Genomic DNA, 57,671 nt, shown 5'->3' on the forward strand with positions numbered 1-57,671 from the left:
TTTTTGAGCAAAATCCGGAATCTGGCAAAAAAATGTGGATAACTTGGCCAGAAGTATAGGACGCATTCAAAGCCGTTTTGTGACGAAAAAAATCAAAAAAAATCCCGCCGGACGGTTTGGTCCGGCGGGTTTCTTGCAAATCGGCATGATTTCAAGGGGGAGCACGCGTGCGGATCAGGGAACCAGTTTATAACCACCCGGTTCGGTCACCAGAATCGTCGCGTTTGATGGATCCTTTTCAATTTTCTGGCGCAGGCGATAGACGTGGGTTTCCAGCGTGTGGGTCGTCACCCCTGCGTTATAGCCCCAAACCTCATCAAGCAGGGTTTCGCGTGTGACCGGCTTGTCGCCAGCCCGGAACAAGAATTTCAGGATCGAGGTTTCCTTTTCCGTCAGGCGAACTTTTTTCTCGGTCGCTGTTTCGATCAGAAGTTTGGCGCTGGGCTGAAAGCTGTAGGGGCCGATAACGAAAACAGCGTCTTCGCTTTGTTCGTGCTGGCGGATATGGGCACGAATGCGCGCCAGCAGCACGTTCAGGCGGAACGGTTTGGTAACATAGTCGTTGGCACCCGATTCAAGGCCCAGGATCGTGTCGGAATCGCTATCGGCACCGGTCAGCATGATGATCGGGGATTTGACCCCGGCGCGCCGCATCAGTTTGCAGACATCGCGGCCATCCATATCGGGCAGACCGACATCAAGAAGGATAATGTCGTAGTAATTTTCTTTGGCGACTTCGAGGGCGTTTTGGCCGCTATTGGCAACGACACATTCGAATTCCTCATGAAGCCGGAGTTGTTCGGTGAGAGACTGGCTCAGTGCCGCGTCATCTTCAACCACCAGAACCTGTTTACCTGTCGACATTCGCCATCCCTTGCTGCTTGCTAAATCCCGCCTATATTCTGAGCCTGCCGACGGTTCTTTTTGTGGCATTGTTCTCGTAGGCCCGCCATATACTTAGGATTAGAGTCTCATACTGCGTTTTCAAGAACAAACTGTTTTCGCTTTAGCCCATTGACGTGCATCTTATCCAGCCCCATACCGACCGGATCGCGATGTTGTGATCATCCGTGACAGACCCTGAAGAAACAAAGACTGCAATGACCCAATCTGCTGCCGTGCCATCGAAAGCCAATGTTTCCGCGACCGATCTGGTGACCGTATCGCGTGCTGTTGCCGATTTGCGGCGCGGTGAAATCGTTCTGGTTCAGGGACAGGCAAACGGCATTGCCCATTGTGTTGCAGTTATTGCCGCCGAACCGCTTTCGGATCAAGGGCTTGCAAGGCTTCATGACATTGCCGGTAAAAGCGGAAATACCGCGATTGTTTTGCCGCGCGTGCGGGCCAAGTCACTGGGACAGGCCTGCAAGAACGATCATTTCATTGCTTTTGTAAGTGCAAAAAAGTCCGGCGTTGATGCACAGACCCTGGCCGAGATCGCCAATCCGTTGCTGGACCTTGAAAGCATGCCTGCTGGTGCATGGCGCCCGGTTACTATGGCCGAAAGTGCAGCCATACGGCTTGCCAAGCTGGCAAGGTTGTTGCCAGCTGTCGTGATCGCGCCGGTTGAACCTGAGCAGCTTGAAATGTTGTCGAAGGCGCAGAACCTTCTAGTGCTGCAGTCTGAGAGCATCAACGGATACGAAGACGCATCCGCTGCGACCCTGCGTCAGGTCAGTGAAGCGCGCGTGCCGCTGGAAAATGCCGAAAATGCCACGGTGATTGCGTTTCGTCCCGAAGATGGCGGCCAGGAACATCTGGCGATTGTGATCGATGAACCGGCACATGATCAGCCGGTTTTGATCCGCTTGCATTCGGAATGCTTTACCGGGGATTTGATCGGATCGCTCAGGTGCGATTGTGGGCCGCAATTGCGCGGGGCAATTGCCGAAATTGCCAAAAGCGGGCAGGGCGGGATTATCCTTTATCTGCGACAGGAAGGGCGCGGTATCGGGCTTGTGAACAAGCTGCGTGCCTATGCGTTGCAGGACCGCGGATTTGATACGCTTGATGCCAACGAGGAACTTGGCTTTGATGCCGATGAACGTGTTTATCGTCCGGCGGCTGAAATGCTGCGCCAGATGGGCTTTGAAACCGTTCGGCTTTTGACCAACAACCCCGAAAAGCTTACCGGACTTGAAAGCTGGGGCGTGACCGTGGTTGAACGCGTACCGCACAAATTTCCTTCCAACGGTCATAACGAATTTTACCTTCAGACCAAGAAGGATCGGGCCGGTCACCTGTTTTAATCCTTGCATGACGGCTCGCGTGGGTTAACAGCAGGGAGGCATTATCATGACCTTCCTGATTGCCACCCGGCAGAAGATTCCGACGGGCAGTTTTACGTCATGTCTGAATTATAAAAATCCTTTTAAAATCAACGAATTGATAAATTCCAAAACTGGCACTCCTTTTGCAAAATAGTCGGCAAGAGGAGGACAGACATGTCGATTGGTGCAGATTGGCGGCAAATATCGCCCGGTAACGGGGCAAGCATTGCAAGCGGAACGGCTGGTAGCGCTTCTGCCGGATCAAGTGCGGCCAAGCAGCTTGTCGATGGTGAGCCGGAAGAACGAAGCTTTTCCGAATATGTATTCGGCGATGACGGCTTTGAATTCACCGATTTCCTCGACGTAATCAATCCTTTGCAGCATATCCCTGGCGTGGGCATGATTTACCGCAGCATCACCGGTGACGAGCTGGGGAATGGTGCGCGGGTTGTCGGCGGTGGTTTGTTTGGCGGTATTTTCGGTCTGGCCGGTGCCGCCGTTGATGCGGTTGTCGATCTGACGACCGGAGAGGATACCGGTTCGCACATCATGGCAATGTTCGAGGACGACCAAGCCCCGGCAGACCTGCCTGTGATGGCTGATGCATCCGGTGCCGGTGTCGCCGCCGGTGGTGCAGGCGATCTTGTTCTGCCATGGGCGGCTGGCGATACATCAATGGCGGGCATCAATGGCCTGCAGGTTGATCCGGTCGAACAGGCAACTATTACCAATGCCGCCCCGGTGGCCGGTGTTGAAACGCTGGCAATTAACGGCGCGTCAGCCGCGGCAGCCAAATCCGGTACGAACGCATACAATGCGGCTGATCTGGTGACGCCGTGGGGTGGTGTAGAAAGTAATACCGGTACCAAACTGGTAACCAGCCCGACCAAAGCGCAAACCGTGGCGCAGTCGGTTGCCCCGCAACCAGCAGCACCTTCCGATGATCCGGCAATCCAGGCCGCCCAGCGCCTTTTGGCGCAGGCAGGCGATGATGTTGCTGGCACGAATATCAATGCACAGGATGCCGATCCGGCCGAACTGGCCGTGGCGATAGCCCGTGCCGGACAGACCGATATCGCATCAAACATGACCATGCGCGCTGCAGAAGCCAGCCGCAATGGTCATCAGGGCATGATCCAGCGAGCTTCCTTTAACAGCGATAATGGCGATACGGTCTGGGCACGTGCACAAAGTTCCGGCCGTCTGAGCCGTGGTCCTTCGCAATTTGGTGTGTCCCCGGAAATTGCTGCGCGCGACGCAAAATATGCCAAGCTTAATCAGGATGATGTGACCAAACAGGCGGCATCGCAGAAGCCCAATACAGGACTATCAGCACAGCAGGGGCAACAAGGCCCGTTGAGTGCTGCGGAAATGGCGGCACGCTTTAATGCGGCCCTCGGCCGTGACCGCGCGCAGACGATGGCAAATGATGCTGTTGCGTCGACCAATGCAGTTGCGCAGGATAAACCCACGGTTAGCAATCAGGCCAACCGCAATGATGGCGCTATCAATACCCGGCAAGTTGCGCGCAACGATAGTGCAGCCGAGGTCGAAACCGTCCATCCCCTGATGGAGCAGGCGCAAACCCATGTGCAGAATGACGAGCCGGTCGGTGTCTGGTTCAGCCAGACCATGATGGACGGATTGAAAAAATATCAGGCAATGCAGCAAAGCCGCCAGCAGCCTGTGGGCAATTCGATCTGATCATCAGATCTCGAGGCATAAAAAAACCGGCAGTCATATGATTGCCGGTTTTTGTTTTGATTTGGCAATAAAATTCTAGCTGTTCAGGAAACCAACGGTTTCCTTGACCTCTTTGAGGATCGGCTGGGCAATTGCATTGGCACGTTCTGCACCCTTTGCCAGAATTGCGTCGATATAGGTGTTATCGGCCTTGAGACGTGCCATTTCTTCGGTGATCGGGGCCAGTTTTTCGACAACGACATCGGTCAGAGCCTGCTTGAAGCCCGAGAATTGGGTTCCACCATGTTCGGCCAAAACGTCAGCGACATTTGCATCGGTCAAGGCCGCATAGATGGTGATCAGATTCTTGGCTTCGGGGCGGCCCTCAAGACCGGCGGCTTCGCTTGGCAGCGGTTCCGGATCGGTTTTGGCCTTGCGGATTTTTTTGGCCAGCGTATCGGCATCATCCGTCATGTTGATGCGCGACATGTCCGATGCATCGGATTTCGACATCTTTTTCGAACCGTCACGCAGTGACATCACACGTGTTGCCGGACCAAGGATTAGCGGATCCGGCTGGGGGAAAAACTCGACACCGAAATCGTTGTTGAATTTGATCGCGATGTCGCGGGTCAGTTCAAGATGCTGCTTCTGGTCTTCGCCAACTGGCACATGGGTGGCCTTGTAAGCCAGAATGTCGGCTGCCATCAGACTCGGATAGGCATAAAGACCAAGTGATGCGTTTTCACGATTCTTGCCAGCCTTTTCCTTGAACTGGGTCATGCGATTGAGCCAGCCGATGCGCGCGACACAGTTGAAAATCCAAGCCAGTTCAGCATGGGCCGAAACCTGGCTTTGATTGAACAGGACATGTTTTTCCGGATCGATGCCAGATGCAATCATACTGGCAGCAAGTTCGCGGATATTGGAACGCAGTTCATTGGGCTCTTGCCAGACGGTGATGGCATGAAGGTCAACGACGCAGAAGATGCATTCGAAATCCTTCTGAAGGGTGACCCAGTTGCGGATCGCGCCAAGATAGTTGCCAAGATGAAGATTACCGGTGGGCTGAGCACCTGAAAAAACACGTTCCATAACGATGTCGTCCATTTCCAAAAAATATGTTGAGTGACCTGCATGCTCCGCCAGGTTTTGGACACCCGCCGGCGGACGAGCCTGCAAATCTTCGGGCGGGAGTTAAGCCGCCGGACCGGATTTGGTCAAGCGGCTTGTCCCGAAATGACCGAAATAACATGCAATATCCGTACTCAGACGGTTTTGCCGCGTTTCAGCGTGGTCTTGAGTTCGGAAAAACTGGTGGCACCGCAAAGCTGGGCGGTAATGGCGTAAACCAGTAATCCGCCACAGACCAGACCGGCCATGGTGATGATGCGCGTGATCGACAGAGCGTCATTCTGCCAAAGCCAGGTGATGGCAAACCATAGCGCCACCCCCATCAATACCGATGACAGCAGGATGCGCGGAACGCGGCGTTTTAGTCGGTTGTCAAAAACAAGATCGCCGCGTTTGTGCAAAATCCATCCCAGTGACAGGGCATTGATCCAGACCGAAGTCGAGGTCGCGGCTGCGATGCCAAGATGGCCAAATGCCGGCATCAGGGCGACAATCAGCACGATATTGATCACCATGGCGGTAATGCCGATGCGGATCGGGGTTTTGGTGTCTTCGCGTGCGAAAAAGCCGGGGGCCAGAACTTTGACCAGAACCGACGCCGGCAGGCCAAAGGCAAAAATGGTCAGGGCCATTCCGGTCATCAGTGTTTCACTGGTGCCAAAGGCGCCGCGCTCAAACAGAACATTGATAATCGGAATACCCATCACACCGAGTGCGATGGCAGAAGGCAGCGTAAGCAGCAAGGCGATTTCGATACCGCGATTCTGGCTATACATTGCGATTTTCGGGTCTGAACCCTGAAGCTGGCGCGACAGGGTAGGCAGCAGGGCAGTGCCAATTGCAATGCCTATGACGCCAAGCGGTAATTGATGGACGCGGTCAGCGTAGTAAAGCCAGGATACCGCACCATCCGAAACAAGAGATGCCAGCATGGTATCAATCAGAAGGTTCAACTGATAGACGCCTGCACCGATCATGCCCGGGATCATTCGTTTGCCCAGCAGTTTCACGCGGTCATCAATTTTGGGCAATTGCCATTTGATGGCAAAGCCGGCGCGCTTGCAGGCAATCACCAGACAGATGAACTGAGCGACACCGGCAATCGCAACCCCCCATGACAGGGCATGGGCCGGGGTTTCGGTCATGGGTGTCAGCCCCAGAAGGGCACCAATCAGACAGATATTAAGAATGATCGGGGCACCAGCGGCAGCGGCGTAGCGGTGCAGGGTGTTTAGAACCCCTGACATCAGGGCAACAGCCGAAATGAACGCGAGATAGGGGAAGGTGATGCGCGACAGTTCGACAGCAAGGGCGAATTTTTCCGGGTCTTCGGCAAAGCCTGGTGCAAAAACATGCATCGCCCAAGGCATGGTGATTTCGATGATCGCGACCAGAAAGCCGGTAATCAGGACTAGCATCGACATGGCGCGTGCGGCAAATTCGCGCGCGACATCGATGCCGCGTTTTTCGATATCACCGGCAAGCAAGGGCACAAAGGCAGCGTTAAACGCGCCTTCGCCAAACAGGCGGCGAAACAGGTTGGGGAATTTGAACGCAACAAAAAAGGCATCTGCCATGCCACCGGCACCGAGCATTGCGGCAATCATGATGTCACGGGCAAAGCCCAGAAGACGCGAGATCAGGGTAAAACCACTGACCGTGGCAATGGAACGTACAAGCGACATTCGCGATCAAATCCGAATTAGATTATGAACCAGAGTATGTTTTTATGGCAGCAAAGATGCAGCCAGCTCGGCAGGTATGAAATCTGCCAGTCGAAAGTGAATAACTCGTAATGACGGCGGATTGGCGGTGGTTAAAGCGGGATTATTTCTATGCACAATGACGTCCGAACGTTGAACTTTTGTGAAATGGCGCGTGTTTTTGTAAAAAATTCAGCTGGTTGTGATAGCCGTCACAGAAAATATGTCGCATTCCTCATACATTGCATCTCGCTGAGGATTCGTTGGGACGCGAGCCTCGCTATTCTGACCGGACGAGGGATAAAGGCGCTCCACCTCAACCTGCTGCACTCCGAGGAATATGATGTTACGGGACAACAGGCCATAACATCAGGTTTCAGGACCGACCAGCCCTCGTCCGTTCAAACTTCCGATACAAAACAGAATTCGATCATGGCGCTTGCGCCATTGAACACGGATCCCCGCCGGGGCGATTTGGCGTTTGGCCAATCGCAGGGGCGGGGGTTTTGTGTTTTCGGGATCGTGTTCAGCCGTTTTCCAACGTCTGGGTCAGGGTTTCCTTGACCTGCAGAAACTTGGTGCGGCTGTCAATTTTCAAACCAAACACATCCTTGACGTAGAAAACGTCAACCGCGCGTTCTCCAAAGGTTGAAATACGGGCTGAAGCGATTTGTAGCGACAAATCGCGCAACGTGCGGGTGACATCGTAAAGCAGACCTTGCCGGTCACGCGCGGTGATTTCGATCACGGTGTGGGTGCGGCTGGCCTTGTTGTCGATGATGACGTTTGGCTCGACCTTGAAGACTGCCGTGCGGTGCTTGTTATCCTTGATCTGGCGGCGTTCGATTTCCTGACTGGGACGCAGACGACCCGAAATCACCTGTTCAAGCGTTTCGCGCAGTTTTTCGAGCTTGGCTTTGTCGTTAAATGCCTCGCCATTGGTATCCTGAATAAAGAAGGTATCAAGTGCCATGCCATCGGCAAGGGTCAGGATTTTGGCATCGACAACGTTGGCCCCGCAAAGCGCCATCGACCCGGCAATCTGGGAAAACAGGCCAGGATGGTCGGTGGTGTGAACAATAATTTCGGTGGCGTCGATGTCGGTTTCGATACGCATATCGACCGTGATGTCCGCCCCGCTTGCCTTGGCATCACGGGTCAGATGGGCATGACGTACATGGGTTTCGGTATCAAAACTGAGCCAGTAGGAAGGATAGCCGCGATCGATGAAATCCTCGACATCCTGTTCTGACCAGTCAGAACCGGGTGCGGTAAGGGCATCACGCAATTCCTGCTGGGCGCGCGCGACGCGCGAATCGCGACTGTCGGCATTCAGGCCGCCCGAAAGCAGATCATCGGTGGCATAGAAAAGTTCGCGTAGGAGCGTCGCTTTCCACCCATTCCAGACATTCGGACCTACGGCCCGGATATCGGCAACCGTGAGGCACAGCAACAAACGCAACCGTTCCTGTGACTGGACCAGATCGGCAAAGGCACGAATGGTAGTCGGATCGTTCAGATCGCGCTTGAATGCGGTCAGGCTCATCCACAGATGGGCCTTAACCAGCCAAGCGACAGTTTCGGTATCGGCAGGCGACAGACCAAGACGCGGGCATAGCTTTTCGGCGACTTCGGCACCGAGTTCGGAATGATCACCGCCCCGGCCTTTGGCTATATCATGGAGTAATACCGCGACATAAAGCACGCGACGTGAAATCACCTTTTCCATGATGCGGGTGGCAACCGGGGCTTCTTCGGCCAGCTCGCCACGTTCGATCTGGTTCAATATGCCAATCGCACGGATGGTATGCTCGTCCACCGTATAGGTGTGGTACATGTCATATTGCATCTGGGCAACGACACGACCGAAATCCGGAATGAAGCGGCCCAGCAATCCAGCCTCGTTCATTTTGCGAAGCGGGATATCCGGGGTATCGCGGTGGGTGAGGATTTCAAGGAAGACCTCGTTTGCGGCCGGATCTTTTTGCAGCTTGTGATCAACCAGTTTCAGACTTTGCGTCACCCATCGCAGTGTTTCGGGGTGAATGCCAACCCCGTTCTGATGGGCGACAAGAAACAGGCGCAAAATCTGGATCGGATCATTTTGAAGGGTTTCGAGGCTATCGACCGTCAGGCGATCATTGCGTAGCTGAAAACCGTCGACTTCCTTGCTGCCAAAGAAGCGGGCCGGAAAGCGAATCAGGGGTTTGCGTTGATGACGTTCTTCAAGGGCAGCACAGAAGATGCGGGTCAGGTTGCCGACATGCTTCACCATCAGATAATAGTGTTTCATGAAGCGTTCGACGCCTGACGCGCCGGCATGATCGGTATAGCCAAGCTTATCGGCAATATCGCGCTGCATATCAAATGTCAGGCGGTCTTCTTCACGCCCGGTGAGGTAGTGCAGCCAGCAGCGTACCGACCACAGGAAGTTTTGCGCTTTCAGAAAGCCTTGTGCTTCCTTGCGGGTCAGCACCTTGAGGTCGACCAGTTCAAGCGGGTTGCTGACGCGGTATAGGTATTTGCCAATCCAGAACAGGGTATGAAGATCGCGAAGGCCACCTTTTCCGTCTTTGACGTTGGGTTCAACGACATAACGTGAATCACCCATGCGGATGTGACGTTCATCGCGTTCGTTTAGCTTTCCTTCGATGAATTCAAGCCCGGTGCCCTTGACCAGTTCTTCCATGAATCGGGTGCGGAAGGTTTTATAGACATCCTCATCCGCCCAGACGAACCGGCTTTCAAGCAGGTTTGTGCGGATGGTGATGTCCTGTTTACCCATGCGCAGGCAATCATCAATCGAACGGGTGGCATGACCGACCTTAAGCCCCAGATCCCAAAGCATGTAAAGGATGTATTCGACAACCTGTTCGCCATGCGCGGTTTGTTTGTAGGGAAACAGAAACAGGATATCGACATCGGATTGCGGCGCCATGTCGCCACGACCGTAACCGCCAACTGCGACAACCGCCATGCGTTGCTCATTGGTTGGATTGTGCAGAGGATAGACGAATTTCAGGGCGAAATCGTGGATCAAACGCACGATCTGATCGATCAGGAAGCTGTTGGAGAAGACTGCGTCCTGCCCGGAATTCGTTTCTTCGAAGCGGGCACGAATAACCTTACGGCCTTCTTCCAGAACGGCTTTGAGGCGTTTGAGGATTTCCGCACGCTGTTTGAAGGATGTCAGCTCTGCATTGGCAGCGATGGACTCAAGCTCGGCAAAGATTTTGCGGCGGTCGATGATTTCGCGCTGTTTCTTGATTCTATACGTCACTTGAAGCGGTTTCCTTGGGTCGGGTCTGGTTTGGCCAGTTAGATATTAATAGGCAGGTTGCCCTTTGGGCATGTCCCAATGCATATGGCATGCCGTATTGCCAATGCCAGTCGCAAGCGGCCCACCAGAGAGTGTAGCATCAAAAAGCAAACAGGCACTTGCCTGATATAAGGGCAAAGTGCCTGCTTTTAATGCGATGACCGACCGTTATTTTTCGAGCGACCCGGAATCAATCGCGCATGGCACGCAAACGATATAGCGCGTCAAGGGCTTCGCGCGGGGTCATGTTGTCGGGATCTATTTCCCCCACCGCGTCCAAAAGAGCCTTCTGTAACGGCGATAGTGCCGGGGTTTTGGCCTTTTCTTCCTGTTTAACCTGCTCAATCGCGGCAGCAAAAAGCGGCAGATCGTCAGCCAGTTTTGAAACTGCACCGCCCTGTTCGCCCTTTTCAAGGGTCTTAAGCACCTGTTCGGCGCGTTTGATTACCGGTTTGGGCAGGCCAGCAAGCTGGGCGACATGAATGCCATAAGACCGATCCGCACTGCCCGCGCCAACTTCGTGGAGGAAGACGACTTCGCCCTGCCATTCCTTGATCAGCATTGTGTGACAGGACAGATGGGCGAGCTTGGCGGCAAGGGCTGTCAGTTCGTGATAGTGAGTCGCGAAAAGGCCGCGACATTTATTGACCTCATGCAGGTTTTCGACAACCGCCCAGGCAATAGACAGACCATCAAATGTTGCGGTGCCGCGCCCGATTTCATCAAGGATCACCAGCGAACGATCGGATGCCTGATTAAGAATGGCGGCGGTTTCGACCATTTCAACCATGAAGGTCGAACGGCCACGCGCCAGATCATCCGCTGCCCCGACGCGCGAAAACAGCCGGTCAATCACACCGATATGGGCGGTTTCAGCGGGCACAAAGGCACCGATTTGGGCCAGAACCGCGATCAGGGCATTCTGGCGCAGGAAAGTCGATTTACCGGCCATGTTAGGGCCAGTAATCAGCCACAGGCTTTGTTCGCCTTCAAGGCGGCAGTCATTGGCGACAAATGGACTGTCGCCATTTTCGCGTAGGGCGGCTTCCACCACCGGATGGCGACCACCACGGATATCAAAGGCAAGGCTGTCATCAATGGTTGGGCGGATACATCCCTGATCACGCGCCAGTTCGGCCAAGGCGGCCGACACATCAAGTCCGGCCAGCGCCTGCGCGCAGCGGGCAATGGCATCGGCATGTTCAAGTACATTTGAGACCAGTGTGTCAAACAGTTCAAGTTCAAGAGCAAGCGCCTGATCCCCGGCCTTGGAAACCTTGCTTTCGAGTTCGGATAACTCGACCGTGGTGAAACGGACCGCATTGGCCATGGTCTGGCGATGAATAAATTCATCGATTTCCATCATCCGGTCGGCCTGTTTGGCCGGTACTTCGATGAAGTAGCCAAGGACGTTGTTGTGCTTGACCTTAAGGCTGGTGATGGCCGTTTGTTCGGTATATCGGGCTTGAAGATTGGCGATCAGCTTTTTGCTTTCGCTTGAAAGCATGCGCAATTCGTCAAGCGGTGGGTGATAGCCGCCTGCTATAAAGCCGCCGTCACGTGCCAGCAGCGGCAGATTCTCGCTGAGCGACCGGCGCAGAAAATCAACCAGATCGCCATGATGGCCCATACCGGTCAGATGATCGACAAGGGCAGCGGGTTGGGTCGTCAGTCCGTTATTGCCACCGTCGGGTTTGTGCAGAAGGTTACCAATCGCAAAGGCGCAGGCCAGACCATCACGCATCGCAGCAAGGTCGCGCGGGCCGCCACGACCAACTGACAGACGTGACAATGCACGTTCGATATCCGGGCATTCGCCAAGGGCAGCACGCAGATCGGACCGCAGGGCATCGCGATCATGGAAATAGGAAACCAGATCAAGACGTTTATTGATCGTGCTGGCGTCGGTCAGTGGTGCGGACAGGCGGGCGGCCAGCAACCGCGCGCCGGCACCCGTCCGGGTCCGGTCGATGACCGAAAGAAGCGATCCTTTGCGTTCGCCTGATTGGGTCTGGGTTAGTTCCAGCGACCGCCGGGTGGCGGCATCGATTTCCATCGCGGCACCCGCAGCCATGCGTTGCGGCGGGGAAAGGCGCGGCATCTGGCCCTTCTGGGTCAGATCGACATAATCGATCAGGGCACCGGCAGCGGAAAGTTCGGCAACTTCAAAGCCGCCAAATGCATCAAGTGCGGCGACTTCATAAAGTTTCTTCAGGCGCAACTGGGCATTTTCGGCATCAAAGCGCGATGCGGGCTGTGGGGTAATGATGTTTTTATATTCAGCATAGATATCGAACATTTCCGAACGGTTCAGAAGTTTGTCTGATATCAGAAGTTCACCCGCGTCAAGACGTGCCAGTGCAGCCGGAAGCCCCCCCATATCGCAGGGCTGGACATAAAAATCGCCAGTCGACATATCAAGCCACGCCAGACCGACTTTACCGCGGACCTCGGATACGGCGGCCAGATAGTTATGGCGCCGGGCATCCAGAAGGCTGTCTTCGGTAAGGGTACCAGGCGTGATCAAACGAACGACACCCCGTTTGACCACGGATTTGGCACCGCGTTTTTTAGCTTCGGCCGGGTCTTCCATCTGTTCACAAACGGCAACACGGAAACCTTTGCGGATCAGACGCTGCAAATAGGTTTCGTGACTGTGGACCGGAACACCGGCCATGGGAATTTCGTTACCCTGGTGCTTGCCGCGTTTTGTCAGTGCGATATCGAGCGCCTCGGCCGCTTTCACGGCATCGTCGAAGAACAGCTCGTAAAAGTCGCCCATCCGGTAAAACAGAAGGCAGTCCTGATACTGTTCCTTGATTTCAAGGAACTGCATCATCATCGGGGTCGCACCTTCGGTATCGAACGAAAGTGGGACGGTTTTGGTATCGGAAGGATCGGCAATATTGTTCATGACGAGTGTGATAGCAAACCCTGAAGGCATTGACGAGGGGATGAAACGGCCCGGTAGCCGTTTTTGACCTATGCCATTGCAATGCCTGATTTTCTGTAAAATATGTTAAGATACGCAGGTAGCAAAGCAGCGCGATCATCGCTGATTTGCCGTCCTTTGACCAGTGACCAAGGAGACTAAGAAGATGGCAGCAGACCAAGCGACCCGTCAGGCACCGGAACTGGTTGGATTGTTCGAGACAAAAGACAGCTTTGATGCCGCGGTTCGGGAATTGCGCGATAGCGGATTTTCGCGCACGGATCTGTCGGTTTTAAGTTCCCATGAATCGATCGATGTTGCCGGGGCGGATGGTCGGTCCTGGTCCGATGTGCTGACCGCACTGGTTGGTGAAGCAAAATACGAGGTGCCTTTGGTGGCATCGGGGGCCATTGCCTTGTTTGGCGGGGCGGCAACCGCGCCGGTGGCACTTGCGATTGGTGCCGGTGTGGGCGCAGTAGCACTGCGGGAATTTATTGAAGAAGTGACATCCACTCCGCATACCGAGGATTTCGCACGTGCGATCAATGCCGGTTCTGTAATCCTTTGGGTGCGGATTGATCCCGACAAGGACGATGCAGAAGCCAAGGCGACCGCAATCCTGAAAAAGCATGGTGCGGAAAATATCCACCTGCATCAGGGATAGTCCATTGTTCTATCGTGCATATCAGGCTTCTTTATTGTAACAGCTATCGTTTGGTGAAACGTCAAAGGCGATCATGAATGATCGCCTTTTTCATGTCCGGTTAGCATATGATGCGCTGCAACATACGGAAAATGCTACGTAATTTTGCGGTTGCCGTTAACGTCGCCTTTGACCCGGGGCCAGAAGCCTGATTTATTGAGCGGTCCAGCATGACGGCTCCACACCTGATTGCCGAGTTAAAGTTTACAGGTTCTCACCGCTTTCCAACCCACCACGCAAGCGTCAGTGAAAATATATGTCAGATTCAGAAATCAAGGTTCGTGACCGTGAAGCGCTGCTGTTTCATTCAAGTGGCCGCCCCGGAAAAATCGAAATCACTCCGTCGAAGCCGCTGACCACACAGCGCGATCTTTCACTTGCCTATTCACCAGGTGTGGCGGTGCCATGCCTCGAAATTGCCAAGAATCCTGCGACGGCCTATGACTATACGTCCAAGGGCAATATCGTTGCCGTGATCTCAAACGGTACGGCCGTTCTGGGACTTGGCAATCTGGGTGCGCTGGCATCCAAGCCGGTAATGGAAGGCAAGGCGGTCCTGTTCAAGCGTTTTGCCGATGTTGACGGTTTTGACCTGGAGGTATCTACCGAAGACGTCGACGAGTTCGTCAATTGCGTGCGCTTCCTTGGCGCGTCGTTTGGCGGGATCAACCTTGAAGACATCAAGGCCCCGGAATGCTTCATCATCGAGCAACGCCTGCGCGAACTGATGGATATTCCGGTCTTCCATGATGACCAGCATGGTACAGCAATTATTGCCGCATCCGGTCTGATCAATGCCTGCGACCTAACCGGGCGCAAGCTTGAAGACATCAAGTTGGTCATCAACGGTGCGGGTGCTGCGGCCATCGCATGTTGCGAACTGGTCAAAAGCATGGGTGTCTCGCCCGACAATGTCATCATGTGTGACTCGCGCGGGGTTATCTATAAAGGCCGTGAAGACGGCATGAACCAGTGGAAATCGGCGCACGCGGCCGAAACAGATGCCCGCACGTTGGAAGAAGCGATGGACGGGGCGGATGCGTTCTTTGGCCTGTCGGTCAAGGGCGCGGTTACCGCAGCCATGGTCAAAAGCATGGCCAAACAGCCGATCATCTTTGCCATGGCAAACCCGGACCCGGAAATCAGCCCGGAAGAAGTCGCCGCGATCCGCAATGACGCGATCTGTGCCACCGGGCGTTCGGACTATGCCAACCAGATCAACAACGTACTTGGCTTCCCCTATATTTTCCGCGGGGCGCTTGACGTCCAGGCATCCACGATCAACGAGGAAATGAAGATTGCCGCGGCCCACGCGGTGGCGTCGCTGGCGCGTGAAGATGTTCCTGACGAAGTTGCGGCGGCTTATTCCGGTCGTCGTCTACAATATGGTCCGGAATATATCATTCCGGCACCGTTTGACCCGCGTCTGATCATTGCGGTGCCCAAGGCCGTTGCGCAAGCCGCGATGGATAGCGGTGTGGCACGTCGCCCGATCATCGATATGGCCGAATATGAAAATCAGCTGCGCGGGCGCCTTGACCCGACTGCGGCACATCTGCAGCTGATTTCCGACTATGTAAGGGCGCATCCGAAACGCATAGCTTTTGCCGAGGGCGAAGAAGAAACGGTTATTCGTGCAGCGGTGGCGTATCGCAATTCCGGTTATGGTACCCCGATCCTGATCGGGCGCGAGGACCGGATCGCGGAATCGGCCAAATCGCTTGGTATTGAAAGCCTTGAGGGCGTTGAAATCAGCAATGCGGCACTTTCGCACAAGAACAAGGAATATGCCGAGTTCCTGTATGGCCGCCTGCAACGTAAAGGTTTCCTGTGGCGTGATTGCCAGCGCATGGTCAACCAGAAGCGCAACGTCTTTGCCGCTGTTATGGTGGCAAAAGGCGATGCGGACGGCCTGATTACCGGATTGACGCGCAACTTCCATCGCAGCTTTACCGATATCAGTTCGGTAATTGATGCCAAGCCGGGTGAAATCCCGATGGGTCTTTCGATTGCAATTGCCAAAGGCCGCACCGTGTTTATTGCGGATACGCGCGTACATAACATGCCTGATGCCGAGCAGCTTGCCGAGATTGCGATCCAGGCGGCCGAGAAAGCCCGGCAGCTTGGTCACGAGCCACGCGTGGCAATGGTGTCGCATTCAACATTTGGCAACCCCTGGAGCGCTGATACGGACCGTATCCGCGAAGCGGTCGGCATCCTTGAACGCAGCAATGTCGACTTTGAGTTCGATGGAGATATTGCGGTGGATGTGGCGCTTGATACCGAACTGTTGAAGCTTTATCCATTCTGCCGCCTTTCCGGCCCGGCCAACGTGCTTGTAATGCCGGCCCTTCATGCGGCGACAACAGCGTCAAAGCTTCTGGACAAGCTGGGCGGAGGTACGGTTGTTGGTCCGGTGATGATCGGGCTCGAGAAGCCGGCACAGATCACCCAGATGGGCAGTACGGTCAACGACCTTGTCAATCTGGCTGCATTGGCCGCACACGAGGCCGAACACGGCTAAACCTCAGCAAAACAATATTTTTGAAATGGCGGAATTGCGGATGCAATCTCCGCCATTTTACTTTAAGAGGCTGTTATATAACAAAAAACAACCGTTAATCGTGGGAACGAGACGTTGGAATTTATACGCAAATGGCGCATCGGATTTTGTGCCGTTCTATTGATGCTGGTTGCTTGCAATGAATCCGGGCCATTGCCGGAGATCGTTACAGCCAGCTTGAAAGAGTCGCATGAAGAAACCCTGATCGGGTTAGTATCGCATCTTGAAGATGTCACGATTTCGGGGATCGAACCGATTGCCAGTGATCGCAGTCGGATATCGGTTCGGTATGAACTTGTGTTTGACATGGGTTTCTCCCGAGCCATCCGCATATTGGCCGATCCGGGTTCGGTTTCCGGGGGTGAACGTGAACGGTTTCGGGATCATCTTGGTATTATTGGAACTGTCGAATTGACAGGGCTAACCAGTCTTTATGGTGAATTTGAAAAAGGTCAGCGCTTTAACGTGGTCCACGAGATCGATTTCGTTAAGATAAAGGGGAAATGGGTTGGGCAACCCTGATGATTGATACTGGTTCGTTACCGGCATATCGACCCGATTTCTGCCACATCGGACTGTAATAGGTCAGCGCCATAAACCGCATTCAGGTACAAGGAACTTATAGATGCAGCGCATCAACCGTTTTTTTGCATTTTTCCTGATTTTGCCGTCGCTGGCGATATTGTCTGCCTGTGATGATGCGACAACGGAAGGGCCAACCGGGGACGAAATCACCACAGCAGTGATCGAACGGTTTCGTGATGATCCGTATGCCAAAGTCGGCCACGTTGAAAATGTGACCAAGACCAACAGCATCAAAGAAGCAAATGATGAAACGACCGTCATGGTGCGTTACGATCTGGTATTTGATCGTTCGATTGCCGATTTCGCGGATGATGTGACGGAAAAGGGTAAGTCGGCCGGTGATCTTGATACGGTTGGCAATACGGTCAGCGAGGCGATCGACCTCGTGAAGACCAAGATGCTGGCCCTGAAGGAAGGCGATTTCAAAGCCGGTGACCGACGTATCGTCGAAAGTGAAATCAGGCTGGTCAAATCCGAGAAGGGCTGGATTTACAGGCCTTAAATCTGCAATATCCTTCGTCAAATAAAAAAGGGACCGGCTTATGCGCGGTCCCTTCTTTCGTACATGGTCCGCGCAATCAGTCTGACAGCAGAGCCAAGACATTTGGCGGTGGCGGGATGTCACCGGATGCAAATCCGATCCCGTCAAATGCCTCCAGACCGTTTACGCGCATTATCGCATGCAGCGAGTCGACATATTCTGCACCGCGCTCGGAATATTTGGTCAGGGTATCCGCGAGGTCCCAACCAAGCACCACTTCACCACCTTCGCGAAGCTTGGCGCGCTCAGCCCGCAATTCGGCATATGCCGGATGCGAGTTGATGTTGCGTGCATAGGCACGAACACTATCGATCAGGCTGTTGAACGACTTGATCACATGGGTTTTGCCTTCGGCGCGGTCCTCGGGAACGATGCCTTCTTCATCCCAGGCCCACTGACCGAACAGGGCATTACCCTTACGCACGAACCGGGAGGTGCCCCAGCCGCTTTCTTCCGCTGATTGTGCAAGCATCAGCGATGGCGGAATGATATCGATGCGCTCCAGCAGTGCGGTCACACCACCGTCGGTTACGCGATAGCGTTTAAGCATCTGGTCAACCCATTCTTTTTCAGCCGAGCTGATCGGGTCACCGGAATATTTCTTGCTCTGGATGGCCATCAGGCGTTCGCGACGTGCCATGATTTCCTCGTTCACACGCAGAGAAAGAGGCAACATGATACGCAGGAAAATCTGTTTGCGTTCGTCAACCGATGCCAGATCCCGCAGGCCTTTCGGGACGCGTTTGATATAGACGCGCGGAATTTCCTGTACACCCGACAGGCTGTAACCGATGCTTTGATAATACTGGTTAAGCGCGATCACTTCCGGATCGCGGCGGTAGAGCGATTTGACGTTTTTCTTTTCCGGTGCAACGGTGGTTGCAGCCACTTCATCAAAGCTCATTCCTTTTGGGGATGGGGTCACATCCCATCCGCCAATAATACCAACATACAGTAATCCTACTGCTCCAAACACTGAAGCAAGCGCAATTTTACGGTAACTGCCTTCTTTTGCGCTATTCATTATGTTTCTCCAGATCAGTAAAACTGTCGGTTCCAAAAGAGCCGTTATCTATGCCCGTCTGCGGGTTTAATCGCAACCTGCAATATCACAAAGGTTAATTTTCCCTTAACCACGTTTGCGTTGGGCGCGGAATAACAACGCCCGGCATCGCGTTTTGTGCGCGCCGGGCGGAAAAAATTTTCGCGAATCGGAAAATCAGTCAGCCATGACTGGCTCAACGGCCTGAACTTCAGGCACGTAATAACGCAGCATGTTTTCGATACCCATTTTCAGCGTCGCGGTGCTGCTGGGGCAACCGGAACATGCGCCATGCATTTCAAGGAAGACAACGCCGTCTTCGAACTTGTGGAAGACGATATCGCCACCATCCTGTGCTACGGCCGGGCGCACACGGGTATCAAGCAGTTCCTTGATCTGGCTGACCAATTCATCGTCGCCATCGGACGCAGTGCTTGCACCTGTGGCCGCGCCGGAATTCTGATCCAGAACTGGCTGTCCCGAGGTGTAATGCTCCATGATACCGCCAAGGATTTGTGGCTTCAGCGTCTGCCAGTCCTTGGCATCATCCTTGGTAATGGTGATGAAATCACCACCCAGAAACACCCCGGTGATGCCTTCAACTTCAAACAGCTTTCGGGCCAGCGGTGATTTCACATCAGCATCGGTTACCGTGAAGTTGGCGGTGCCCTGACGGCCCATGACATCCTCGCCGGGTAGGAATTTCAGTGTCGCCGGGTTCGGTGTTGGTTCGGTTTGAATGAACATGTCGGCTTGTCCTCTCACTCTGGGTGCCGGGGCAAAACCTGCCCGCACGGCGTTCCCTATTTCATCTGGTTAGGCCCTAAATGGGGCAAAAACAGGAAAAGATCAAGTCTGAGCGCGCAACTCAGGTATTCGTGATCTGATACCCGATGTTAGGGAGCCAGTTTTATCGCTGCAGGATAGAGCTGATTTCACGCATCTGGGTGCGGGCGCGAAGCAGGTAAAAGCCAAGCCCGGCCAGATGATTGGGAAAAATAATGCCATCAGCCGAACCGTTGACGACTACCAGCGGATCAAGTGCGGCAGCAGCCTGAAGCGATCCGATCATTTCTGCCCAAGCCGGTGCAACCTGACGTTCATTGATGACCTGTTCGAAATCCGTACCCAGATCACGAAGGATCAGGCTGTAAGCGTAAAGACGCCCCTTGGTGGCGTAGAATACGTCATCTGCCGTGCGATCAAACAATGACGGGTCTTCGACCTTGTCATCAATCAGGGCCGAGGCGGACCCAAGGTCATTGGCAAAACGATTCAGGGTTTCCTGCAGATTGTCGGCACGGCGTTCAAAAACGGCCTGACCGTCTGCCAGGCGCTGGTTGTAACGGTCAAGTGCGGCAATTGCCTGACGGTATTGCTGTTCGGAGGTAACCCCGGGCAATAGGGATATGCTGGGATCAAACACCCATTTGTCGCCGCGGAATTTCAGGAGACCAGCGGCATCATCCAGATCCGGATCGACCTGACTGGATCCGCGGGTACGACCGATCTGATCGGACAGTTCTATGGCAAAGCGCGACAGGGCATAGACAATACCGGTCTGAAAGTTCGGCATGTTATCCAATGCGGCACTTGGCAGGAAAAAGGGATCGTTTGCCGTCCAGCGGTTCTGATTGATTTCTCGGTTAATCAGGGCGGACGCGGTGCTGACCGAATGACTTCCACCCTGATAGTTACCTGTGAAATCAGGATTATCATCGATCTTGTGCACGATGGCCATGCCGACCGGATAATAAACGACAGCAACCAATACAATAACAGCAAAGCCACGCAGCCAGAACTTGCGCGATCCGAAAACACTTCTCATGCGTGCTCCGAAGCCGGAAATGCCGTCTTTTTTGTAGAGATAATCGTCTTCAATCATGATCCGTCCCGGTCAATGTCTTACCGCATGAAACTAGGGTGTCATTGCCGTGACGACAAGTCCATGATTTTACATATCGATCCGGATATAACTTTCTGCTGTGCACATCGACAACACGGTCTCAAGATCGTGTTCTGATAGGGCGATGCAGCCCTCGGTACCGCTGTAGTCCGGTCGGGCAATATGCATGAAGATTGCCGAACCCTTGCCGGGGACAGGTGGATTGTCATTGTGCCCAAGCACGACAATGATGTTGTAAAGCCCGTCTTCACGAAACAGTTTTTCGTGGCTGGCATCAAACGGCAGCTTTACAGGTCGGTTGTAATCGGGATGGGCTGGATCATCGCACCAGCCGTCTGAAAAGGAAATCGTCGTTACCGGAAGATCGGTGTGTGGGCAGGGCCGACGATCCGAACGATACATGACATAATGCAACCGCCAGATTCCTGCTGGAGTTTTGCCGTCTCCTTCAGTCTTGGCATCGGCAGATATCACGCCGTTTTTACCAAGCGCACAGCAAAATTCCCGATCTTCAAAGCGTAGCACTCCATTTGTCGAGACAATCATCTCGACCGGTTCTGATGAGGTGCTGGTTTGCAAGTTACTGTGCATCGGTTCGAAACTCTAAATCCCGGATACATTACGTATTGATGTCAGGGCGCTTTGGAGAAAATCGTGGGAAGATGCTGAAAAACAACAAAGGTAAATTTGTGGCAACGCAGTCTCAGCGGCAATCAGGTCACGCAAGGTTGATACGGTAATATTTGCAGCCAGATCCTCGGGGTAGCCGAAAATACCTGTGGAAATGGCGGGAAAGGCAATGGATCGCAGCCCGTTCTGCCGGGCCAGGAGAACGGAATTTCGGTAACAGGATGCGAGAAGTTCGGCCTCACCCTGATCTCCGCCGTGCCAGACGGGCCCGACTGTGTGGATCACATATTGGACTGGAAGGTTGAATGCTGGCGTCAGACGGGCTTGGCCAGTTGGACAGGGGGCCAAGGGTTTACAGGCACGCGCTAGCTCCGGCCCGGCAGCACGATGTATCGCACCACAAACACCGCCACCGGGCAAAAGAGCCTCGTTCGCTGCATTTACGATGGCATCGACTTCAAGGCCGGTAATATCGGCTTCGACGATATGTATCGTAGCGGATGGAGTTCGATATGATCGCTTGTCAGAAGACATAGACACGGAACAAATCCTTTGCCGGATATATCCCCCAACCAATTGAGATCATGTATGTTTTTTGGTTTCATGTCAAAATAGGGACGCCCCGCACCGGAAGAACCGGGCGGGGCGGTAAAAGCCATTACACATCAACCGGCTTATTTGCCGAGACGCGTCACACCTTCTTCAATCAGTTTGGCTGCTTTTTCAGCGCCTTCCCAGCCGGTGACTTTAACCCATTTGCCTTTCTCAAGGTCTTTGTAACGCTCGAAGAAGTGCTGAATCTGATCGCGCAGAATTTGCGGAAGATCTTCATGGGATTTGATATCGGTGTAATATGGATCGATTTTATCGTGCGGTACACAGATCAGTTTTTCATCCTGACCGGCTTCGTCTTCCATCATCAGCACGCCAATCGGACGGGCGCGGATAACCGAACCGGCGACGACAGGCTCGCGGAACATGACCATGGCATCGACCGGATCTCCGTCAAGGCCAAGAGTGTTCGGGATGAAACCGTAATTGACCGGGTAATACATCGAGGTATGCAGGAAACGGTCAACGAAGACAGCACCGGAGTCTTTGTCGACTTCGTACTTGATCGGCCCGCCCTGCGGGATTTCGATGACGACGTTAACGTCCCAGGGAACATCTTTGCCAACGGCAATCTTGCTGAGATCCATGTGGGAAAATCCCTTTCATTCTTTGATCAAATGCCCGTTTCCGGGGTGATGGCAACGCACTGACACCCGAGAAACCCTAGGGTGCGGTAAATTATGGAGCCCCTTTTATCGCGAAATCTGTGCCGTTCCAAGAGCCGGTATCGGTTCGACAGCCTTATGCGGAAGCAGCAATCGGGATGAGCGCACTTTTTCTTGGCTGGAACCGGTGAATATCTGCTTCAAGCTCTTTGAAATAAGCACCGTTATTTGACTTGTTCGCATGCCGCTGCCCGATCGACCGTCCGTGATAAAGGTGAAGCACAGGTGAGCTGTATTCGACAGATTTCCGTCTGACTCCCGACCGGATCATGCGCAACACAAAATCGGAGTCTTCCAATCCGTGTCCTTCGTAGGCTTCGTCAAATCCACCGATTGCCAGAATGTCGTGACGAAAAGCCGCAATATTGCAGCCTTGTGCTTTTTTCCAGCAATTTTGATGAGCCCAAAGACTCTCATCCTTTTGCGGGATTGGCATGAACTGAAAGGGGCGATTGCATTGCCCGGAAAGGCCCAGCATGAACAGAAGGGCGCGAGGCCATTTATGGAATGCAAAGCGCTTTTCCATAACCAATTTGGTGAATCGTCGCTTGAGGAAAACGCGTTTTCCTGTGACAAAACACCCCGGTTCGGCTGCTTTCCTGTGACTTGATACGAAATCTGGCATGAGGCAGCAATCACCGTCGGTAAAGACGATAATGTCACCTTCTGCGAGGTTGATTGCGCCGTTGCGGACTCGTGACAGGCGATAACCGATGTCTTCCTGCCAGAAATGCTTGATTGGTACCGGAGACTTTTGCTGCAAACGGGCAATGGTTGTTGCTGTTTCCGGACCGGACCCGTCATCCGCCACGATCACCTCGAAATTGCTGTCTTTCTGGTCGATCAGCGATTGCAAAACCATTTCAAGCGCTTCGGGCCAGTTATAGGTCGAAACGATCACAGAAACCTTATGCACGTAATTCCCCCAATTACAGTAATGCATAGAACCAGTGTCCCCGGTGGTTCTTGATGCAGGAGCCAATTTTCGCTCCGTTTGGTCAATTATAAAAAAGTTGTAACTCACAAAATCGTATATCACATGAACACGTTACCAATTTGTGTTCATTCATGACTTTTCGGAGTTGTCACAATAGTAGCTCCATGCATGAGAAATCATTTCGCGTGGGTCTGCGTATCTTGGTGTCCAGTTTAATAATGATTTCGCCTTTGCCGGGTTGGCAACCAGCCTTGCCGGATCACCGGGGCGACGTGCCGTAGTAGATATCGGAAATTTGCTACCAGTCACTTCTTGGCAAAACAACAAGATGTCACTTACGGAACAACCTTTTCCAGTTCCGATATTCACGATATCAAAAAAGGAATTCGTCTGAGCGATCAGATAATCAAGAGCCCTGATATGGGCCGCAGCCAGATCATCAACATGAACGTAATCACGAATGCAGGTTCCGTCGGGCGTGTCATAATCGCTGCCGAATATTTTTAGACCATTTCGCTGTCTAGCAGCTGCCGAGAGTGCCAACGGGATAAGATGTGTTTCAGGATTATGCCTTTCACCTGCACGGCCAGCAGGATCGGCACCGGCGGCATTGAAATAACGCAGAGCAATGGCGCGTAAGCCATATATTGAACAAAAGTCTGCGAGCATTGTTTCGATCATCGCCTTTGAGCGACCATACGGATTTTCAGGTCGAACTGGCAGGGTCTCGTCAAGCATTTCCAGATTGGTATTGCCATATACGGCTGCGGTTGACGAAAAAACGATTTGCCAACATCCATGCTGCCGCATCGCTTCAAGCAGGTTAAGGGAGCCGGCTGTATTGACTTCGTAGAAACTGGCTGGCTCTTCCATCGACAAGCCTGCCTCAATCAAGGCAGCCATATGAATGACCGCAGTTGGCCGGAATGTTTTGAAAGTATCATCAAGAGCGGCGCGGTCGCGAATGTCCGCGCGAACAAAGGGAATATCGTCGGCGAGTGCATCACGATGACCGTTTGACAGATTGTCTAGAACGACAGGTTGATAACCGCTTTCGCGCAATTTCAAGCAAATATGGGAACCGATATATCCGGCTCCGCCCGTTACCAGTATTTTTTCCATACAATCCGATGCTCTTTTCAATATCCCGGCGCGTTGTTTAGGTGGCATTGGGAGAAATATAAGGGAGTGCTTAGATTATTTCTTGAGCATTTTACGTTTCAGCGATGCCGTATGCGGGTTGATCAATTCGCGGATCCAGTTGGCGGTCGCGATTACAGCAGGGTCTTTTTCCCTAGCCGGGCGTATGAGTAGCCGGTACCACCAGTGCGATACGAAATCGGGAAAATTAAGCGGTACCAGTTCGCCGCGGTCAACAAAGTTGCGCGCAACGACATCAGTGCTGGCGACGATCCCCTGACCAGCGCGAGCGGCTTCGAGTGCCCAGATGTGATGGCTGAAGGTCCAGCAATCATCGAGCGAGAAGGCTGCCTGATCAAACCAGTTTGCAATCTGGGAAAATTGTTCGCTATCGCTGTCGATCAGCAGGATATCGCGTGGGCCGAGTGAACCGACATTGATATTGCAAGGATCAAGCCCGCGCTTCTCCAGCCATTCCGGCGCGGCAAAAGCATTGTAAATTTCGGGTGTGAGAAGTTCCGTGACCCAGCCATCCAGACCCGGCAAATCTTTTGGCGCGATCTGAAGCGCGATATCAATTTCCAGCGGATCGAGATCATCATCAAATTCGATTTTGCGAAACTGGACAGGGATGTCGGAGGGCATGCGGGCCTGCAGACCGCCAAGCTCGTTCAGCAAAACCGTCAAGGCAGGGGTTGCCAGTGCACCGATGCGGATTGCCTTTCCCTTGTCCGGGCCAACTTCCCCGGTTATATCGGCAATGCCGTCAAGCGCTTCGGTGAGGCGCGGCAGTAGCTGTATTGCTGATTTTGTTAGACTTAAACCACGTCCCTTACGGACAAACAGGACAACGCCGAGGCATTCTTCGAGTTGGCGAAGCTGGTGACTGATCGCACTTTGCGTGACATGCAGTTCTTCGGCTGCCGCTTTAACACTTTGGTGGCGGGCGGTGGCTTCAAAGGCGACAAGCGCGCGTAAAGGGGGCAGTTTGCGGCGCATCGAACATTTCCGTAGGACAGGGTTTTTATGGTTCGTTCCTGTGTAGCAGGCCTGACAGTGGTTTGGGGCAAAAAATTCTCATCAATCGCTGAAAAGTCCTCATTCGTATTTTTCAATTTTTGAGGGCACACTGATGAATGAAAAGGGTTTCCGGCTGATCAATAGATAGTCTCCTTGCGCCACCCCGCAGCAGTCTCCCCGCTGTCGGAAACCCCCTTTTTACTTCAGTGATCAGGATCAAAGGTAATGACCGGGACGCTTTTGCGCCTCAGCGGTAATTTTCGCGGCGTTTTATGGATGACAGCGGCGATGGCATCGGGCGTTTTTGTCGATGTCTGTGCCAAGCTGGTATCCCATGATGTGCCGACCGCACAGATCCTAGCCATGCGTGCGGTAACCACAGTGGCTGTATTCTTGGTCATCCTGATGTTTATCGGTACCCGGTCAATCCGGACCAAGCGGCCCTATGCCCATCTGGCGCGTGGGGTGCTGTGGTATGGATCGCTGTTTTTTGTGTTCTTTGCACTTCGGCAGATGAGCATTGCCGAGGTTAATGCCTATCTGTTTATCGAGGCATTGCTGACCGTGATGCTGGCGGTTGTGATCCTGGGTGAAAAGCTGACAGCGCGCAAAGTGATTGCCACCGTGCTTGGCCTTGTCGGTGTCTGGGTGATGTGTGTGCCGAAGATGGACGGGTTTGGCGTGCCGCTGGGCGTTGCTGCCGCCCTGATCGGGGCATTCTGTTTTTCCGCCCAGACGCTTTTTGCCAAAGTGATGACCCGGACAGAGACGAATTTTTCAATGCTGTTCTGGCCACAGATTGTTGCCATTGTTATCTGGGTGCCGGTCGCGGTTATCATGTGGCAACCAGCCGCCCGTGCTGACTGGCTTTATTCCGCCGGGGCAGGTTTTTTTGCCATGCTGACCAATTATATGGTCCTGCGTGCTGTCCGGGTGGCTGATGCCAGTGTCATTTCACCGGCGGCTTATACGGCCTTGCCGTTTTCGGTGGCGATGGATCTGATCTTCTTTGACATGTTGCCCGTGCCCGTCATTTTTATCGGTGCAGGGATTGTTGTGCTGGCGGTTGCATTGCTTGACTATAAAGGCGGCGCAAAACCGGTACCTGTTGCTCCCGCCGGGCATGACAATGACGATGATGACAGCAAGGTCGCGACGGCAAAGGTTTAGCGCACACCCGGTTATGTCCAATGCGGGTATGCGCGATTTTCTCAGTTGATTCCTGAAGATGTATCGCCATGCAATTTGCGGGAATCGTCCGGTGTTTGCGCACGTTCATGCATTCCGTAGTCACGCACGACATGGGCGACACGCAGCCGATAATCATCGAAAATCCGGTTGCGACCTTTGCCTTGGGCAATGCGGTGTTCATCGACATTGCGCCAGGCCATGACGGCCTCTTCGTCGCGCCAGAAGGACAGAGATAAAACTTTGCCCGGCTCGGTAAGGCTTTCAAACCGTTCAATCGAGATGAACCCGTCGATGGTTTCAAGGATCGGACGCAGGTCACCGGCGATCGAGAAATATTCATCACGGTGCTGTTGGTGGGGCAGTACTTCGAAAATGACGACAATCATGGCTTGATCAGCTCCGCATGTGGGGTGGAAGCGATTTTGAAGAACTGGCGTTCTTCGCGCAGGATGAACTTTTCGCGTTGGGCGAACTGATAGTTTTCACGGCCCAACGGATCTTGCGACAGGCGTGCACGATAAGCTTCATATGATGCCAGATCGGGCAAATGGTAGACACCATATGCGGTCGAGATCGATCCTTCATACGGGGCGAAATAGCCGACCAGATCAGCCCCGCAACGCGGAATTGCCTCGCCCCAGTTCCGGGCATACTCGACAAAGGCGTTCTTTTTGTAAGGATCGATTTCATAGCGGATGAAACAGGTGATCATTTTCAATTTCCATGGATGGTTGATTGTTTCAGTATTTCGAAGAAGGTGATGTGGATGCCTGCCAGAAGCTGGGCGGCAGATTGATGATGGCGACGCCGACGAGCGTGCAGAGGATACCGGCAAGAACCGGCGGGCTTATGGTTTCACCAAGCAACAGGCTGCCAAGCACTACGCCGATCCCGGCACGCAGATAGCTTTGACTGGCAACGCCCATTGATCCGAGCGTGCGCAACAGTCGAAAATAGATCAGCAAGGCAATTGCGGTACAAAAGACCGACAGGGCAAGCGTCGCCAGAATGGCGGGTGTTGAAGGTGTTATGGCCCAGGGTTGATCCAGCACCAGACTTGCCGGGACCAGAAAGATGCTGGCCCAGATCATGGTTGCTGCGGCGGTTACCGTCGCTGGCAGGGTATTGAAGCGTTTGCCATAGATCGCAGCCCCGGCATAAAGGATCGCCCCGGTAATAATGGCGAGTTGCCCGCCGAGATGTAGCCCAAGCCCGGTAAGCGCACCGGGGCCGACAATCAGCACCACACCTGCAATGCCAAGGCACGCACCGGCAAGACGAAACCGGTCAATCCGCTCATGCCGTGTCAGAAGGGCCGTGATCAGGAATACAAAAACCGGTGACGTCGAATTCAGCACACTGGCGAGGCCGCTTTCGACATGTTGCTGTCCCCAAGCTAGGACGGTCCATGCGCCGAGGCTGTTGAAAACCGACTGTATCAGCAACATGCCGATAACCTTGCCATCACGTGGAAAATGTTCGCCACGCCAGGACATGATGGCAAAAAGAAACAGTGATGCGATGCCTACCCTGATTGCGATCAGGGTAACCGGCGGGATATCGGTCAGCGCGATTTTGATAAACAGATACGATGACCCCCAAAGCAGGGCGAGCAGAGCCAGCAAACCGATTTCAAGGGGAAGCGATATTTTGGACGGTGTCATTCGGATCTCCGGGCAGGGACAACACCGAACAGATAACCGATTGCTGGTAGTCAATGCTTCGATTAACATCGAACTATGAAAGAAGGACCCGATATTGCCCGCGTGGCTGCATTGCTTGGCGATCCGGCGCGCGCGAACATGCTGACCGCTCTGATGAGTGCCCGCGCCCTGACTGCTGCCGAACTTGCACAAGAGGCTGGTGTGACGCCCCAAACGGCAAGTTCGCATCTGGCAAAGCTTGAAGCCGGGCAGATCGTTACCCCGCGCAAACAGGGGCGGCATCGCTATTTCACGCTTTCAGGCCCGGATATTGTCGAGGTACTGGAAGTCCTGATGGGGATTGCCAGCCGAGTTGGCCATAACCGGGTGCGAACTGGCCCGAAGGACCCGGAATTGCGCAAGGCGCGAGTCTGTTACGATCATCTGGCTGGCGAAATGGGAGTCGCCCTTTTTGCCGCACTTGAAGAACGTGAACTGATCGCCATTGATCATAATGGTGTGATGCTGACCGATGCAGGGGCGGATTTTGCCGCCGGGTTTGGCATTGATCTTATGGCGTTGCGCAATACCCGTCGGCCGCTATGCCGGGAATGCCTGGATTGGAGTGCGCGGCAATCACATTTGGCCGGGGCATTCGGGGCGGCATTATTGAACCGGTTCTATGAATTGGGTTGGGCGCAGCGCAGCCGGGACTCGCGTGTGGTCCGCTTCAGCCCGGAAGGCGAAAAGCAGTTCCACACGCTTTGTGACGGTCAGGAGCCTGCGGCAGGAAGAATCAGTTGAGATGATCCCCTAACCCTGCCTCAAAGGCTTTGGGCGAGTTTTTCAAGCTGATCGGCACAAATGCCCCAACCTTCATGAAAGCCCATTTCCTCGTGCGCCTTTCGGTCTTCTTCGGACCAATGGCGGGCGATTGCGGTGTAACGGGTTTTATCGCCTTCATCGGCAAAGGTGACGATTGCGGTCATAAATGGCTTTGCCGAAGGGACCCACGCACTTGTATAGGCGTCGGTCAGGACGATCTTTTCATTTTCAACGATTTCAAGATAGATACCCGGATTGGGGAATTCATCGCCTTCGGGGTTTTTCATGACAATCAGGGTTGATCCACCGGGGCGAACATCCAAGTCGGCCCGGGCAATGGCCCAAGGTTTGGGGACAAACCACTGTTTGAGCAATTCGGCATCGGTCCAGCAGCGGAAAAGTTTTTCGCGCGGGGCATCAAGCAGTCGGGTCAGGCTCAGTTCATGTGTTTCCGGTTTAAAATTCATGATGGCGCTCCTCTTCTGATTGAGGAGGTAATTTATCAGCCGATCAGTGACGAGACAAATGATGGAACGATTTCACTGGCAGCTCCATAGCTGCTGTACTCAAACAATGTTGCACCATTGCTTGGCTCCAGATTGAGTTCTACGGTTTCAGCACCTGCTTCCTCGCGGACCATCTGCACAAAACCGGCTGCCGGATAAACATTGCCCGATGTTCCGATCGAGATGAACAGGCCGCAATCGGCCAAGGCAGTATAAATGCGTTCCATTTCCAGCGGCATTTCCCCGAACCAGACAACATGCGGGCGCAGTCCGCCCGACTTGGCGCAGGACGGGCAGGGGATGCCCTGACCGAGTGGCTCGGACCAGTTGGTCAAAAGATCACAATGATTGCAGCGGGTTTTCAGCAACTCGCCATGCATATGGATCAGGTTTTTTGACCCGGCCCGGTCATGCAGATCGTCAATATTCTGGGTTACCAGAAGCACATCACCCGGCCATTCTGCTTCGAGCCGGGCAAGAGCCAGATGTGCCGCATTGGGTCGAACGGCCGGATCAAGCAAGCCTGCGCGCCGGTCATTATAGAAATGATGCACCAGATCGGGATTATTGATGAACGCCTCGGGGGTTGCGACCTCGGAAATGTCATACCGTGCCCATATGCCATCGGGATCGCGAAAGGTATGCAGGCCGCTTTCCTTTGATATCCCGGCTCCGGTCAGAATGACAATCGGGGCAGCATCAGCGCGCAGAATATCGATAATATCAGGGCGAAGTGGCATGGTGGTTTCCATTTGCAATGTTGCAATTGGCTCAGCCTAGCGCCAGATCGCACAAAATGAAACGGCCCTGCCACGTCTGTGGCAGGGCCGTTTGTAAAACCCGATCCGCTAAAACCGGTTTGTATTCTGCTTTTTAATCCGCCGACTGATCAGGCGGATGTATCGACGTTGCTGCCCGGTTCATCGCTTTTTGCGGCGTCCTGACCAGCTGGGTTTTTGGTAACCCCAACCATTGCCGGACGCAGCAGGCGTCCTTTGAGCACATAACCCGCCTGCATTACCTGGGCGACATGGCCATCGGGATAGGCGGGATTCGGCATTTCGAACACGGCCTGATGCTGGTTCGGATCAAGCTTTTCACCCAGCGGTTCCAGCTTTTCGATGCCATTCTGCTCGAACGCCTTGAGCAGGGACTTTTCGGTCATTTCGACACCGTCAATCAGGGTCTTCATTGCCGGGTCGGCATTGGCATCGTTGCCCGCGGCTTCAAGAGCACGGCGAAGGTTATCGCCAACATCAAGAAGATCACGGGCGAATTTTGTGACGGCATAGTTGCTGGCGTCTTCGACGTCTTTTTTGGCGCGGCGACGGGTGTTTTCCACCTCGGCGGCGGCGCGCAACAGACGATCCTTCAATTCGGCAACTTCGGCCTCAAGTACGGCAACGGGATCAGCATTCGCAGTTTCGCCGCCTTCTGCTTCGGCATCCATCGCCTCTGCTGCGACATCTTCAACGGCAGCTTCGTCTGCGCGAGCAGCGCCGCTCAGATCTTCCGGGTTATTCTTTGCGGTTTCCGACATGGCTAACCTGTACCTTCAATTTGTGTGGCCTGACACGCAGCGCCAACGTTTATCCAATCAGTCGCCCGACCAGCTTGGCGGTGTAATCGACCAGCGGAATGATCCGGGCATAATTGATCCGGGTCGGTCCGACAACCCCGATTGCGCCCACAATGCTGCCTTCGGCATTCTGATAAGGCGAAATCACCATCGAAAGTCCCGATCCACCGAACAATTTATTCTCGGATCCGATGAAAATCTGCACCCCTTGGGCAATCGTGGTGACATCAAGCAATTCAATCATCTGATCGCGTGCTTCAAGCACATTAAACAGCCGTCTGACAGTTTCGAGCTGTTCGATCGTGTCGATATTTTCAAGCAACTGCGACTGGCCCTTGACGATCAGGGACGAACCCTTGACCCCGCCTGCCCATGTCGCAAGCCCGGCATCAATCAGGCCTGCCGATAATTCGTCAAGTTCCTGTTTGATGCGGTCGCGTTCGAGACTCATCAATTGCCGGGCGTCATCAAGTGTCTTTCCGGCCAACCGGGTATTTAGATAGTTCGACGCTTCTGTCAATGCCGAGGTCGGCAAATCGGGCGGAACATCAAGGATACGATTCTCGACATTGCCAGTTTGCGACACCAGAACGGCAAGAACCTTGCCCGGTGAAAGGGCAACAAATTCAATCTGCTTTAAACGGATGCCATCGGTTTTCGGTGCAACGACAAGCCCGGCACATCGTGACAGGCCCGATAGCATACTGGTTGCTTCGCCCAGCATCTGATCAAGCGAATAGCCCGCCTGTTCACAATTCTTGGTCAATTGATCGCGTTCGGCATTCGGCAAATCGCCGACTTCCATCAGGGCATTGACGAAAAGACGCAGACCTTTTTCGCTGGGTAACCGACCCGCCGAAATATGGGGAGCGACCAGAAGTCCCATTTCTTCAAGATCGGACATCACATTGCGGATGGTTGCCGCCGAAAGATTTTCCGACATGCGGCGTGCAATCGACCGCGAGCCAATCGGTTCGCCGGTTTCGACATAGGCATCGACGATCTGGCGAAAGACTTCGCGGGATCGCGCATTCATATCGCCCAATAATGTGTCGTCAAACAGCGCCATGTCCAACCTGTCAAAACCAAATGTGTTGCGTGGAATTTAGTGAGGTGTCAGGCAGGCGTCAATGAAGCTGGCAGATTGGAATGGCTGCCATCGGATACCCAAAGTTGGACACGGATCAGCAACCCGATCTTGAAACCCGTTGAATTCGTCTCGAATCGGGCTTGGTCACGGTTTTTTCGATCACAGGCGGGAGATGTTCCTGCCGGGTTTTTGCCGTTATTTTCCGGGAAACTGCTGGACCTTTGTGGCGATGCTCAGTAGCTTTGGCCGCAATTTCAGCTATCGTTGATCAGCCGCAAAGGCCGATCCGACCCAGAACAAAGAGGTTTAGACCCCATGCGTCCATCCGGCCGTAATTTCGATCAGCTTCGCGACGTTTCCATCGAAACCGGTGTTTCCAAATATGCTGAAGGCTCCTGCCTGATCAAATTTGGGGATACCCATGTGATTTGTACCGCGACGGTTGAGGATAAGGTGCCGGGCTGGATGCGCAATTCCGGCAAGGGCTGGATCACTGCCGAATACGGCATGCTGCCGCGCGCAACCGACAGTCGTATGCAGCGCGAGGCCGCGCGCGGTGGTCAGTCAGGACGTACTCAGGAAATCCAGCGTTTGATCGGTCGTTCGATCCGTGCAGTGGCGGACCTCAAGGGTATGGGCGAAATGCAGATGCGCCTTGATTGCGACGTCATTCAGGCCGATGGCGGCACGCGTACCGCATCAATCACCGGAGCCTATGTTGCGGCCCATCTGGCGTTTCAGGGTGTGCGTCGCTTGGGTTTGATCAAGGAAATCCCGTTGACCCAGCCGGTTGCAGCAATTTCCTGTGGGATTTATCAGAGTGAAGCGGTGCTTGATCTTGATTATGCCGAAGACAGCAATGCTGGCGCAGATGCCAATTTCGTCCTTGCTGGCAATGGCGGCATTGTCGAAGTCCAGGCGACAGCCGAAGATGTGCCGTTTGATCGTTCTGCTTACGACAGGATGTTTGAACTGGCTGAAAAAGGTTGCAAAGAACTGTTTGCCAAACAGCGTGCGGCCATCGGTCTTTAAGAATTTCTTCGGGCGGGGCATTTGCTGTCTCGCCCGGAACTGCATCTGTGTTTCCCACCCGTCCCCGTCTTAACGACCCGACTATCTCAGGCAGCATCATGGCCCGTCGCTTTACGGAAAAAAAACTCGTCATCGCCAGCCATAACAAAGGCAAGATCAAGGAAATCGCCGAATTGCTCGATCCGTTCGGGATCGAAGTGATTTCAGCTGGTGACTTGAACCTTCCCGAACCCGAAGAAACCGAAAACAGCTTTATCGGCAATGCACAGTTAAAGTCGCTTGCCGCGACCCGGGCTGCGAATTTGCCGGCTTTGTCCGATGATAGTGGCATGGCTGTTTCGGCTCTTGACGGGGCACCGGGGATCTATTCGGCCCGCTGGGCCGGGCCGGACAAGGATTTCGACATGGCGATGGAAAAGGTCCAGAATGGCATTGGCAACCACCCTGATCGACGGGCGGCTTTTATCTGCGCCCTGTCGCTGGCTTGGCCCGATGGCCATGTCGAGAATTTTGAAGGTCGGGTCGAAGGTGAAATTGTCTGGCCGAAACGTGGCGGACATGGTTTTGGCTATGACCCGATTTTCCAGCCGAAGGGTTATGATCAGACCTTTGGCGAAATGGACCCGGCAAAGAAGCATGAAATGAGCCATCGGGCGGACGCGTTCCGCCAATTGGTCAAGGCTTGTTTCGAGTAAGGATTTGGCGGTTAAGCTGCCTGCATCGAACCTATGCACGCATCGCTGATGTAACCATCGGCGGTGCGTGTTACTTTATCCGTCTTTCCCGCAGTCGAAGATCGAGAACCGCGTGTCCCAAGCAAACGCAGAAGCCGTCCCGTTTGGCATCTATATCCATTGGCCGTTTTGCCTGTCGAAATGTCCCTATTGTGATTTCAACAGTCACGTTGCGGACAAGGTTGATCATGCGCGTTGGCAGGCTGCCCTTCGGGCCGAACTGGCGGCGGGAGCAGCCCGTCATCCTGGACGCACTGTTGGGTCGGTGTTCTTTGGTGGTGGCACGCCATCGCTTATGGATCCGGAAACGGCAGGGGCATTGATTGCCGATATCAAAACTTTCTGGCCGGTAACCGATGACATCGAAATTACGCTGGAAGCCAATCCGGGAACAGTTGAAATCAACCGGTTTTCCGCTTTTGCGGCCAATGGCATCAACCGGGTGTCGATTGGTATTCAGGCGCTGAATGATCGTGATCTTAAATTTCTGGGGCGGGTGCACAATTCGGCGGAAGCCATGCGTGCCCTTGATGTTGCGGCCAATGTGTTTGACCGTTTTTCGTTTGATCTGATTTATGCCCGGCCCGAACATGATCCGAAAGCATGGCGTCGGGAACTGCGCGAGGCACTTGATATCGCGCGCGGTCATATCTCGCTTTATCAGCTGACGATCGAACCGGGTACGCAGTTCTATACTCTACATCAGCGTGGTGATCTTGTGGTACCCGACGAAGATCTTGCGACCGATCTTTATGAAATCACCCAAGAAGAAACCAGCGCCGCCGGTTATGGCTGCTACGAGGTTTCCAACCATGCCCGTCCGGGGCAGGAAAGCCGTCATAATCTGGTGTATTGGCGTTACGGTGACTATCTTGGTATCGGGCCAGGGGCACATGGTCGCGAAGCGGTTATCCAGCCTGATGGCAGCACAAAACCGATGGCGGTACGACGTCATCGCGCGCCGGACATCTGGCTGGACCGGGTGGAAAAGCAGGGGCATGGCACGCAGGAAGAAACGGCGTTGGCAGCCGATGAACGTTTGATCGAAATGGTGATGATGGGGCTGCGCCTTAATGAAGCCATTCCAACCTTGCGCTTTGAACGGATTATTGGCAAAGGTCCGCGTGAAGCACTGGATTCGGAGAGGCTTGAGACCCTGATCGTTTCTGGCGACCTGGTTTGTGACCCGTCCGGTTTGCGCGCAACCGATCAGGGGCGAAACCGTTTGAACGGGGTTCTTCGATACTTGTTCGACCATTCAGCGTGATGTGGGACAGGTGTGAATTTCAGGAATTTTCCCGTGTGTCGTTGCGGTGACCGGTTTTAGCGGAATCGTTTCGCAAAACCTTCAAAAAGGTTGTTGACACTGGAATTTGGCAGCGTATATTGCGCCCCGTTCCAGCGGGTTCCGCTGGGCAAACACCACAAGCCCCTATGCCCAGGTGGCGGAATTGGTAGACGCGCTGGCTTCAGGTGCCAGTGGCCGCAAGGTCGTGGAAGTTCGAGTCTTCTCCTGGGCACCATACCCCAGTACACCCGACGGTGTGCTGGGGTATTGTCGTTTCGGGCTTTGGCAAAAGCCTTGCTGCACATGACTTTTGCGTCGCGGCTGGCGGATGGCTGTGTTAAGACGGCTGAACACCCGCATAACAGAGAGTTGAGATGTTTTCTTCTCGCCCTGATGGCATGGCACCTGACGTTAGTTTCATTCTGCCGGTCTATAACAAGGCGACTGCCTTGCCGTATTTTTTCAAGAGTCTGCTTGCGCAGCAGGGACAGTTTTTGTGTGAGGTCATCTTCATTGATGATGCATCAACGGATGCATCCCGCTCGATACTGGACAGGTTTGCGGCAAAGCATGATTTCGTCCGGGTGATTTCCAATGATACCAATGCAGGCCCTGCAATCCGGCTTAATCAGGGGGCGGCACAGGCGTTGGGAAAATACCTTGCACTGTTTGACTGTGATGAGTTGCTGGCCCCTGATGCGATTGCGGTGATGCTAGAACTGGCACGCGATCATGACGCCGATATGGTGCATGGCAAGGGACGAAAAACCGATGCATCAATCGAGCAGGCAAAAGCCGGGGTGATCGGCAGTGATATTGATGTAAAGACATTTGATGATGCCCTGGACCGCATTTTGGGGCGGGGTATGGTGCGGATGACATGGCTGGTGGAAAGGGCGTTGTTCAACCAGGCGGGAGGATGCGATCTAGGTGTGTTTATTCAGGATGAATCTCTGCCGTTGCGCTTGTCGTTACATGCGCGCCGTGTGATTGATGCCGACATGGTTGTGACCGTCATTCCCGATGCGGGAAGTCACCTTTCGGCGAATAAAATGCAGCAGCATCATGACCGCTTTTTAACCTATGCGAATTTTTTGCGCGAGCATCCAGAGTTAGCATCTGACAAGCGTCGCAAAATATTTGGCAAGTGCATTTCGGCGGCACGCAAGGCGAAACGCGATGGCGCGCCCTTCAATACACTTGATCTCGAGCTTCGTTATCTGGCACATAAAATTGGCCTTGGTCGGAATGACCCGGCAGACTTGAGCCGTTTTGCGTTTGTTTTTCAAAATCTTTCCGGCATCAGGAGGCCGATCAAACCGTGACTTCCGCCCAATTTTCAGATGCATTCGAGTGCCGGATGCATCTTGCAGCGACTTTTTTCCTGTCAACGATTCCAGCCTTCCTTTTATTTGCGCGCGGTGCCGCGGATGGGGCGGTGGTATTGATTGCGTTATTGTTCCTCGTCCGCAGTGCTGTTCATCGGGACTGGTCCTGGGTGCGGCAGAGCGATATCGCAATCTTGCTGGTGATCTGGCTGATCATGAATTTGTTGGTATCTCCCTTTGCTGAATTTAGTGGCAAAAGTTTTGGGCGATCCGCAAGCTGGTTACGGTTTGTCGTTTTTTATGCAGCGGTAACGCGCTGGATTCTGGTCGACCAGAAGGCGGTTCGCTGGGTTTTGATCGCTTTTATGATAACGGTTGCGGTTGCGGCAGCCGACGCGTTTTATCAGTTTCTTGCCGGTTATTCCCTTTTGGGCGGGCAACCTATGACAGGTCGCCTGACGGGGCCGCTTGATCGACCTAACATCGGCATTTACCTTGCCAAGACAGGCTTTGCGACCGTCACACTGGCTTTGGCCCTATATCTGTCAGACATGATGAAACAGAATGCCTTTCGTATCGGGTTAGTTGTTTTTCCCTTTGCGCTAATGATCGTGTTCCTGAGTGGGGAGCGTACAGCAAGTGTTCTGAGCCTTTTGGCAATTGGTTGCAGTCTGGTTGGGCTGTTTCTTGTGGGGGGCAAAAGTCGCCTCGCTGCTGCGGGTATAGCTGTTTTTGTTTTTGGAGGGATCGGGGCCCTTCTGACGATAAGTGACCGCATTCTTGCACGTGTGATGGCACTTGGGGACGTTGTCAGCGATTATAGTGGTTCGATCTATGGAGAATTGACATCACTTGGTTGGCGGTTGTTCACGGAAAACCCGATTGTTGGAACAGGCATGGGAAATTTTGGCTTGGTTTGCCCTGAATATCAGGCGCGAGGCCTGATCAGCGAGTGCCACCCACACCCCCATAACTTTTATGTTGAATGGTTATCCGATACTGGTTTGCTCGGCACGCTCCCCTGGTTGGTTTTTGTGGGTATGATCGTGTGGGCTGGCCTGCGTCATTTCCGTAATGGTCATAGCCAAAGCCTTGTTGCGGGTCTGTATCTGGGCACCATGGTTCTTTCATTGTTTCCACTGGCGGCAACCCAAAGTGCATTTTCAAACTGGCCAGCTATCATGGCATGGAATTCGATTGCTGTTGCTGTTGCTGCTTTGCGGTTGTCGCAGGGAAAAATCGATAAATCCGCCGCTTGACCGATATATCCCTGCAACTTGATGTTCAATCATTGGAAGTCGGGGCGGCAGAAAAGCCATTAACGGCGCGTCTTTTGCGTCGCGAGGCTGCAGATGCTGTGTTAAGACAGGGCCAAACTAGCATTCTGGAGAATTGCGATGACCAATTTCCTCCATCACGGAGATTTGCCCGACGGGCTTGATCTTGGCAAAGTCGTTGCCATTGACAGCGAAACGATGGGCCTTAATCCGCACCGCGATCGTCTGTGCGTTGTTCAGCTTTCGGCTGGTGATGGGGATGCCCATCTGGTGAAGTTTGACGGGGAAAATTACGAGGCACCCAACCTTAAGAAGCTTTTGGCTGATCCGTCGGTTCTGAAGCTGTTTCACTTTGGGCGGTTCGATATCGCCGTGATGGACAAATATCTCGGTGTGCGGTGCGCACCTGTCTATTGCACCAAGATCGCATCGAAACTGGTGCGTACCTATACCGACCGGCATGGCCTGAAGGATCTGGTGCGCGAACTGGTTGGCGTTAATCTGGACAAGCAGCAGCAAAGTTCTGACTGGGGATCGGCCGATCTTTCAGACGAACAGATTACCTATGCTGCATCCGATGTGTTGTATCTGCATAAGGCCAAGGAAGAGCTTGATCGTCGTTTGGCCCGGGAAGGCCGTACCGAACTGGCGCAGGCTTGCTTTGAGTTCTTGCCGACACGGGCGACGCTGGATCTGTCGGGCTGGGAAGAGACGGATATTTTCGCGCACTAAACCCACCCCTTTTCCAGCCGATTTTGTCCGTCAAATTTTTGCGTTGCAGGCCTGCGGTGTTAATTCTGTGTAAACCGGCTTCGGGTATGGGAATTGACCATGTTGAAGTGCAGGTACATATTGGTTTTCATGGCTTGCCAGCACAGATATTCCCGCCCATCTCTTCCCTGTTAATATTTCTAGAATGCTTTTGCAGGGAAATGAAAAAGAAACCGATGACAGTGACTCCCAAACTGCAAAACACACCCGAACCGGCAACGGAAAAGGATCTTGAAGTCGCCCGCCGGGTTTTGGCGATTGAAGCCGATGCGCTGCGCGATCTTTCGGAATCGCTGAATGGTGATTTCTGCAAGGCAATTGATCTGATCGAAAGTCTTGCAGGGCGTCTGGTCGTGACTGGCATGGGGAAAAGCGGTCATATCGCAAAGAAAATTGCTGCGACCTTCGCTTCGACCGGGACGCCATCCTTCTTTGTCCATCCGGCCGAGGCCAGCCATGGTGATCTGGGCATGATTGGCAAGGACGATGCGGTGCTTGCCCTGTCGAATTCAGGTGAAACGCCGGAATTGTCCGACATCATTGCCTATACCAGACGCTTTAACGTCCCGCTGATCGGGATGACCCGTCGCCCGGAAAGTTCGTTGGCAATGCAGTCCGACTATCCACTGATTCTACCCAACAGTCCGGAAGCATGCCCCAACAAACAGGCGCCGACAACATCAACTACAGCGATGCTGGCGTTTGCCGATGCACTTGCCGTTACGCTGATGGAGCGCCGCGGCTTTAGTGCCGATGATTTCCGCACATTCCATCCCGGCGGCAAGCTGGGGCAGCGGTTGCTGCATGTAAGCGACGTCATGCATGGTGTTGCCGATATTCCGTTGATCGGCGAAGACGCCCTGATGTCCGAAGCATTGGTGATCATGACCGGAAAATCGTTTGGCTGTGTCGGTGTGCTTGATGGTGACGGCAAGATGACTGGTATCGTGACCGATGGCGATTTACGCCGGCATATGGCGGACAATCTGGTGGCCATGCGGGTTGCAGACGTTATGACGCGCAACCCCAAAGCAACCAGATCCGATCTTCTGGCGGTCGAGGCGCTTGCCGTTATGAATGATCGCAGCATCACTGCCCTGTTTGTTGTTGACGATATCGGCAAACCGGTAGGGCTTGTTCATATCCATGACCTTCTACGTCTGGGGGTTGCGTAATCCATGAGCGAGGATCGGAAGGCAGAGGTCGAACGGGCAGCGCGCACGGCGCGCATGAACGATCGCCTGCCGTCCGGTCGGCGCGATGTGCAGATCAATCCGTTCCGCCGAACGATTGTTAATATGCTCAAGCTGGTTCTGCCGCTGATTGCGGCAACGCTTGTCGCACTTGTCGTGCTGTGGCCTCAGATCGAAAAAGTTCAGGAAAGCGGTTTTCGGCTTGGTTTTTCGACCACGCCCGACGATCTGATGGAAAATGTCACCATGAGCAATCCACGCTTTTTTGGCGTGGACAGCAACCGGCAGCCCTTTACCGTGACGGCCAATGAAGCCGTCGAACAGCCCGAAAACGAAGACCGTCTGGCGCATGTGCGGCTGGATGCACCGCAGGCCGATATCACGCTTGAGGACGGCTCCTGGATTGCACTGACCGCCGATACGGGGTTCTATACCGAAAGCGACGAGCTTCTCGATCTGGTCGGAACCGTGAATATGTATCACGATCAGGGGTTTGAAATTCATACCGAGCAGGCAGAGATTGCATTGGGTAACGGAAGTGCGAAAGGCAATGAACCGGTCGACGGGCAGGGGCCGTTTGGAACGATCAAATCAGACACCGGTTTCGAGCTTGAAGACAAGGGGGCGGTAATCCGCTTTTTGGGAAATGCTCGTCTGGTGATTTTCGATAGTGCATTGAAAGGGAAGTCATGATCGCAATTGCGCCTTTTGCGATGCGTCGTTTTTTGCTGGCAGCAGTTTTGGGTGGTGCGGTGATGGTTCCGTACGGGGTCGCCTATGCCGATCCGCTCGGTCTTGCCCAAAGCGGCGGTGGCGGGCTTGAGGTCGAGTCCGATAATGGTATTGAGTGGCGTCGCAACGAGCAGGTTTTGATTGCACGTGGCAATGCAGTTGCCAAACGCGGCAATTCGCGTGTTGATGCCGACGAGCTGCGCGCGCTTTATCGTGATCGTGATGGACAAAGCGAGATTTACCGCATTATCGCGACCGGAAACGTCAAACTGTCATCGGAAACCGACGTCGCGACCGGTGATCAGGCAATTTATGATATTGACGATGCGGTCGTCGTGTTGACGGGTGAAGATCTGCAGTACAAAACGCCGACCGAGACGCTGACAGCTGAAGAAAGCCTTGAATACTGGGAAACAGAACGAATGGCAGTCGCTCGTGGCAATGCGGTTGCTGTTGCTGATGACCGCACTCTTCGGGGGGATGTGCTGACAGCACGGTTCGAGATGGGCAAGAATGGCGAAAACGAGCTGAGCCGGATTGATGGCAACGGAAACGTTACCATTCGCACACCAACGGACTTTGTGGTTGGCAATCAAGGCGTTTACGATGCGAAAACGGGTATCGCAACCCTTGTTGGATCGGTTAAGATCACACGCGGCGAGAACCAGTTGAACGGTGATCGTGCTGTGGTTGACCTGAATACGGGTGTCAGCCGATTGACCGCCAACGGAAATGGCGATGGCAAAAGTCGCGTTCGCGGCCTGCTTGTGCCGGAAAAAGACGAAGAAAACAGCCCGGGTCAATCCGGGAATGGCAACTGACGAAGGGTCGGGAATTTGTTCTGGTCGCGCAAAAGCGGAAAATCCGACAGCACATATGCAAACAAGGCTGGCAGTGGCAGTAATGCGTCTTCCGGCACCGGCCCGCGACTGGTAACAGCCAACAAGGGGCTGGTTGCGCACAATCTTGGCAAAAGTTTCAAGAAGCGCCCGGTGCTGAAAGATGTCTCGATGTCGGTTCAGCGTGGTGAGGCTGTTGGTCTTTTGGGGCCGAATGGAGCAGGCAAGACCACGAGTTTTTACATCATTACCGGCCTGATTTCCCCGGATCGGGGTAATATTTCGCTGGACGGGCGGGATATCACCATGATGCCGATGTATCAGCGTGCCCGCATGGGAATCGGTTATTTACCGCAGGAAGCATCCATCTTCCGCGGTATGACCGTCGAACAAAACATTATGGCCGTGCTTGAGGTTGTCGAGGATGACCGGATCAAGCGCGAGCAGAATCTCGAAGATCTTCTGGCCGAATTTGCCATCGAGCATTTGCGCCGGACTCCGGCCCTTGCCCTGTCGGGCGGGGAACGCCGACGTTGCGAAATCGCACGTGCCCTTGCAGCCCATCCGAATTTCGTTCTGTTGGACGAACCGCTGGCCGGGATTGACCCGATTGCAGTCGGTGATATTCGCGATCTTGTACGTCATCTGAAAGATCGTGGCATTGGGGTCTTGATTACCGACCACAATGTGCGCGAGACTCTGGACATCATTGACCGGGCATATATCTTGCATGACGGTCGGGTTTTGATGGAAGGTGGTCCCGATGAAATCGTCAGGAATGACGATGTCAGAAGGGTTTATCTGGGCGATCGTTTCAGCCTTTGATGAAACACCTGCTTCTTGGGGGGTTCGGATTGACACGGGGTAGTTCATAATGGCCCTGAAGGCGCGGCTTGATCTTCGTCAGTCCCAGTCTCTTGTTATGACGCCTCAATTGCAGCAGGCGATCAAACTGCTGCAATTTAACAATATCGAGCTTTCCAATTTCATCGATAGCGAGTTACTGGAAAACCCGCTTCTGGAACGTGTTGATCCCGGTCAGACTTTTGCCGAAGAAGGCGATGGCGCGGTTGGCAACGGCGATCAGGGCATCGATTCCCGTACAAACGATGATTTTTCGGATCGCGAGGACCGTTTCGGTACCGACCGGCTGACATCCAGTGAAACCATGAGTGACGGCGATTCCGGTCCGCTCGATTGTGCCCCGGACGCCCTTTATAATGGCGAAGGTGATATCAGCTCCGATGGTTCCCCTGTTGCCGGAAATCATGATTATTCGGCACCTTACAGCGGTGGAACAGGTGGCGGCAGTAGCGAAGATTTACCAGGGCTTGAACAGACTCTGGCCGATCAAGCAACCCTGAGACAGTTGCTTGATGATCAGCTCAACATTGCCTTTGCCGATCCCGTATCACGCATGATCGGCAGTTATCTGATCGATATGCTTGATGAAAGCGGTTATGTGGCAGGGCCACTGGAAGAAGTTGCCGAGTCCCTTGAATGCGATATGAAGGATGTGTTGCGTGTGCTCGCAGCCATGCAGGGATTCGAGCCGGTCGGCATATTTGCCCGTAACCTTTCAGAATGCCTTGAGTTGCAACTCCGTGAACGTAACCGGTTCGATCCGGCAATGGCGGCTTTGCTTGCCAATCTGGATCTGCTGGCTCGGCGTGAATTTGATCGTCTGCGCCGGATTTGCGGGGTCGGTGCTGACGATCTTGCGGATATGATTGCCGAAATCCGGACACTTGACCCGCGTCCGGGACGAACAGCAGATGGGGAACCGGCAACGCCGGTAATCCCGGATGTTTTGATGCGTGCGGCCGGAAATGGCGAATGGCATCTGGAACTAAACAGCGAGGCATTGCCGCGTGTTCTGGTGAATGAGGATTACGCCGTACAGATTGGGCAGGGGGTGCGGAACCGAGAGGAACGCAGCTTCCTGAGCGAGAAGCTCCAGAATGCGAACTGGCTGGTAAAGGCCCTGCATCAACGTGCAACTACGATCATGAAGGTCGCAAGTGAGATCGTGCGCCAGCAGGACGGATTCTTCAATCACGGCGTATCGCATCTGCGTCCGCTGATCCTGCGCGACATCGCCGAAGCAATCGGGATGCACGAAAGCACGGTATCACGGGTGACCAACGGCAAGTTTATGGCGACCCCGCGTGGCGTTTATGAACTGAAATATTTTTTCACCACTGCAATTTCGTCTGCGGACGGGGGGGATGCGCATTCTTCTGAATCTGTTCGGCATCGCATCAAGTCATTGATAGATGGGGAAGATCCGAAAAAGATTTTGTCCGATGACAAACTTGTCGAGCTGCTTCAAAAGGAAGGGATCGACATCGCCCGCCGAACAGTGGCAAAATACCGCGAAGCGATGAGAATTCCCTCGTCGGTCCAGCGACGGCGCGAAAAAAAGTCGCGGGTTTCCTAGCCGGTCAAACACTGCAAAATATACCCTAAGGTATTGTATATTAACCAATAATACCCAAATGTTGACTTGGCATTAACGAGGGAATATGGTGCGGCCTCCTGATTGAGGGGCACTGAAGGTCCATATGTACTGGGAAGTCACTCAACTGGGGATAGGCGATCCATGCAAATTACGGTTATTGGTAAGCAACTCGACGTTGGTAACGCACTCCGTCAACACGTCGTCGAGACGTTGGACCCTGCGGTAGAGAAATATTTCGATCACGCGATCGAAGCCACGGTGACCATCACCAAACAGGCTCATCTCTATATTGCGCAGATATCGGTCCATGTCGGCAAAGGCATGTTGGTTCAGGCGAAGGCATCGGCGAATGAAGTGTATCCTGCTTTCGATTCTGCCTGTGATCGCGTCGCCAAACAGTTGCGACGTTACAAGCGGCGATTGCGTGATCACCACAATGCCAACCGTGATCAGTATGAGCAGGCAAGAATTGATGCGACACATTATGTGATCGCACAGGAAGATGAAGACCATTCAGAGGACGAACATCTCAACGGCTTTGAGCCGGTGATCGTCGCTGAAACACCGGATCGCATTGACACGCTCTCCGTCGGAGAAGCTGTTATGCGGCTCGACTTGGGGGACATTCCGGCGCTTATGTTCCGGAATGGCAAACATGGCGGATTGAATGTTGTATATCGTCGTGCTGACGGCAATATCGGGTGGCTTGACCCATCCGATAAGGAGGCTGGTGCAGCGTGACGGATACAGATTCTTCCGAGCCAAACAACGCAACGCGAAAAATGGACATATCATCGATACTTTCCCCTTCGGGGGTGATACCGGCCTTGCGGTCCGGCGCGAAAAAAGCTGTCCTTGAGGAACTTGCCGAAAAGGCAGCGGAAGTCACCGGGCGTGAAGCAGGCGAAATTTTTTCCGTTCTGCTTGATCGCGAGAAACTTGGCAGCACCGGCGTAGGTGGTGGCGTCGCGATTCCGCATGGCAAGCTGGCTGATCTCGACCGGTTACACATGATCTTTGCGCGCGCGCAGAACCCGATCGAGTTCGATGCCGTTGACGAACATCCTGTCGATTTGTTCTGCATGTTGATAGCACCGGAAGAAGCCGGTGCCGACCATCTGAAAGCACTGGCGCGGATTTCCCGTCTTCTGCGTAATCAGGGCATGTGTGACAAGTTGCGCGGCGCTGGTTCAGCCGATGCGATCTATGCACTGCTGACCCAGGATGAGGCCGAACAGGCCGCCTGAACGCGCAATTGACCGGGTGCAAGTCCGGCAAATAGCAAGATATCAAAAGCCGGGCACCGTCTTAACGGTGCCCGGCTTTACTTTTTCTGAACAAAGGGGCGTATGGCACCTGTGGTTTATTGTGGCTTTGGTTGGGGTTTTTCCGCTGCATTGAGCGCAGTCATGCGACTGGCCAGAACCACCAGATACAGCACAGGAACGCCGATCAAGGCTGTGCCTATAAAGAACCAGCTATAACCGATTGCATCGACCACAGTGCCGGAGAATCCGGCAAGGATCTTGGGAAAGAGCGTCATGATCGAGCTGAAGATCGCATATTGCATGGCGGTAAAGGAAATATTGGTCAGGCCAGAGAGGTAGGCTATGAAGGCTGCAGTTGCCAGACCACCTGACAGGTTGTCCGCCATGATTACACCGGCAAACATGACGGTGTTAGGACCCAGATGCGCCATAACTGCGAACAGGATGTTGGTTATGGCTGACAGAAGTGCACCAAGGAACAGGATACGCACGACCCCGTAGCGAACCGAAAGAAGGCCGCCAAGGAAGCTGCCAGCAATCGTCATGAACAGGCCAAATGTTTTGGAAACAGCCGCGATTTCTTCCTTGGAAAACCCCAGATCGGTATAGAAAACATTGGCCATGACCCCCATGACGATATCGGCAATCCGGTAGACGCCAATAAGGGCCAGAACAACTATCGCGGCTTTGCCATAGCGGTCGATAAAATCCTTGACCGGCGCGATATAGGTTTCCTGAACCATACCGGTTGGGGTTAAGCCGATACTGGTGGTAAGCCATGCGACAAGGATCGCGGCAGCGACCGAGATAGCAAGTTTGAGAAATCCTGCGATGAACCCAGCCAGCTCGTCGATCATTCCGTTTTCAACCAAAGCTGTTTTCAATGGATCAGTCAGATCGCTGGCATAGATGTTGGCGATGATGAAGGCGATCACAGTCAGCACAAACATCAAAAGGAAACGGCCGTAATCGGATGTTCTATGAAAATACTTGCTGTCAGTGCGATTTACGGCGGGTTCGCGAATGAGCAAGGTGGTGATCACGCCGATCCCCATCGCGAGTGCCATGCAGCCATAGGCAATTGTCCAGGCCAACGGTTCATAACTGCCTTCGGCCTCGAATAACCCGGCAATGGTTAATGCGCCGGCACCAGCAACAATCATCCCAATACGGTAGCCACCGATATAGGCAGAACTCATCATGGCTTGCAGGTCAGGATCGGCGGCCTCGATACGATAAGCGTCAATTACGATATCCTGTGTTGCAGATGCAAAGCCAAGCGCAACGGCAGCAAAGGCCATGATGGTCAGGTTTTGGGCCGGATCGGTAAAGCCCATCCAAAGGATGGCACTTATGATGGCGCATTGGGCAACAATCAGCCAGCTTCGCCGGCGGCCCAGAACTCCGTACAAAATAGGGAATGGTAGCCGGTCAATTAGCGGCGCCCAGACAAATTTGAAGGAATAGCCAAGGGCCGCCCAACTGAAATAGGTGACGGTTGAACGTTCTACCCCGGCTTCTCGCAACCAGATCGACAGGGTGGAAAATATCAGTAGGATGGGAATGCCGGCTGACAAGCCCATGAACAGCATGGTGATGACGCGCGGATGGATAAAGGCGCGAAATGAATCACTCCAACTGCGCAAAGCGGTGTTGTGCATGGATTTCCCCAGTCTAAGTGCCACCTTGCCTGAAGGTAGGGAAAACAGGTTAAGGAATGCCGAAACGCTTGGCGCCAAATATATGAGCAAAAACAAAAAGGCCGACCCAGACGGGTCGGCCTTTTCAATCTGGATACAAACCGGATTAGACGGTTTCGGATTCCGATTTGCGGCTTTCGCGTTTGCGCACGTTCGGATCAAGGTGCAGCTTGCGAATACGGATGCTTTGCGGGGTAACTTCGACCAGTTCGTCGTTCTGGATGTAAGCTAGTGCTTCTTCAAGCGACATACGGCGGGGCGGGGTCAGGGTGATGGCATCATCCTTGCCCGATGCGCGGACGTTGGTCAGTTTTTTGCCCTTGAGAATATTGACTTCAAGGTCGTTGTTACGGTTGTGTTCGCCGATGATCATGCCTTCATAGACACGTTCGCCCGGATTGATGAACATCGAACCACGATCTTCCAGACCCCAAAGGGCATAGGCAACCGCATCGCCCTGATCGTTCGAGATCAGAACGCCATTACGACGACCAGCGATCGAGCCTTTGACCGGTCCATAGGAATGGAACACACGGTTCATCACGCCGGTACCGCGGGTATCGGTCAGGAATTCACCATGATAACCGATCAGGCCACGCGATGGGGCGAGGAACATGATACGGGTCTTGCCGCCACCGCTTGAGCGCATGTCGGTCATTTCGGCTTTGCGCAGGCTCATCTTTTCAACGACGGCACCGGCAAATTCTTCGTCAACATCGACCTGGACTTCTTCGAACGGCTCGGACAGGACGCCGTCGATCTCCTTGATCAGAACGCGCGGACGTGAGATCGACAGTTCATAGCCTTCGCGACGCATGGTTTCGATCAGAACGCCAAGCTGAAGTTCACCACGACCGGCAACCTCAAAGGCATCCTTGTCGGCGGTTTCGGAAAGCTGAATGGCGATGTTGCCTTCGACTTCACGTTCCAGACGCGCACGGATCATACGCGAGGTAACCTTGTCACCTTCCTGACCGGCAAGCGGCGAGTTGTTGACCGAGAAGGTCATCGCAAGGGTCGGCGGATCAATCGGCTGGCTTGCGATCGCGTTTGTGACTTCTGGCGAGCAGATGGTGTCGGCAACGGTGGCATCCGTCAGGCCGGCAATCGCGATGATGTCGCCGGCAACAGCTTCTTCCTGCGGCACACGATCAAGGCCACGGAAGCCCATCAGTTTCGAAAGACGACCGGTTTCGACTGTGCCATCACCACGCAGAACCTTGACCGGCATGTTCAGTTTTGCACGACCCTGCGCGACACGACCAGTCAGGATACGGCCAAGGAAGTTGTCAGCATGCAGCATGGTTGCAATCATTGCGAACGGTGCGTCAACTTCCGCCTTCGGCGCCGGAACATAGTTCAGAACCAGGTTCATCAGCGGCGTCAGGTTCTCTTTCGGGCCTTCCGGTGCTTCTGCAGCCCAGCCATCACGACCGGATGCGTACAGAACCGGGAAGTCGAGCTGTTCGTCGTTGGCTTCAAGCGAAACGAACAGATCGAAAATCTCGTCGAGAACTTCTTCGGCGCGCTGGTCCGGACGGTCGATCTTGTTGATAATCACGATTGGCTTCAGACCGAGTTTGAGGGCCTTGCCAAGAACGAATTTGGTCTGCGGCATCGGACCTTCAGCCGAGTCAACCAACAGAACAACACCGTCAACCATCGACAGGATACGTTCGACTTCACCACCGAAATCGGCGTGGCCCGGAGTATCGACGATATTGATACGCGTATCGCCCCACTGAATTGCGGTAGGCTTTGCCATGATGGTAATGCCGCGTTCGCGTTCCAGATCGTTACTGTCCATCGCACGTTCATCAACGCGCTGGTTGTCGCGATAAACACCGGACTGACGGAACATCGCGTCGACGAGGGTGGTTTTGCCATGGTCGACGTGTGCGATAATGGCGATATTGCGCAAGTTCATTGGCGCGGACTCCAGAATAAAAATGCCGCGCGCCGGGATACGTCCCTTGCGCATCGGTCAGTAAAAGTTTCAAGGCCAGTAGATATTCAGCCGCCTAAGACCGATGTCGTTCGGTCGGCAAGGTCAAACCCGCGCAATTTGCGTCGTGCAGAACATGCTGAATGTTTACTGGCCCAAAAGACAAATTGCAGCCTGGCTCGAAAGCCGCCCTGTCATAGCCAATGTCGAGGCGAAAGACCAGCCTCGTGCATGACATGCGGGGTTGATTTTTATGCAATGCCGGGTTCTTGCGCCATTAACTGGAGAAAGTCAATCTTTGTGTGCATTGCAAAACCGCAGAATACCGGCAATTGATGCAGAAAAAACGGGACAGCAATCAAATGTTGCCGTCCCGTGAATTTTATCGTGCCCGACTGATCAATGATCAAAGAGTCTTTGCGACCAGTTCCTTGAGGTCCGCATCCGGGCGTGCGCCCATGTGTGAAATTACCTCGGCAGCGGAGATCGAACCAAGGCGACCACAGGTCGCGAGATCATCACCGCGGGTGTAGCCATAGAGGAAACCCGATGCAAAAAGGTCACCTGCGCCAGTGGTATCGACGACATGGGCAACCGGTTCGGCATGGACTTCGATGACTTCGTCACCCGAGACGATAACGGAACCCTTTTCGCTGCGGGTCAGGGCTGCGACCTTGCAATGGACGCGAACTTCGGCGAGAGCCTCTTCAAAGGTATCGACTTCATAAAGCGATTTGATCTCGTCTTCGTTGGCAAACAGCACGTCGATATGATTGTGAACCAAGTCGCGGAATGAATCGCGATGGCGATCAACGCAGAAGGAATCAGACAGGCTGATTGAAACCTGACGGCCAGCTTCATGGGCAATCTTGGCTGCTTTGATAAAGGCTTCCTTGGCTTCCGGGCGATCCCAAAGATAACCTTCCATATAGGTAATCTTGGCCGATGCGATCAGTTCGGCATCGATATCATCCGGACCAAGTTCCGTGCATGCGCCGAGGAAGGTGTTCATGGTGCGGTGCCCGTCCGGCGTAACGAAGATCAGGCAGCGTGCCGTCGGTGAGCCGGATGTGGCCGGGGTCGAGTTGAAAGAAACCCCCATGGCGCGGATATCGTGGCTGAAAACTTCGCCAAGCTGATCGTTACGTACTTTACCAATATAGGCACCTTTGCCACCAAGAGCAGCAATGCCTGCCATGGTATTGCCCGCAGATCCACCTGACATTTCGAGGCCCGGGCCCATCTGGGCGTAAAGGCTGTCGGCAGTTTCGGCATCGATCAGGGTCATGGCGTTCTTTACGAGGTTCAAACGGCCAAGGTCTTCTTCCTTGCAATGGGCAAGGACGTCGACAATGGCATTGCCGATCCCGACGACGTCGAATTTGGTGTCACTCATAAACTTGAATTTCCTGCGCTTTTTCGAATAGAGGGCAGTCCGGTACAGTGCAGGCCCATCAAAGTGCCATGCGATCAATACCATATCCGGCCAAATGGTTTGGCCGGAGTATAGAGAATGAAAATTCCGGTGCAAGCATCGCGACCGTTTCGTGTCCGGTCTTTTAACCCTGCGTTAAGAACGAGAAAAACTGCGTTCGTAGTTTTTCTCGTTGTCATGGGACAGAATTTTGATCTTTGCCAATCGGAATTGTTTCGAGTTTTGAAAAATCAATTGGCCCGAATTGGGAGTGTGATTCTGTAACGCGCAGAAAAGCGGGCTTTTGGGCTGTCCGGACACGCGATGGCTTCGCTTAGATGAATGACACAGGCGAGAAGGTCTATAGCTGCAAAATTAGGGTGAAAATCTACATTCAGGATTGTTTGAATGGGCTTAATTTCGCGATTTCTGCAGTTACAAGTTCGTCAGAACTTCAAACAGACTATTATGTATTCATATAGGAGTGTCTAAATATATCTATTATCAACAATATAAGATTTTGTGACTAATCGTATATTGAGGTTTTGCATATTTGAAACACTGTAAGCCTCAGGTGATCTCAGAGGTGAAATCGGGCGTTATGGCTGGCTGGGGTCGGGGGTGTCTGACGGATATTTGTGGTCTGCATTTTGCGGGCGAACCGGATACAGTTGCACCAGTGCATCCGAATTCGTCGTGTTCCGGCTATCTTTTTTTTGGGTTGAAGTTCCATGACCGAGACGATCACGCAATTCTTCGATAACGGCACTGATCCGCGCCCGATGCATCGGGTCTTTGCACAGCCCAACGAACTGTGTGAAGGCATGGAGTGCTTTTTCATCTTCATGCAGCCGGGCATAAAGCGCACCGAGCTGATGCCAAAGCCCGTCATGGTCGGGTGCGATCAGTAGGCTGCTATCGATAACACGTGCCGCCAAGGCCAATTCGCCCTGCCGAAGCGCCCGAACTTTTATGTTGTTTTGAAGTCGTAACAATATTGCGATGTCGGATGCTTCGCGGTAATGGCCGGGTTGCAATTCCGCATCCAGCCCCTGAAATGCTTTGAGCAATTCGCGCAGTTCAGCCGATCCCAGCGTAATACCGCCGTGGAACGGATCAATCATTTTCCGGGCACCGCCAGATTGCAGGCGAAGAAGAAAGTGACCGGGAAAATCAATACCGGTAACCTCGATCTGGCAGCGCTTTGCCGCATGTATGTAAAGCAGGGCGAGTGCAACCGGCAAACCACGTTTGCGATCAATGACCTCCATCAGATCGGCATTGGCGATATCATCATAATTTTCCGCGTCGCCTTGAAACTGATAAGTGCCGGGAATAATGTCCTGCAATGCCTGCACGATAATATCGACTGATGGATGGCTTTGATCATCCGCACCGGCTTTTTCAGATAGGGCGGCGATTCGGTCACGGACATCGTCAGAAATCCTATCAAGCAAATCAAGATAGGCCGAAATGTCGCGATCAGGATCATTTAGCCGGGCAAAGCGCAGGGCAGCTTCGGCTGCGGTTGCATCGGGATAGTGGCCGTTACCGTAATCGGTAAGCCATTGGCGATCGTTCGCAGTAATGTCCTTTTCCCGATCGATAATAATACTCAGGTCCTCTGGCGTTGCGGGTCGTCTTTCAGCCGCACATGGCTGACGACACGCCTGACATAACTGGTACTGCGCGCATGGGCGATGACAAGATTCCGTTCATGTTCGCTTTGCGCAATGCCCATAATGTGGACAGTACCATTGATGGTTTCGATACTGTAGTTAATCGCATAGACGTCTGTGTCAAACATCAGGGCGGTTTTGATGCGGGTCGTGATCAGAAGATCGCTGGCATTGTCCATCAGACTGCTGCCTTGCCCAACAGTGATCTCATTGATGACCCGGTTTACTCCGTTGGCTTGCCAAGCCAGTTCGACGGCTTTCAATTCGCTCTCGGTGTTGTCAACTGTACCTGCCAGCAACACCTCACCTTCGACCACTTCGATTTCGATCCGGCGAAACAGGTTTTCATCTTCTGCGAGAAACTTTTGCCAGATTTCGGCAGTGATGGCGGTATCACTGACTGCCCCGCCAAACCCTCGTTCCTGCATGGCCGCCACACCGGCGGTTGCGCCAGCACCAATCGCAAGTGATGTGCATCCGGCAAGCGGCAAAATGGCAACGATTACCAGAGCCGGTCCGGCTTGCGCGATATAATGTCTGACTTTAACAACACGGTCTTTTGACCGTCGCAATATGCGTGACAGTGATGTCATTAATCGGTTTCTCGCCCCGCTTCCCCCGTCGTCTCAACTGCCAATATGAGGGTAGCCGGTTAAGGAGTTTTAAATTCAAAGCGGGGTTTGGACGATTAATGACTTTTTTCGCATGTGAGTTCCGCCCAGCGACCGGGTGTGACACCAAAGGCACGTTTGAAATGCCGGTTAAGGTGGCTTTGATCGGCAAACCCCGTTTCACCCGCGATATCTACCAACGGATGGCGAAGGGTAATCAGCGAGCGCGCTTTTTGCAGGCGACGCATCATCAGATACCGATACGGTGTTGTTGCAAAACAGGCGCGGAATTGGCGGATCAGGCGATATCGATCAAGCCCGGTGACCTCTTCAAGCTCATCTGACTGCACGGCTCGATCAAAATTATCTTCGAGATATTGTCTGGCCCGTTCCATACGGTCCAGCGCCAGAAGACCCATAGGCTTGACGGGCCCTTTGGCATGACGCGCGAGACCGGAGGCAATGTCAGAGACAAATTGATCTATCAGCAGCGGATCGACATCTTCATCAAGATGAGCCAGCACTGAGGCCAGAGTAGAAGCCAGTTCCGGGTCGGCAATCACCGGATCTGAAACAAAAGGCAGCGAAGCCGTCTCAGCGCCAAGTCCCTGACGGAGCAATGATGGTTCAAGATAAAGCATCCGGTAACGCAAGCCGTCATCGGTTCCTGCGCCCCCGTCATGAAGTTCGTCGGGATGCAGGACAATCACGTTGCCTGGCTGGCTGGCACGGAAAGAACCACGATAGTTGAAAGTTTGAACGCCCTGCATGGTTATACCCAATGCATAGGTATCGTGCCGGTGTGGCGCAAACATATTGCCAAAGAAAAGGGCTTCCATCCGTTCAATTCCCGGAAGCGGGGCTGCAGAAATGAAGCGTTCGCGCGATTTGCACAAACGTTCAAGACCGTCCGATACGGTTTGGTCTACAGCATTTTGCATGACGGTTTTCCCGAAAACCCCGGTTCTTCAAAATCAACGGATGCACAAATGTTTGATACCAAAGTCGCCATTGTTCTTCGCAACGATCTGAAAAATTGGCAATTGCTGAATGTCACGGCCTTTTTGATGAGTGGCATCGTTGCCCAGCACCCCGATATTATCGGGGAACCCTATATTGATCGCGACAAGAATATTTATAATCCTTTGTCCCGACAGCCAGCCATCGTTTTGACAGCGGATCAGGATACAATCGCAAAGGTTCATCGTCGCGCACTGGAACGCGGCGTGACCACATCGCTTTATGTGGAGGAAATGTTTTCCACCGGGCACGATGCCGCCAATCGGGAAGTTTTTGGCCAGTTTTCGCCAGATGATGCAAAGGTTGTGGGAATTGCTCTGCGGGCGGAAAAACGGGTGGCGGATAAAATCATCAAGGGTGCAAAAATGCATCCCTGACGACCGATATGCCATTTCCTCCCCCTACAACATCCACACATTTTTGAGGTGCTTGAGACGCCACCCGTTGCTGATTGCAATGATGTCAAAACGCAAATCGCCATGATGGTCGATTCGTTTGGCGAAAGTTGAAAGCGCACGGGCGATGCGCTGTTGCTGCTTGGGGCGCAATGCATTCAGTGCATCGTCAATGTTGCGGCGATTTTTAACCTCGACAGCGGCGATCAGATTGCCCTTTTGGGCGATAATATCGATCTCCCCGACCGGGCAGCGAAACCGGGTTGCAAGAATGCGGTAACCGCATAGTCTGAGCCACAAGGTACACACCCATTCTGCGCGTCTTCCGGCTCTTTCGGCCTTGCGTCGTTCATATATTCCTGCGTTGTGGGCAGTCCGACCGGATTTCATCGCTATGCTCCGGATGGTTTGGAAAGCTCAAGCGCACGATTATAAAGGTCACGCTTTTTCAGGCCGGTCTCTTTGGCAACCTGTTCGGCAGCTTCTTTGGTTCGCAAGGCTTTCAACAGTTCGACCAGACGCGCATCAATGTCGTCAGCATCGGGTTCGGCATCCCGTTCGTTCTGCGGGCCGACGATCACAACGATCTCACCCTTGGGTGCGCCCTCGGCAGCGTAATGAGCAGCCAGATTGCCAAGTGTTTCTATCCGGACTTCCTCGAACATCTTGGTCAGTTCACGTGCGACAGCAGCTTCGCGCGCATCACCCAGCATTTCGGCCATATCGGCAAGACTGCCAGCCAGCCGTTTGGGACTTTCAAGAAAGATCAGGCTCCCGGGTATACCGGAAAAGCGTGTCAGTTCTTTTTTGCGGGCCGATGTTTTGGGCGGCAGAAAGCCAGCGTAAAAGAAGTGGTTACTGGGCAGGCCGGATAAAACAAGAGCGACAATCGGTGATGAAGCCCCAGGGGCTGCCGTGACGTTAAAGCCCTCGGTTTTGCAATCACGTACCAGTTTATAGCCGGGATCATTGATCAGTGGCGTTCCTGCATCGGAAATCAGGGCAAGCGCCTGTCCCTTGCCAAGGCGGTCCATGATTTCGGGGCGCATTTTGGCTGCATTATGTTCGTGATAGGCGATCCGCTTGGTTTTTACACCATATCGCGACAGTAATTTGCCTGACGTTCTGGTGTCTTCGCACAGGATAATATCGGCACGTTTAAGGATATCGAGCGCACGAAACGTAATATCGCCCAAATTACCGATTGGAGTAGCGACAAGATAAAGACCTGAAGAAAGTGGCAAGAGTCGTTCATCCGGTTTACTTGATCCGTCGCGCGCATTACCCTGCGTGCGAAACGAGCTATCGGGAGGTGAGAGTGGGTTTTCCGAAACGTCATCCGTTGCAGAATCTGGACGGGAATTCGGCATGGTGCCGGGTCGCGCGCCGGACGGCATCTGTGGTGGTCCTTTCGCTGGGGCTTGCGGCATGCAGTGGCACCACGAGTATCACGGACCTGTTGGGCATGCAACGGGATGGGGCGCCTGTAGAAACGGCAAATAACCCTGCAAACGACCCGACCAGGGCCCCTGATCAGGGGCTTCTGACGGACGCAAACCCTTGGCCGGGCGATGCTGCCCTGCCTGAGGGAGAAGGTCAGGAAATACTGACACTTTATAACGATGAGGCGGCTTTGAATGAAAAGCGCGTCGCGCTTTTGCTGCCATTATCGGGTCCCAACGAGGAACTGGGGCGCGCCATGCGCCATGCGGCAGAACTGGCGATGTTTGACATTGCCGGTGACGATTTCGTCCTCATGCCGATTGATACGGCAGGAACGTATCAGGGCGGACAGGCCGCAGCCCATCAGGCGATCAATGCCGGTGCGAAAATGATCCTGGGGCCGCTCTTTGCCGAATCGGTTAGTGGTGCCAGTGAAATCGCCAAAGCTGCTGGTGTTCCCGTGATTGCGTTTTCAAACAATCAGCGGGTTGCCGAAAGCGGTGTATGGGTTAACGGATTTGTCCCCGAAGATCAGATTGCACGTGCTTCCGGGTATGCAACCACGCAAGGCAAATATCGTTTTGCGGCTTTGTTGCCGCAAAACGATTATGGCAGACAGATCGCAGGTGCTCTTCAGGGAATTGTTTCGCGGGTCGGGGGCAGCCTAGGCCGGGTCGCGTTCTATGCGCCGGGTTCCGAGAATCTGGAGCAGACGATCCGCGATTTTGCCAATTACGATGCACGCCGTGCAAACTTGCGGGCACGCAAGCGCGAATTGCAGGCAGATGGTTCGGCAGCGTCCCAGCGCGCATTGAAGCGGCTCGAAGGTGTCGACACACTAGGCGAACTTGATTTCGATGCGTTGATCCTTCCGGCGACCGGCGGAGAGTTAAGGCAGGTCTCTGCCCTTCTGGCGTATTTCGATATCGATAGTTCCGAAGTACAGTTCATCGGAACATTCGGTTGGAACGATCCGGGGCTTTTTTCGGAGCCGGCACTTAAGGGCGGTATCTTTGCTGCACCGGATCCGGAAAACTGGAAACTGTTCTCGGACCGTTTCGAGCGGACATTTGGTGAACAACCGCCGCGCATTTCAAGCCTTGCCTATGACAGCGCAGCCTTGGCCGCGGTATTATCGCGCGATTCTGGTGATATGACCCGCGATGCCGTTACCAACCCCAATGGCTTTGTCGGGGTGGATGGCATTTTCCGTCTGACAGCACAGGGGCGTTCGGAACGCGGTTATGCCGTGATGCAGATCCAGCCTAACGGTGCCAAAGTTGTCGCGCCGGCACCTGCGGCATTTGATCAGGTCTTCTGAGCCGACCGGATAGAAAAGGCTTTAATTGATACGGAATGCCCGCCGATTATGCTTCGGCGGGCGTTTTGTCTTTATAGTTGCACAAATCATTGACAATGCAGTCACCACAACGCGGTTTGCGTGCCTTGCAGATATAGCGCCCATGTAGGATTAGCCAGTGATGGGCATGGTTCATGAAACGTGACGGGACCTTTTTCAAAAGGCCCTTTTCGACGGCAAGCACGTTTTTACCGTTTGCCATGCCCGTCCGGTTGCCGAGCCGGAAAATATGGGTATCAACAGCCATCGTGTGTTCGCCCCACGCAATGTTGCGGACAACATTAGCGGTTTTTCGACCGACACCCGGCAGTTCTTCAAGGGCATCCTGATCGTTGGGTACAATCCCGCCATGCTTTTCAACAAGTATGCGTGCCGCTGCCATTACATTCTTGGCCTTGCCGCGATAAAGCCCAATGGTTTTGATATGTTCGATCAGGGCTTCTTCGCCAAGATCCAGCATGTCCTGGGGTGTTTCGACAATCTGGAACAACTTCTTGGTGGCTTTGTTGACACCAACATCGGTTGCCTGTGCCGACAGGGCGACTGCCACCAGAAGTGTATAGGGATTGGTGTAGTCCAGTTCCCCTCTCGGTTCCGGGTCGGCGTCCGAAAGACGCTGGAAAAATTCTTCTATGGCGGCTTTGCTCATCGGGCGGGACATGGGTCTTTATCTCTGTGTTGATGCCGCATTTTGCGGTCATTTTCGGGATGTTAAGAGTTTGGCTTCCTCTATCGCCGGTCTGATCTACTGACATCGAAATATATAAACTGCCGTTCTGCAAAGGTCGAATTTTGATTGCGGCAGATCTGGAAGCGTTCCAGAATTGACGGATTGGAAACGCTGCAAACCGGTCGATTACGATGCCAGCCGTACCAAGAACCGAAAAACCGATATTTCGCATCGATCTGCGCCCGCCACGTTCGTTAAGCAGGCGGGCAGCGCGCAGTATTGTCGTGATACT

At 53.6% G+C, this 57,671-nt stretch carries 54 protein-coding genes and 1 tRNA gene (1 of these 55 running past the window's edge); 25 read left to right on the forward strand and 30 right to left on the reverse strand.

Going from position 1 to position 57,671, the window contains the following annotated elements:
* Positions 1 to 174: 174 nt before the first annotated feature.
* Positions 175 to 864, reverse strand: coding sequence for a response regulator transcription factor (locus AUP42_RS06635; protein ID WP_062950084.1), 690 nt, complete (start codon positions 862 to 864; stop codon positions 175 to 177).
* A 236-nt stretch (positions 865 to 1,100) separates the two neighbouring features.
* On the opposite strand from AUP42_RS06635, the gene ribA reads away from it, so the two are divergent.
* Both ribA and AUP42_RS06645 read left to right on the forward strand, forming a co-directional pair.
* Positions 1,101 to 2,249, forward strand: a complete 1,149-nt coding sequence (gene ribA, locus AUP42_RS06640) for a GTP cyclohydrolase II (protein ID WP_062950086.1) — start codon at positions 1,101 to 1,103, stop codon at positions 2,247 to 2,249.
* Positions 2,250 to 2,444: 195 nt separating this feature from the next.
* A complete protein-coding gene (locus AUP42_RS06645; RefSeq protein ID WP_062950088.1) occupies positions 2,445 to 3,974 on the forward strand; it encodes a hypothetical protein in 1,530 nt (509 codons plus the stop codon).
* Positions 3,975 to 4,049: 75 nt separating this feature from the next.
* On the opposite strand, the gene trpS is transcribed toward AUP42_RS06645, so the two are convergent.
* From trpS to mutS, 4 genes are all read right to left on the reverse strand, one after another.
* Positions 4,050 to 5,048 carry a tryptophan--tRNA ligase gene (trpS, locus tag AUP42_RS06650; protein WP_062950545.1) on the reverse strand — a complete coding sequence of 333 codons (999 nt, stop codon included), beginning with the start codon at positions 5,046 to 5,048 and terminating at the stop codon, positions 4,050 to 4,052.
* A 173-nt stretch (positions 5,049 to 5,221) separates the two neighbouring features.
* On the reverse strand, positions 5,222 to 6,772 hold the full coding sequence (gene murJ / locus AUP42_RS06655; RefSeq protein WP_062950090.1) for a murein biosynthesis integral membrane protein MurJ: 1,551 nt from the start codon (positions 6,770 to 6,772) through the stop codon (positions 5,222 to 5,224).
* Positions 6,773 to 7,316: 544 nt separating this feature from the next.
* Positions 7,317 to 10,070, reverse strand: a complete 2,754-nt coding sequence (locus tag AUP42_RS06665; protein WP_062950094.1) for a [protein-PII] uridylyltransferase — start codon at positions 10,068 to 10,070, stop codon at positions 7,317 to 7,319.
* A gap of 229 nt (positions 10,071 to 10,299) precedes the next feature.
* Positions 10,300 to 13,023, reverse strand: coding sequence for a DNA mismatch repair protein MutS (gene mutS / locus AUP42_RS06670; protein ID WP_062950096.1), 2,724 nt, complete (start codon positions 13,021 to 13,023; stop codon positions 10,300 to 10,302).
* A 184-nt stretch (positions 13,024 to 13,207) separates the two neighbouring features.
* Between mutS and AUP42_RS06675 the strand changes: the two genes are divergently transcribed.
* The 4 genes from AUP42_RS06675 to AUP42_RS06690 all read left to right on the forward strand — a co-directional run bounded on the left by AUP42_RS06675 (position 13,208) and on the right by AUP42_RS06690 (position 17,394).
* The gene (locus AUP42_RS06675) at positions 13,208 to 13,705 is read left to right on the forward strand and encodes a hypothetical protein (RefSeq protein WP_062950098.1); all 498 of its coding nucleotides are present in this window, start codon (positions 13,208 to 13,210) and stop codon (positions 13,703 to 13,705) included.
* Between the two features lie 295 nt (positions 13,706 to 14,000).
* Positions 14,001 to 16,268: an NADP-dependent malic enzyme gene (locus AUP42_RS06680; protein WP_062950100.1), complete on the forward strand. Its 2,268-nt coding sequence runs from the start codon at positions 14,001 to 14,003 to the stop codon at positions 16,266 to 16,268.
* A gap of 216 nt (positions 16,269 to 16,484) precedes the next feature.
* A complete protein-coding gene (locus AUP42_RS06685; protein WP_156484571.1) occupies positions 16,485 to 16,829 on the forward strand; it encodes a hypothetical protein in 345 nt (114 codons plus the stop codon).
* A 103-nt stretch (positions 16,830 to 16,932) separates the two neighbouring features.
* Complete coding sequence (locus tag AUP42_RS06690) at positions 16,933 to 17,394, forward strand: hypothetical protein (protein WP_062950104.1); 462 nt, start codon at positions 16,933 to 16,935, stop codon at positions 17,392 to 17,394.
* A 76-nt stretch (positions 17,395 to 17,470) separates the two neighbouring features.
* Here AUP42_RS06690 and AUP42_RS06695 read toward each other — a convergent pair whose 3' ends face one another.
* From AUP42_RS06695 to AUP42_RS06735, 9 genes are all read right to left on the reverse strand, one after another.
* On the reverse strand, positions 17,471 to 18,457 hold the full coding sequence (locus AUP42_RS06695; RefSeq protein WP_062950106.1) for a glucosaminidase domain-containing protein: 987 nt from the start codon (positions 18,455 to 18,457) through the stop codon (positions 17,471 to 17,473).
* A gap of 195 nt (positions 18,458 to 18,652) precedes the next feature.
* Positions 18,653 to 19,222, reverse strand: a complete 570-nt coding sequence (locus tag AUP42_RS06700; RefSeq protein ID WP_062950109.1) for a NifU family protein — start codon at positions 19,220 to 19,222, stop codon at positions 18,653 to 18,655.
* Between the two features lie 163 nt (positions 19,223 to 19,385).
* The gene (locus AUP42_RS06705) at positions 19,386 to 20,360 is read right to left on the reverse strand and encodes a DUF2333 family protein (protein WP_062950112.1); all 975 of its coding nucleotides are present in this window, start codon (positions 20,358 to 20,360) and stop codon (positions 19,386 to 19,388) included.
* A gap of 69 nt (positions 20,361 to 20,429) precedes the next feature.
* Positions 20,430 to 20,972: a L,D-transpeptidase family protein gene (locus AUP42_RS06710; RefSeq protein ID WP_082824683.1), complete on the reverse strand. Its 543-nt coding sequence runs from the start codon at positions 20,970 to 20,972 to the stop codon at positions 20,430 to 20,432.
* Between the two features lie 12 nt (positions 20,973 to 20,984).
* On the reverse strand, positions 20,985 to 21,545 hold the full coding sequence (locus AUP42_RS06715) for an O-acetyl-ADP-ribose deacetylase (protein WP_062950114.1): 561 nt from the start codon (positions 21,543 to 21,545) through the stop codon (positions 20,985 to 20,987).
* A 140-nt stretch (positions 21,546 to 21,685) separates the two neighbouring features.
* Positions 21,686 to 22,210, reverse strand: coding sequence for an inorganic diphosphatase (gene ppa / locus AUP42_RS06720; RefSeq protein WP_062950116.1), 525 nt, complete (start codon positions 22,208 to 22,210; stop codon positions 21,686 to 21,688).
* Between the two features lie 154 nt (positions 22,211 to 22,364).
* The gene (locus AUP42_RS06725) at positions 22,365 to 23,270 is read right to left on the reverse strand and encodes a glycosyltransferase family 2 protein (RefSeq protein WP_231858180.1); all 906 of its coding nucleotides are present in this window, start codon (positions 23,268 to 23,270) and stop codon (positions 22,365 to 22,367) included.
* An 84-nt stretch (positions 23,271 to 23,354) separates the two neighbouring features.
* On the reverse strand, positions 23,355 to 24,347 hold the full coding sequence (galE, locus tag AUP42_RS06730; protein WP_062950120.1) for a UDP-glucose 4-epimerase GalE: 993 nt from the start codon (positions 24,345 to 24,347) through the stop codon (positions 23,355 to 23,357).
* Between the two features lie 75 nt (positions 24,348 to 24,422).
* Positions 24,423 to 25,364 (reverse strand): LysR family transcriptional regulator, encoded by a 942-nt coding sequence (locus AUP42_RS06735; RefSeq protein WP_062950122.1) that lies wholly within the window; start codon positions 25,362 to 25,364, stop codon positions 24,423 to 24,425.
* 246 nt (positions 25,365 to 25,610) lie between these two features.
* Here AUP42_RS06735 and AUP42_RS06740 point away from each other — a divergent pair, with 246 nt between their 5' ends.
* Positions 25,611 to 26,555: a DMT family transporter gene (locus AUP42_RS06740; RefSeq protein WP_062950124.1), complete on the forward strand. Its 945-nt coding sequence runs from the start codon at positions 25,611 to 25,613 to the stop codon at positions 26,553 to 26,555.
* 41 nt (positions 26,556 to 26,596) lie between these two features.
* On the opposite strand, the gene AUP42_RS06745 is transcribed toward AUP42_RS06740, so the two are convergent.
* The 3 genes from AUP42_RS06745 to AUP42_RS06755 are packed head-to-tail and all read right to left on the reverse strand — an operon-like array spanning position 26,597 to position 28,240.
* A complete protein-coding gene (locus AUP42_RS06745; RefSeq protein WP_062950126.1) occupies positions 26,597 to 26,962 on the reverse strand; it encodes an antibiotic biosynthesis monooxygenase family protein in 366 nt (121 codons plus the stop codon).
* Positions 26,959 to 27,288, reverse strand: coding sequence for an NIPSNAP family protein (locus tag AUP42_RS06750; RefSeq protein ID WP_062950128.1), 330 nt, complete (start codon positions 27,286 to 27,288; stop codon positions 26,959 to 26,961). Before AUP42_RS06750 ends, AUP42_RS06745 begins: the two co-directional genes overlap by 4 nt.
* Before the next feature lie 28 nt (positions 27,289 to 27,316).
* Positions 27,317 to 28,240, reverse strand: coding sequence for a DMT family transporter (locus AUP42_RS06755; protein ID WP_062950130.1), 924 nt, complete (start codon positions 28,238 to 28,240; stop codon positions 27,317 to 27,319).
* A 75-nt stretch (positions 28,241 to 28,315) separates the two neighbouring features.
* Between AUP42_RS06755 and AUP42_RS06760 the strand changes: the two genes are divergently transcribed.
* Positions 28,316 to 29,023, forward strand: a complete 708-nt coding sequence (locus AUP42_RS06760) for an ArsR/SmtB family transcription factor (RefSeq protein WP_062950132.1) — start codon at positions 28,316 to 28,318, stop codon at positions 29,021 to 29,023.
* Between the two features lie 20 nt (positions 29,024 to 29,043).
* On the opposite strand, the gene AUP42_RS06765 is transcribed toward AUP42_RS06760, so the two are convergent.
* The 4 genes from AUP42_RS06765 to hrcA form a co-directional block, all read right to left on the reverse strand.
* Positions 29,044 to 29,511 carry an SRPBCC family protein gene (locus AUP42_RS06765; RefSeq protein WP_062950133.1) on the reverse strand — a complete coding sequence of 156 codons (468 nt, stop codon included), beginning with the start codon at positions 29,509 to 29,511 and terminating at the stop codon, positions 29,044 to 29,046.
* A gap of 35 nt (positions 29,512 to 29,546) precedes the next feature.
* Entirely contained in the window at positions 29,547 to 30,290 is a 744-nt protein-coding gene (locus AUP42_RS06770) for an NAD-dependent deacylase (RefSeq protein WP_062950549.1), read from the reverse strand.
* A 149-nt stretch (positions 30,291 to 30,439) separates the two neighbouring features.
* A complete protein-coding gene (gene grpE / locus AUP42_RS06775) occupies positions 30,440 to 31,090 on the reverse strand; it encodes a nucleotide exchange factor GrpE (protein WP_062950134.1) in 651 nt (216 codons plus the stop codon).
* 49 nt (positions 31,091 to 31,139) lie between these two features.
* Positions 31,140 to 32,198, reverse strand: a complete 1,059-nt coding sequence (gene hrcA, locus AUP42_RS06780) for a heat-inducible transcriptional repressor HrcA (RefSeq protein WP_062950135.1) — start codon at positions 32,196 to 32,198, stop codon at positions 31,140 to 31,142.
* 336 nt (positions 32,199 to 32,534) lie between these two features.
* On the opposite strand from hrcA, the gene rph reads away from it, so the two are divergent.
* The 14 genes from rph (at position 32,535) to ptsN (ending at position 45,121) form a co-directional block, all read left to right on the forward strand.
* Positions 32,535 to 33,251: a ribonuclease PH gene (rph, locus tag AUP42_RS06785; RefSeq protein WP_062950136.1), complete on the forward strand. Its 717-nt coding sequence runs from the start codon at positions 32,535 to 32,537 to the stop codon at positions 33,249 to 33,251.
* 98 nt (positions 33,252 to 33,349) lie between these two features.
* Positions 33,350 to 33,946, forward strand: coding sequence for an RdgB/HAM1 family non-canonical purine NTP pyrophosphatase (rdgB, locus tag AUP42_RS06790; protein WP_062950137.1), 597 nt, complete (start codon positions 33,350 to 33,352; stop codon positions 33,944 to 33,946).
* Between the two features lie 112 nt (positions 33,947 to 34,058).
* The gene (hemW, locus tag AUP42_RS06795; RefSeq protein ID WP_062950139.1) at positions 34,059 to 35,252 is read left to right on the forward strand and encodes a radical SAM family heme chaperone HemW; all 1,194 of its coding nucleotides are present in this window, start codon (positions 34,059 to 34,061) and stop codon (positions 35,250 to 35,252) included.
* Positions 35,253 to 35,421: 169 nt separating this feature from the next.
* Positions 35,422 to 35,508, forward strand: a tRNA-Leu gene (locus tag AUP42_RS06800).
* 163 nt (positions 35,509 to 35,671) lie between these two features.
* Positions 35,672 to 36,598, forward strand: a complete 927-nt coding sequence (locus tag AUP42_RS06805) for a glycosyltransferase (RefSeq protein WP_062950551.1) — start codon at positions 35,672 to 35,674, stop codon at positions 36,596 to 36,598.
* Positions 36,595 to 37,860: an O-antigen ligase family protein gene (locus tag AUP42_RS06810; protein ID WP_062950140.1), complete on the forward strand. Its 1,266-nt coding sequence runs from the start codon at positions 36,595 to 36,597 to the stop codon at positions 37,858 to 37,860. Before AUP42_RS06805 ends, AUP42_RS06810 begins: the two co-directional genes overlap by 4 nt.
* 138 nt (positions 37,861 to 37,998) lie before the next feature.
* Positions 37,999 to 38,610: a ribonuclease D gene (locus AUP42_RS06815; protein ID WP_062950142.1), complete on the forward strand. Its 612-nt coding sequence runs from the start codon at positions 37,999 to 38,001 to the stop codon at positions 38,608 to 38,610.
* A 215-nt stretch (positions 38,611 to 38,825) separates the two neighbouring features.
* Positions 38,826 to 39,824 (forward strand): KpsF/GutQ family sugar-phosphate isomerase, encoded by a 999-nt coding sequence (locus AUP42_RS06820; protein ID WP_062950553.1) that lies wholly within the window; start codon positions 38,826 to 38,828, stop codon positions 39,822 to 39,824.
* Between the two features lie 3 nt (positions 39,825 to 39,827).
* The gene (gene lptC / locus AUP42_RS06825) at positions 39,828 to 40,535 is read left to right on the forward strand and encodes an LPS export ABC transporter periplasmic protein LptC (protein ID WP_062950144.1); all 708 of its coding nucleotides are present in this window, start codon (positions 39,828 to 39,830) and stop codon (positions 40,533 to 40,535) included.
* Positions 40,532 to 41,395, forward strand: a complete 864-nt coding sequence (locus tag AUP42_RS06830) for an LptA/OstA family protein (RefSeq protein WP_062950146.1) — start codon at positions 40,532 to 40,534, stop codon at positions 41,393 to 41,395. The genes lptC and AUP42_RS06830 overlap by 4 nt, the downstream gene beginning before the upstream one ends.
* Before the next feature lie 15 nt (positions 41,396 to 41,410).
* Positions 41,411 to 42,238 (forward strand): LPS export ABC transporter ATP-binding protein, encoded by an 828-nt coding sequence (lptB, locus tag AUP42_RS06835; protein ID WP_062950148.1) that lies wholly within the window; start codon positions 41,411 to 41,413, stop codon positions 42,236 to 42,238.
* Between the two features lie 49 nt (positions 42,239 to 42,287).
* Positions 42,288 to 43,853 (forward strand): RNA polymerase factor sigma-54, encoded by a 1,566-nt coding sequence (gene rpoN, locus AUP42_RS06840; protein ID WP_062950149.1) that lies wholly within the window; start codon positions 42,288 to 42,290, stop codon positions 43,851 to 43,853.
* Positions 43,854 to 44,015: 162 nt separating this feature from the next.
* Entirely contained in the window at positions 44,016 to 44,615 is a 600-nt protein-coding gene (gene hpf, locus AUP42_RS06845) for a ribosome hibernation-promoting factor, HPF/YfiA family (protein ID WP_062950150.1), read from the forward strand.
* Positions 44,616 to 44,656: 41 nt separating this feature from the next.
* A complete protein-coding gene (gene ptsN / locus AUP42_RS06850; protein WP_062950151.1) occupies positions 44,657 to 45,121 on the forward strand; it encodes a PTS IIA-like nitrogen regulatory protein PtsN in 465 nt (154 codons plus the stop codon).
* Positions 45,122 to 45,237: 116 nt separating this feature from the next.
* On the opposite strand, the gene AUP42_RS06855 is transcribed toward ptsN, so the two are convergent.
* The 6 genes from AUP42_RS06855 to AUP42_RS06880 all read right to left on the reverse strand — a co-directional run bounded on the left by AUP42_RS06855 (position 45,238) and on the right by AUP42_RS06880 (position 53,306).
* Positions 45,238 to 46,803 carry an AmpG family muropeptide MFS transporter gene (locus tag AUP42_RS06855; protein WP_062950152.1) on the reverse strand — a complete coding sequence of 522 codons (1,566 nt, stop codon included), beginning with the start codon at positions 46,801 to 46,803 and terminating at the stop codon, positions 45,238 to 45,240.
* Positions 46,804 to 46,948: 145 nt separating this feature from the next.
* Positions 46,949 to 48,769, reverse strand: a complete 1,821-nt coding sequence (typA, locus tag AUP42_RS06860) for a translational GTPase TypA (RefSeq protein WP_062950154.1) — start codon at positions 48,767 to 48,769, stop codon at positions 46,949 to 46,951.
* A 424-nt stretch (positions 48,770 to 49,193) separates the two neighbouring features.
* On the reverse strand, positions 49,194 to 50,183 hold the full coding sequence (locus AUP42_RS06865; protein ID WP_062950156.1) for an adenosine kinase: 990 nt from the start codon (positions 50,181 to 50,183) through the stop codon (positions 49,194 to 49,196).
* Positions 50,184 to 50,800: 617 nt separating this feature from the next.
* Positions 50,801 to 51,658, reverse strand: coding sequence for a SirB1 family protein (locus AUP42_RS06870; protein WP_231858181.1), 858 nt, complete (start codon positions 51,656 to 51,658; stop codon positions 50,801 to 50,803).
* Positions 51,659 to 51,816: 158 nt separating this feature from the next.
* Positions 51,817 to 52,473, reverse strand: a complete 657-nt coding sequence (locus AUP42_RS06875; RefSeq protein WP_062950160.1) for a BON domain-containing protein — start codon at positions 52,471 to 52,473, stop codon at positions 51,817 to 51,819.
* Positions 52,474 to 52,568: 95 nt separating this feature from the next.
* Positions 52,569 to 53,306: an AraC family transcriptional regulator gene (locus tag AUP42_RS06880; protein ID WP_231858182.1), complete on the reverse strand. Its 738-nt coding sequence runs from the start codon at positions 53,304 to 53,306 to the stop codon at positions 52,569 to 52,571.
* Here AUP42_RS06880 and AUP42_RS21865 point away from each other — a divergent pair.
* Entirely contained in the window at positions 53,187 to 53,888 is a 702-nt protein-coding gene (locus AUP42_RS21865; RefSeq protein ID WP_231858183.1) for a DUF2000 family protein, read from the forward strand. The two genes, AUP42_RS06880 and AUP42_RS21865, sit on opposite strands and share 120 nt — an antisense overlap.
* 24 nt (positions 53,889 to 53,912) lie before the next feature.
* Here the strand turns inward: AUP42_RS21865 and AUP42_RS06890 are convergent, their stop codons facing one another.
* Both AUP42_RS06890 and rsmI read right to left on the reverse strand, forming a co-directional pair.
* Positions 53,913 to 54,296, reverse strand: coding sequence for a YraN family protein (locus tag AUP42_RS06890; RefSeq protein ID WP_062950164.1), 384 nt, complete (start codon positions 54,294 to 54,296; stop codon positions 53,913 to 53,915).
* Between the two features lie 2 nt (positions 54,297 to 54,298).
* Positions 54,299 to 55,150, reverse strand: coding sequence for a 16S rRNA (cytidine(1402)-2'-O)-methyltransferase (gene rsmI / locus AUP42_RS06895; RefSeq protein ID WP_062950165.1), 852 nt, complete (start codon positions 55,148 to 55,150; stop codon positions 54,299 to 54,301).
* A gap of 74 nt (positions 55,151 to 55,224) precedes the next feature.
* Here rsmI and AUP42_RS06900 point away from each other — a divergent pair, with 74 nt between their 5' ends.
* The gene (locus tag AUP42_RS06900; RefSeq protein ID WP_062950167.1) at positions 55,225 to 56,670 is read left to right on the forward strand and encodes a penicillin-binding protein activator; all 1,446 of its coding nucleotides are present in this window, start codon (positions 55,225 to 55,227) and stop codon (positions 56,668 to 56,670) included.
* Between the two features lie 46 nt (positions 56,671 to 56,716).
* Here AUP42_RS06900 and nth read toward each other — a convergent pair whose 3' ends face one another.
* Positions 56,717 to 57,358, reverse strand: a complete 642-nt coding sequence (gene nth, locus AUP42_RS06905) for an endonuclease III (protein ID WP_062950555.1) — start codon at positions 57,356 to 57,358, stop codon at positions 56,717 to 56,719.
* 212 nt (positions 57,359 to 57,570) lie between these two features.
* Between nth and AUP42_RS06910 the strand changes: the two genes are divergently transcribed.
* A protein-coding gene (locus tag AUP42_RS06910) for a DUF2244 domain-containing protein (RefSeq protein WP_062950169.1) crosses the window boundary here: on the forward strand, positions 57,571 to 57,671 show its start. It continues 409 nt past the right edge of the window; the window shows 101 of its 510 coding nt (coding positions 1–101); the start codon lies at positions 57,571 to 57,573; its stop codon lies off the right edge, out of view.

Origin of the sequence: Thalassospira lucentensis, assembly GCF_001613805.1 — a bacterium.
GTDB classification, from domain to species: Bacteria; Pseudomonadota; Alphaproteobacteria; order Rhodospirillales; family Thalassospiraceae; genus Thalassospira; species Thalassospira lucentensis_A.

Coding starts and splice junctions, on each gene's coding strand:
- AUP42_RS06695 (WP_062950106.1), bottom strand. CDS start 18,457: ATGAATAGCGCAAAAGAAGGCAGTTACCGTAAAATTGCGCTTGCTTCA.
- mutS (WP_062950096.1), bottom strand. CDS start 13,023: ATGAACAATATTGCCGATCCTTCCGATACCAAAACCGTCCCACTTTCG.
- AUP42_RS06675 (WP_062950098.1), top strand. CDS start 13,208: ATGGCAGCAGACCAAGCGACCCGTCAGGCACCGGAACTGGTTGGATTG.
- AUP42_RS21865 (WP_231858183.1), top strand. CDS start 53,187: ATGCAGGACAATCACGTTGCCTGGCTGGCTGGCACGGAAAGAACCACG.
- ptsN (WP_062950151.1), top strand. CDS start 44,657: ATGGACATATCATCGATACTTTCCCCTTCGGGGGTGATACCGGCCTTG.
- trpS (WP_062950545.1), bottom strand. CDS start 5,048: ATGGAACGTGTTTTTTCAGGTGCTCAGCCCACCGGTAATCTTCATCTT.
- AUP42_RS06715 (WP_062950114.1), bottom strand. CDS start 21,545: ATGTCTTCTGACAAGCGATCATATCGAACTCCATCCGCTACGATACAT.
- AUP42_RS06815 (WP_062950142.1), top strand. CDS start 37,999: ATGACCAATTTCCTCCATCACGGAGATTTGCCCGACGGGCTTGATCTT.
- nth (WP_062950555.1), bottom strand. CDS start 57,358: ATGAGCAAAGCCGCCATAGAAGAATTTTTCCAGCGTCTTTCGGACGCC.
- hrcA (WP_062950135.1), bottom strand. CDS start 32,198: ATGGCGCTGTTTGACGACACATTATTGGGCGATATGAATGCGCGATCC.
- AUP42_RS06700 (WP_062950109.1), bottom strand. CDS start 19,222: ATGTTCATTCAAACCGAACCAACACCGAACCCGGCGACACTGAAATTC.
- AUP42_RS06865 (WP_062950156.1), bottom strand. CDS start 50,183: ATGAGTGACACCAAATTCGACGTCGTCGGGATCGGCAATGCCATTGTC.
- AUP42_RS06805 (WP_062950551.1), top strand. CDS start 35,672: ATGGCACCTGACGTTAGTTTCATTCTGCCGGTCTATAACAAGGCGACT.
- AUP42_RS06760 (WP_062950132.1), top strand. CDS start 28,316: ATGAAAGAAGGACCCGATATTGCCCGCGTGGCTGCATTGCTTGGCGAT.
- AUP42_RS06765 (WP_062950133.1), bottom strand. CDS start 29,511: ATGAATTTTAAACCGGAAACACATGAACTGAGCCTGACCCGACTGCTT.
- AUP42_RS06680 (WP_062950100.1), top strand. CDS start 14,001: ATGTCAGATTCAGAAATCAAGGTTCGTGACCGTGAAGCGCTGCTGTTT.
- ribA (WP_062950086.1), top strand. CDS start 1,101: ATGACCCAATCTGCTGCCGTGCCATCGAAAGCCAATGTTTCCGCGACC.
- galE (WP_062950120.1), bottom strand. CDS start 24,347: ATGGAAAAAATACTGGTAACGGGCGGAGCCGGATATATCGGTTCCCAT.
- AUP42_RS06710 (WP_082824683.1), bottom strand. CDS start 20,972: ATGCACAGTAACTTGCAAACCAGCACCTCATCAGAACCGGTCGAGATG.
- rpoN (WP_062950149.1), top strand. CDS start 42,288: ATGGCCCTGAAGGCGCGGCTTGATCTTCGTCAGTCCCAGTCTCTTGTT.
- AUP42_RS06690 (WP_062950104.1), top strand. CDS start 16,933: ATGCAGCGCATCAACCGTTTTTTTGCATTTTTCCTGATTTTGCCGTCG.
- AUP42_RS06875 (WP_062950160.1), bottom strand. CDS start 52,473: ATGACATCACTGTCACGCATATTGCGACGGTCAAAAGACCGTGTTGTT.
- murJ (WP_062950090.1), bottom strand. CDS start 6,772: ATGTCGCTTGTACGTTCCATTGCCACGGTCAGTGGTTTTACCCTGATC.
- AUP42_RS06770 (WP_062950549.1), bottom strand. CDS start 30,290: ATGCCACTTCGCCCTGATATTATCGATATTCTGCGCGCTGATGCTGCC.
- AUP42_RS06830 (WP_062950146.1), top strand. CDS start 40,532: ATGATCGCAATTGCGCCTTTTGCGATGCGTCGTTTTTTGCTGGCAGCA.
- AUP42_RS06890 (WP_062950164.1), bottom strand. CDS start 54,296: ATGAAATCCGGTCGGACTGCCCACAACGCAGGAATATATGAACGACGC.
- rdgB (WP_062950137.1), top strand. CDS start 33,350: ATGGCCCGTCGCTTTACGGAAAAAAAACTCGTCATCGCCAGCCATAAC.
- typA (WP_062950154.1), bottom strand. CDS start 48,769: ATGAACTTGCGCAATATCGCCATTATCGCACACGTCGACCATGGCAAA.
- AUP42_RS06735 (WP_062950122.1), bottom strand. CDS start 25,364: ATGCGCCGCAAACTGCCCCCTTTACGCGCGCTTGTCGCCTTTGAAGCC.
- AUP42_RS06745 (WP_062950126.1), bottom strand. CDS start 26,962: ATGATTGTCGTCATTTTCGAAGTACTGCCCCACCAACAGCACCGTGAT.
- AUP42_RS06755 (WP_062950130.1), bottom strand. CDS start 28,240: ATGACACCGTCCAAAATATCGCTTCCCCTTGAAATCGGTTTGCTGGCT.
- AUP42_RS06880 (WP_231858182.1), bottom strand. CDS start 53,306: ATGTTTGCGCCACACCGGCACGATACCTATGCATTGGGTATAACCATG.
- AUP42_RS06855 (WP_062950152.1), bottom strand. CDS start 46,803: ATGCACAACACCGCTTTGCGCAGTTGGAGTGATTCATTTCGCGCCTTT.
- AUP42_RS06645 (WP_062950088.1), top strand. CDS start 2,445: ATGTCGATTGGTGCAGATTGGCGGCAAATATCGCCCGGTAACGGGGCA.
- ppa (WP_062950116.1), bottom strand. CDS start 22,210: ATGGATCTCAGCAAGATTGCCGTTGGCAAAGATGTTCCCTGGGACGTT.
- grpE (WP_062950134.1), bottom strand. CDS start 31,090: ATGTCGGAAACCGCAAAGAATAACCCGGAAGATCTGAGCGGCGCTGCT.
- AUP42_RS06705 (WP_062950112.1), bottom strand. CDS start 20,360: ATGATTGAAGACGATTATCTCTACAAAAAAGACGGCATTTCCGGCTTC.
- AUP42_RS06820 (WP_062950553.1), top strand. CDS start 38,826: ATGACAGTGACTCCCAAACTGCAAAACACACCCGAACCGGCAACGGAA.
- lptC (WP_062950144.1), top strand. CDS start 39,828: ATGAGCGAGGATCGGAAGGCAGAGGTCGAACGGGCAGCGCGCACGGCG.
- rph (WP_062950136.1), top strand. CDS start 32,535: ATGCGTCCATCCGGCCGTAATTTCGATCAGCTTCGCGACGTTTCCATC.
- AUP42_RS06635 (WP_062950084.1), bottom strand. CDS start 864: ATGTCGACAGGTAAACAGGTTCTGGTGGTTGAAGATGACGCGGCACTG.
- AUP42_RS06740 (WP_062950124.1), top strand. CDS start 25,611: ATGACCGGGACGCTTTTGCGCCTCAGCGGTAATTTTCGCGGCGTTTTA.
- AUP42_RS06750 (WP_062950128.1), bottom strand. CDS start 27,288: ATGATCACCTGTTTCATCCGCTATGAAATCGATCCTTACAAAAAGAAC.
- hpf (WP_062950150.1), top strand. CDS start 44,016: ATGCAAATTACGGTTATTGGTAAGCAACTCGACGTTGGTAACGCACTC.